Here is a 57,671-nt window from a genome sequence, read left to right as displayed (position 1 = left end):
GATCGTGTCCGCGTGGAATGTGGCGGACATTCCCAACATGGCCCTCGCTCCCTGTCACCTGCTGTTCCAGTTCTACGTCGCCGACGGCAAGCTGAGTTGCCAGCTATACCAGCGCAGTGCCGACCTCTTCCTCGGGGTGCCGTTCAACATCGCGAGCTATGCGCTGCTCACCCACCTGATCGCGGCGCAGGCCGGTCTCGGCGTCGGCGAGTTCATCTGGACCGGTGGGGACTGCCACATCTACGACAACCACGTCGATCAGGTGACGGAACAGCTCACCCGGGACCCGTTCCCCGCGCCGACCCTGCGCCTCGCAGCGCGGGACAGCATCGACGACTACGGGTTCGAGGACTTCGAGGTGCTCGACTACCAGCACCATCCCGCGATCAAGGCGCCCGTAGCGGTCTGAGCGGCCCGTACTTTCTGTCCGGCCCGTGCTTTCTGACCGGCCCGCAGGGCTGACCGGCTGCGTTTCCCCGGGCGTGAATCATTGCTGGGGTAAGGCAGCGCCTGAAAGCCGCACCTACAGCCGGATGAAGACCGGGTGGCCCCAGATCGCGCGATGCGAGACATCGGTGCCGGGCTTCGGCGCATCCACGATGCCGCCGTGACCGTCGTAGAAGCCGATGTGCTGGTGCGAGTAGTAGACGAGGTCGCCCATGATCGCCTCCGACTCGGGGATGACCGTGCCCTTGCTGGCCTCGACCACGGCGTTCCCCGGAAGGTAGACGCCGAACTGCCCGTAGACGTAGCGCACGAAAGTGTCGCAACTGAACCCGGTGCTTGGCGAATTGCCGCCGAGGATGTAGGGCACCATCCCCACGAATTGCAGGGCGTACTGCACGACAGCCTCGCCGCCGCCGCCGAGGTCCGGCGGATTGATGTGCATGCTCGCCCCGACCGACAACGGAGTGGCCGGCATCGCTCCACCGGCATAGACACCGTCGGCGGTCTGCACCGCCGCCGCGTAGAACACCGTGGTCTTGTCCCGGGTCACCGGGGTCTCGGCGACCGCTGCGCTCACGCGGAGCTGCTGTGCCTTCGACTGCTGGGAGTGCTGGATGAAGTCGGCGACAGCGTTCGACGACGCTGCGGTGGGGGTGGCGGTCGCCGCGGCAGACACCGCCGGAATGGCCATGGTCGCGGCCATCCCGATCGCCATGGCCATGGCGCCGACGGTGCCGGCAGCGCGCCTCAGCGAGAAAGGTGATCGACGGGAGGGGGCGCGCAGGGAATGCCTGCCGTGATGTGAAGCCAAGAGCGGGGGAGATCCAAATCGCTAGCGTTATCTGGTTGTGACCTACCGCCACGATATCCCATGGCCCCCGAGATGGGGTCAACACGCTCAGGTGGTGCGGCGACCGAGAGCGCGACTGAGCACGAGAATCACCAGGGCGAGCACCGGCATGAGGATGAGCGCGACCCTCAGGGAGGCGACATCGGCGACGAATCCGACCAGCGGCGGCGACAGGAAGAGCCCGATCCTGATCGTCGTGGTCACCCAGGTCAGCCCCGTGCCGGGCGCCAGGCCGGGCAGAGCCTCGGCCGTACGGATCGCCCCGGGAATCAGTGTGCCGATTCCAGCCCCCACCAGACCGAAGGCCACGATCGTAGTGACGGCCGTGGGAAAGATGAGCGCGACGGACATCCCGACCAGGCCGAGGGATGCACCGACTCGCGCAACGGCCCGGTCGCCGAACCGTGTCACCAGGAAGTCGCCGGCGAATCGACCGACGGTCTGCGCGCCCTGGAGGGCGATGAATCCGAAGCCGGCGACCACGGCACCGGTGCCGAGCGAGTCACGCAGATACACCGCACTCCAGGTGGACGTGACATCCTCCAGCATGTTCGCAGCGGCCGCGACGAGGCCGAGTGCAACCAGAAGCCGTGCAAGGCCGAGGCGACCACGTCGAGCGTGCGGCACAGCGGAGGTCGTTGCCTCCGCGAGGTCCGAGCCCGCGAGCATCCACCGGCCGGCCAGGAGGGCGAGCACGATGAAGACAACGGCCGCTGACGCGAAGTGCCAGACCAGGGGGATACGCGCGCCGGCGGCGACCGCTCCCATCACGCCGCCGATCACGGCTCCGACACTCCAGAGGGCGTGCATCGAGTTGAGGATGGAGGTGCCGTACTGGCGCTCCACCCGCAGGCCGTGGGCGTTGTTCGCAATGTCCGCGATCGAATCGAGAGCGCCGGCGATGAAGAGGCCGACGGCGAACAGCCACCAGACCGGCGCGGCCCCGATCAGCACAAGGTTGAGCGAGAGCAGCAGCACCGCGAGCGGCCCGATCCGTGCAGAGGTCCACCGCCGAATCACCGCACCACCGAGTGTGCCGGCGACCAGGGCGCCGAGCGGATAGGCGGCCACCGCGATGCCGAATTGTCCGTTGGAGAGGTCGAGGGCGGCCTTGATGTCGGGAAACCGCGGCACGATGTTCGCGAAGGCTGCACCGTTCAGCAGGAAGAGTGCGGAGACGGCGATTCGCGCTTTCCGCCGGGGTTCGAGCATCCCCCCATGATGGTGCACGCCAGCGCCGATCCGCGGTGCCTCATCCAGTAGTTTTGAGGGGTGAGCGAAACCAGCACAGTCCTCGAATCTCAGTACGCCGAACTCCGCGCGAAGAACCTCTCGCTCGACCTCACCCGGGGCAAGCCGTCACCGGCCCAGCTCGACCTGTCGAACGCCCTTCTCTCGCTGCCGGGAGAGGGCGATTACCGTGACGCTGCCGGTGTCGACCTCCGCAACTACGGCGGACCAGACGGCCTCATCGAACTGCGTGAGATCTTCTCCGAGCTGCTCGCCATCCCCGTCGCCCAGCTGCTCGCCTCGGGCAACGCGAGTCTCGCGGTCATGCACGACACGATCGTCACCGCGCTCCTGCACGGGGTGCCCGGCGGCGCCGGGCCGTGGCGCGACGTGCAGGGCCTCAGCTTCCTCTGCCCGGTTCCCGGCTATGACCGCCACTTCGCGATCTGCGAGGCTCTCGGCATTCGCATGATCCCGGTACCGTTCATCGACGGCGCGCTCGACCTCGCGACCATCCGTCGCCTGGTCGCCGCCGATGCGGGTATCCGCGGAATGTGGGCGGTGCCGATGTATGCGAACCCCACCGGCACGAGCTTCAGCGTTGAGGAGGTCGAGGCGCTCGTGAGCATGCCGACGGCCGCCCCCGATTTCCGCCTCTTCTGGGACAACGCCTATGCGGTGCACCACCTCACCGACGATGAGCCGGCCGTCATCGACGTGTTGGCTGCGGCCGAAGCGGCGGGCAACGCCGATCGTCCCTTCGTGTTCGCCTCGACGTCGAAGATCACCTTCCCGGGAGCCGGAGTCTCGTTCTTCGGAGCGTCCGTAAGCAACATCGCGTGGAAGAAGCACCACACCGCCGTGCAGACGATCGGTCCCGACAAGATCAACCAGCTTCGCCACGTGCGGATGCTCGGGGACGCCGACGGCGTACGTCGCCTCATGCGCGCCCACCGCGCGATCGTCGAGCCCCGCTTTGCGGCGGTGCTCGAGATCCTCGGGCGTCGGCTCACCGGCGTCGCCACCTGGACCACCCCGACCGGCGGATACTTCGTGAGCCTCGACGTTCCGCACGGAGCCGCCTCTGCGGCGGTCGCGCTCGCCGGCCAGATCGGCGTCGCGGTGACGCAGGCTGGCTCGAGCTTCCCCTACGGCGACGACCCCGACGACACGAACATCCGCATCGCGCCGACCTTCCCGTCGCAGTCCGACCTCGACGCCGCGATCGACGCGCTCTGCACCTGCGTGCTGCTCGCCGTCGAGCGGATGTCAGCGCCGCTGGTCGAGTAGCGCCGCGACTCGACCGGCGGGCGGCACGATAGGCCGCCCGTCTCGACCGGCGGGCGACCGGCGGCGGGCATCAGCGGTGCGCGTCGAACCTCGCCAGGGCATCCGCGTCGCGCGAGTACGTCGCCGAACTGCGGGCGCTGTCGAGGGCGGCGACCGGGTCGGACTGCGCCTCGGCCACCTCGAGAAGCCTCTGCGCTTCGGCCAGTCGGGAGCGGGCATCCGCTCCGACGCCTCCTCGACGGCTCGCGATGAAGTCCTGGGTCGCCGCGATCTGGCTCCGAGCACTCACCAGCACTCCGGAGAGGGCCGCACCGGCGTGTTCGAGCCGCTGGGTCTGGTTTCGGGCGGTGGCGAGCGCGCTGTCGAGGCCCGCCACGGCCCCCTCGAGTCGGGCGAGGGATGCGGCGGGGTCGCTGGTGTCGAGTGACCCGAGCACGGACTCGACCGCCGTCACGGCGCTTCCGATCGCCGCACCGGAGCTCGGATCCGGAGCGGAATCCCGCGCGACCCGTGCCTCGGCGAGATCGACCCTGCTCTGGCTCGCGAGGTGATCGAGCCGATCGGACTGCCCGGCGAGAGTGGCGCCGAGAGCGTCCACGGCATCCAGCAGTCTCAGGGCCGTGGTTGCGCTGGCCCGCGCGTCCTGCACGCGATCGGCGACATCGGTGGCCAGCGGGTCGGCGAGGCGGGCATTCGCGGCTTCCGCGCCCTGGCCCGCGGTCGTGAGCAGCTCCCGGGCCTCGGCGACATTGCCGGCGACGGGTGCAATCGCGTCGGGGGAGTAGCGGCCGGCGAGCACCGAGAGGGCGCTCTCCACGGTGGGCACGCGCATCGAGGTGGCGACCACGAGCATCCGGACCTTCCCCAGCTCGGTGGGGGCGTCGGTCTCTCGTCGGCGCAAGGCGTCGAAAGCCGCGGCCTCATCGGTGAGTGCCTGTTGCGAGGTCTCGCAGAGATGGATGATGCGGGCGTTCCATTCACGCTGCTGCGTCGCCGTACCGGGCGGGGAGTCATCGAGTCGATGCTTCAACCGGAATGATTCGGTGAGGTCGCGCCGGGCGGCCGTGAGGGCCTCGGCGAAGCTGCGGGAGCGTTCGTCGCCGAACTGTGCGACGGCGAATCCGAGGTTGTCGTCGGCCTCCGCGACCGCGTCATCCAGTCGCACGAGCAGGATGTTCGCGCGGGTGGCGAGGTCCGTCTCGCTGGCGGGAGGGCCGGGCACCCGGGCGGGCGCGAGCTCTGCTCGGCGCCTGCGCCGCCGCAGGATCGTGAATCCGACGATCACGACGATCGCGAAGAGGACGACAATGGTTACAAGCGCCGTCGTCACGGCCTGGACGAGGTCTGACGAAGCGGCGCGGATTGCCAGGAAGAGCATGGCCGGTATCTTACGTTTCGCGCCCGGTGGCGAGCAGGGCGCAAACCCGGCGCGCGACGAAACTCCCCGCTATCTCCCGACATTCCGCGGCGCCCCCGTTAAGGTGGCCCTGTGTGGCGTGCCAATAGACCTCAGGATGACGACTTCTTCGCGGAGCCGAGCGATAGCCATGCCCATGCGGAGCGACAGGTGACCGCGCCGCACGCGCTGACCCTCGGCGACCCCAACTATTCGCTCTCCAACGTGGCCGAGCCCACCTGGCAGGGCTGGCGGTCGCAACTCGGCGGCATCGGCGGCGTGTCTCCGCTGTTGCATTTCGTGGACGGGCCGCGCACGCGCATCGAGCTCGGCGCGACGCATCCGGGTGGCCTCGCGCAGTTCATCACCGGCAAGTCGACGCTGCTCTCCAACCTGATCCGGGATGACATCGCCCTGAGGGCGGCGAAGATCGCCGCTGCCGAGATCGCCGACAAGAGTCTCGAGCTCGCCACCGCTCGCGGCATCGACTCGATCCACCTGGGTATCGGGATCGCCGAGTGGCAGCACGAGGGCGTGCAGTTCCGGGCGCCCGTGCTGTTGCGTCCGCTGGCCATCCGCCGCTACGGGAGCAATTTCGAACTCAAGCTCAAGGGGGCGCCGTTCCTCAACCCGGAGCTCTCCCGTGCGCTCGAGGCACAGTTCCAGATCTCCCTCGATGCCGAAGCCTTCGTGGCGCTCGCCGAGGAGGACGGTTCGTTCAAGCCCAATCCCGTGATCGATCGGCTGCGCGGCCTCACCTCCCATCTCGAGTGGTTCAATGTTCAGCCGCGACTCGTCGTCTCCTCCTTCGCGGACGTGTCCCGTGCCATGGAGTCCGATGCGGGCGACCTCGAACATCCGCTGCTCGATGCCCTCGCGGGAAATCCCTCGGCCAAGTGGGCCATCGAGGAGAGCTACGCCCCAGTCGAGCCGCAGACCCCCGACCGGCGCACCCCGGAGACCGACACCCTGCTGCTCGATGCGGATGCCGAGCAGGAGAATGTGATCGCCCAGATCGCGGCCGGAAACTCCGTCGTCGTCAAGACCCTGCCGGGCACCGGTGCCACCCAGACCATCGTGAACGCCATCGGTGCCTTGGTCAGCCAGAACAAGCGCGTGCTGGTTGTCAGCGCTCGGCGCTCCTCGCTCGCGGGTATCGCGCAGCGCTTCGGGGATGTCGGCCTCGCCGGCCTCGCGGTCGCTCCCGGCACCCTTCGCCGCGACCTCATCCGCTCGATCGGTCGCAACGAGAAGTCCCGCGCGCCCCAGATCGGCGAAGTGGATGACGCCCTCGTTCGCCTGCGCAAGGTGCTGCTCGACTACCGCGGTGCGGTCGCGCGCACCGACCCGGCTGTGCGTGTCTCGGTGCTCGACTGCCTCACCGAGCTCTCCCGCCTCGCACTCCTGCCCGACCCGCCCGCCACCACAGCGCGACTGTCCCGCCAGTCCGTCGAGCTGATGGCGGATGACCGCGCCGGCGCCGCCCGCGCGATGGTCGAAGCCGCCGGCCTCGGCGAGTTCCGCTACGGCCCGGGCGATTCGCCCTGGTACGGAGCCACCTTCGCGACGAGCGAGGCGGCCTCGCGCGCGCACGCCATCGCCAAGCAGTTGCACCACACCGAGCTGCCGCGCCTGCTCGAACGGGCGAGCGACCTCATCTCCGGCACGCGCATGCGGCCATTCGAGACGATCAACGAACTCGGCATCTACCTTCGACTGCTCATCGACATCCGCGACACCCTCGACCGGTTCCTTCCCGTGGTGTTCGACCGTTCGCTCAGCGAGCTGATCGCGGCGACCTCCGCCCGCAAGGATTCTCCGGAGATGTCCTCCGCGAACCGCCGCCGGCTCAAGAAGCTCGCGCGAGAGTACGTGCGTCCGGGCGTGCACATCGGTGACATCAACGAGAGCCTGCAGCACATCCAGCAGCAGCGCATCCTCTGGCAGCGCTTCGTCGCGGCGGGAGTCACGCCGGAGGTACCGGTCGGCATCGCCGACGTGCAGGTGGCCTACCAGCAGGTGGCCCAGGACCTCGATTTCCTCGATGAACCGCTCGGTGCGGTGACGCGCGAGACGCAGCTGATCCACCTGCCGATCCACATCCTCACCGAACGGATCGCCGCTCTCGCCGCCGAGTCGGATGTGCTGAACAACCTCCAGGAGCGCGCCGAGTTGCGCGCGACCCTCCGGCACCTCCAGCTCGACCCGCTTCTCGACGACCTCGCTTCGCGCCACGTGCCCGACGAGCAGGTCGCCGCCGAACTGGAACTCGCCTGGTGGCAGTCGGCGCTCGAGTCCCTTCTCGAAGCCGATCGCGCCCTGCTCAACGCGAACACCTCAGTGCTCGATCGTCTCGAGGCGGACTTCCGGCTCGTGGACGAGGCCCACGCCGCCGGTAGTGCCCAGCTGCTGGCCTGGCAGCTGGCCGAGAACTGGAGCATCGGTCTCGTGGACTGGCCGGAAGAGGCGAGCGCGCTCAAGACCGCCCTGCGAGGCGGAGCGGTGGACGCCAGAGACCTGCAGGAGGCTGCCCCGCACCTCTCGCGAACGATCGCGCCGGTCTGGCTCGCGTCGCCCTACGAGGTGGCCGGCATCACCGACACCCTGGCCTTCGACACCGTCGTTCTGGTGGACGCCGGCGCCACGACTCTCGCCGAGAACCTGGGCGCCATCCGCCGCGGCAAGCAGACTGTGGCCTTCGGCGATCCGGTCACCCAGACGCCGTCGCCCTTCACCATCGGGTTGGCCGGCTCCGTCGATGCCTCACAGATCGACGCCGAGGCGCTCGATGCCCTGCACGCCGATTCCGCGCTCGCACGACTGTCGTCCCTCCTGCCAACGCTCGCTCTCACCCGCAGCTACCGCGCCGGCGGAGAAGACCTCGCCGAACTGGTCAACCGCCGCTTCTACGCCGGCAAGATCGAGTCGTTCCCGTGGGCCGGGAGCTTTCTCGGGCACGGAAGCATCCGCCTCGACTTCCTGGCCGACGGATCGGGTATGCCCGACCCGGAGTCCGGCGGCGTCGAGAGCGTCGATGCCGAGGTCAATCGTGCGGTCGAGCTCGTCATCGAGCACGCGGCAACCCGTCCGCACGAATCCCTCATGGTGATCACGGCCAGCGCGCGCCACGCGGTGCGTGTGCAGCAGGCAGTGCTCGCAGCCACCTCTGGCCGCCCGGAGCTCAGTGACTTCGTGCTCGGCGACCGACCGGAGCCCTTCACGGTGACGACGATCGAACAGGCCGTCGCCCAGAGTCGCGACCGCGTGATCTTCTCCATCGGCTACGGACGCACCCCGCACGGACGGGTGCTCTCGGACTTCGGCGCCCTCGGTCGTCCGGGGGGAGAGCGGCTTCTCGCGGTCGCGATGACCCGTGCCCGCCGTTCGATGGTGATCGTCACCTGCTTCGAAGCGCAGGACATCGACGAGGATCGCATGCACTTCGGCGCGATCGCCCTCGCGGAGATCCTCACCGACGTCACCGCCCGCAACGCGCTCGGAGCATCCTCGGACGACAGCGAGCCGATGCTCGTCGACCTCGCCAGGCGCCTGCAGCTGCGCGGCCTGCGCGTGGCTCTCGGTCACCGCGGCAAGCTCGGGCTCGTAGCATCCCACCAGGGCATGTGCCTCACCATCGAGACCGACTCTGTACTGCACGGCTCGAGCCTTCGGGAGTCGCTGCGGCTGCGCCCAGAGATGCTGCGCCGGCTCGGATGGCACTACCTGCGTGTTCACGCCTTCGAACTGTTCAGCGAGCCGGATGTCGTCGCGGACCGCATCGTGACGATGCTCGGCGCGTCAGCCGTGGCTCCGGAGACCCAGCCCATCCCGATCGTCGGCACGGCCGGTAGTGCGGCACACCAGGGCTGACGTGGGAAAGCACGACGCCCCCACGCCGCGCGATCGACCGCGCCGACGGGTGACCACCGAGGCGATAGCCGGTTCAGACCCGAACCCGCAAAAGGAACCTCCCCGTCACGCCGAGAACGAGAATGACGAACGACTGAAAGCCGACAAACCGCCCCACTGGGGCCAGACGCACTGATCCTCGCCCGGGCGTTCCGAGTCGCACTCACGCACGAAATCCGGGCCACCGCGCCCACTCCGGGTCGGCTTGCCGACCCCTCGTGACCCCACTGGCCCGGATTCCTGTGCCGGAAGGCCGGCCGAAATGCTACTGAGCCGCGTGCGCTCCACCGGTCGGCGCTGTTGCGGGCTGGCTGTGGTCACCCTCGGGCGACGGGCGTCCGGCGAGCAGGTCGCGGATCTGGATGAGCAGCTCGGTCTCGGTAGGTGGCAGGTCGGCCGGCGTGGCCTCCTCCTCCTGCTTCTGCTTGGCGAAGGCGATCTTGCCCAGGTGGTTGACCGGCAGCACGATCGCGAAGTAGACGACGAAAGCGATGATCAGGAACTGAATGACGGCGGCGATTACCGATCCGAATGCGATGTAGGCGGTCTTCCCGCTCACGGTCGGGATCGGTACCTTGATGGCATCCTTCAGGTCAGCAGCGTTGAACAGAGCCCCGATGAGAGGGTTGAAGACACCAGCCACCAAGGCCGTGACGATAGCGGTGAACGCCGCGCCGATGATGATGCCGACCGCGAGGTCGATCACATTGCCGCGAAGAATGAATTCTTTGAAACCTTTGAGCACGGAAACTCCTCTGCTGTCTCTCATCGAGAGCTACGAACCGGCGGGACCGGTGGGGGAATTCGAAGATACCGTGCCAGATTTCGGGGCGGGGGATTTCAGCGCTTTTGTTTCACCCTTCGAGCTACTTTTTTCGGACTTCGCGGCGGGGGCATCGGATGTCGTCACGGATGCCGACTCCGACGGCGAGGACGACGACGAGTTCGATGATCCCGACGCTGAGGTCGACTTCTCCGCCCGGCTGTCGTTGCGGTAGAAACCGGAGCCGGTGAAGCTCACGCCGATGGAGTTGAAGACCTTGCGCAGCTGGGACTGGCCGCAGTTGGGGCAGACGGTCAGGGAGTCATCCGTGAACGCCTGGTACTGGTCGAACGCGTAGTCGCAGTTCGCACAGCGGTAGGAATAGGTGGGCACGGAGGTCCTCAGTCGTTGGGGGGAAGTCAGAAGCTGACGATGGCGCTGGGGGTGACGACACCGTCCACGCGCTTGTCGTGCACCTCGCTCGGCACACTGTCGACCAACTCCCTGTCGAAGATCACAGCATAGACCGGCGGGCACTTCTCCATGGATCCGAGGGTGCGATCGAAATAGCCGCGGCCCCAACCCATGCGCATTCCCGTGCGGTCGACGGATGCCGCCGGCACGAGGATCAGGTCGACGTCATTGATGGCGATGGGTCCGAGCAGCTCGCCCACCGGCTCCGGCATGCCGAACAGGCCTTCGATCTCCGTTTCACCGTCGCCGACGGTCCAGTCGAGCAGACCGTCATCGCGCGAGATCGGGTAGAGGATGCGGATCTTCTGCGCATCCGCCCAGTTGAGGAACGGCCGGATGTTCGGCTCCTCCGTCGTCGGAAGGTAGGCCGCGACCGAGCTCACCCGCAGTCGCGTGGCCAACTCGATGAGGTGGTCGCACAGTTGGGTGGTGGTCTGTTCCCGCTCCCGGGTGGTCATGATGCGCCGGCGCTCCCGAAGCTCGGCCCGGAGGGCGCGCTTCTGGTTTCTCTCGTCTCCTGTCACTCGCGTACCCCGTTCACGCGCCCAAGTCTATGGTCCGTGTCGAGTTAACGCCGTCGAAATGGTGGTCGTATACCCTTAGCGCCATGGCCTTCACAATCACTAAAGCTGTCATCCCCGCCGCGGGTCTGGGAACACGATTCCTGCCCGCGACGAAAGCGATGCCCAAGGAGATGCTGCCCGTCGTCGACAAGCCGGCGATCCAGTATGTGGTGGAGGAGGCCGTTGCGGCCGGCCTCACCGACGTATTGATGATCACGGGTCGAAACAAGAATGCGCTCGAGAATCATTTCGACCGCGTGGGCGAACTCGAGGCCACTCTGCTCATGAAAGGCGACATCGAGCGCCTCCGCAAAGTGAACTATGCGACCGATCTCGCCGAGGTGCACTACGTGCGCCAGGGCGACCCCAAGGGGCTCGGACACGCGGTATTGCGCGCCCGGATGCACGTGGGCCACGAGCCCTTCGCCGTGTTGCTCGGTGACGACATCATCGACGACCGGGACGTCTTGCTCTCTCGCATGCTCGAGGAGCAGGGCAAGCGCAACGCCACGATCGTCGCACTGCTCGAGGTCGACCCCGCGCAGGTACACATGTACGGAATCGCCACAGTCGAGGCCACCGACGACGAGGATGTTGTGCGGATCACCGGACTGGTCGAGAAGCCCACCCGCGAGAAGGCTCCCTCCAACTACGCGATCATCGGTCGCTACGTGCTGCAGCCCGAGATCTTCGACATCCTCGAGCACACTCCCGCCGGCAAGGGGGGCGAGATCCAACTCACGGATGCGCTCCAGACGCTCGCGGCGAACCCGAGCATCGCGGGCGGCGTATACGGTGTCGTCTTCCGTGGTCGCCGCTACGACACCGGTGATCGTCTCGACTACATCAAGGCCATCGTGCAGCTCGCGGTCGACCGTGACGACCTGGGCCCGGATCTGCGCCCGTGGCTCAAGGACTTCGCAAGCACCCTCGAGTAGTCGCTGATCGAGCGCCCGGGTGGTCGAGTAGGCCGTCCGCGGCCGTATCGAGACCGGGACCGGCCCCGGCTCTAGACTGGTGCGGTGGCGACTCCGATCCCTACCCTCCGTGAGGGCAAGACGACTATCCGCCCCATCCGTCTGCGCGACGCACGAGTACTCGAGCGCGAACTCCTCGAGAACCGCGGCTGGCTGCGCAAATGGGAAGCGACCAACCCGCACGGGGCAATGAGTTTCGATGTGCGCTCCAGCATCCGCAGTCTCCAGGCCAACGCGCGCGCCGGTTTCGGCCTTCCCTTCGCCATCGAATACGACGGGGAGTTCGCCGGTCAGCTCAACGTCTCGGGGATCACCTACGGCTCCCTCTCGTCGGCGACCATCGGGTACTGGGTCTCGGAACGCTTCGCCGGCAAGGGAGTGACGCCGACGGCCGTCGCGCTCGCGAGCGACTACGCCTTCTTCCAGGTGGGCCTGCATCGCATGGAGATCTGCATCCGCCCGGAGAATGCCCCGAGTCTGCGCGTGGTCGAGAAGCTGGGCTTCCGATACGAGGGGCTTCGGCGGCGCTACATCCACATCAATGGCGATTGGCGCGACCATTTCTGTTTTGCTCTCGTCGCCGAGGAGCTTCCCTCAGGAGTGCTGAGGCGCTGGCTCGACGGACGCGTGCCCGAGGGGGCAGGGATCGTGCCCCAGGCCGACTGGGATGCGTCCCTCCAGCGCGGAACACACCCTCGGTAATCGAGGGTTAATCGTCCAAGCCCTCGTACCGTAGGGCTATGGGTGCTGAAGGAGTCGGATCGGGCGTGATCATCGCCCTTGCCGCCGTGCTCTGGCTCGCCTACCTCGTTCCCACCTGGCTCCAGCGTCGGGAGTATCTCGCGACCGAGCGTAACGCGCTCCGCCTGCAGCAGACACTGCGCATCATGGCCGAGACTTCCGAGGTGCCGCTCGAGGTGCGTGCGGAGACGACCGCTCGCAGCGCCGCCCAGCAGGAGCGCGTGCTCAAGAAGCAACTGCAGCGCACCGCGGCCATCGCCGAGGCGCAGGATGCCGCGGTCGCGCGAGCCGCCGCCCGCCGCTTGGCCGAGACCCAGCCCGCTATCGCCGCGGATGTCGCGGCCAGTTCGCCGGCCTCCCGGCGGCTTCGACGTTCGCGGGCGATCACCTCGGCGGTGCTGTTCGCCGCGCTCGTCGCCTCCGGTATCGGTGTCGTCCAGCTTCTCGGCTCCGGTTCCTGGATGCTTCTGGCCGTCGGCGCCGCCGTGACGGCCGGCAGCATCGGGATGCTCGGGCAGATGGCATCCGTCGGCCGAACCAGAGCCGCACTCGCCCGCAGCCTGCGCTCCCGGCCCGTCGTCGTCGTCGTCGAAGCCCCGCGAGCGGTGGTCGTTCCTCCGGCTCCCGTGCAGACGACCTGGACGCCGGTTCCCGTGCCGAAGCCCCTGTATATGTCACGTCCCGCGCCGGAGAGGTCACTCGTCGCGTCACTCGAGGCCGCCGCCGAGCTGCGCCAAGCCGCAGCGGATGCCGAGCGCCGCCTTCGCGAGGCGCACGAGGCTCCGGAGGTCACTCCGATAAGGCCCGCTGCACCGACGGCTCCCAGTCGATTCGCCCGAATGGGTTTCGTCGAAGAGCAGCCAGAAACGCACACCGACCTCGACGCCGTGCTGCGCCGCCGTCGCGCCTAGCGCGTCGGATCCCTTCTCGAGCCGCCGGTTTCGTTGCTGCCTCCGGCATCTCGGCGCCGATTTCGCCCGGTCGGGTTCTGGCGTGGGTCTGGCGGCGGTCGCGTAGAGCGCAGAGGAGAGCACACTGCGCCGATGCACCTCGTGAAAGTGATAACGTAGCAAAGCAGTACGGGCCCTTGGCGCAGTTGGTAGCGCGCCTCGTTCGCATCGAGGAGGTCAGGAGTTCGAATCTCCTAGGGTCCACCGGTAACGCAGAAACTCCCCGCGACACGGCATCACCGCCGACGATCGCGGGGAGTTTTTCGTGCGCTGTGCGCGAGGCGGGCGTGCGGATCTACCGAGCAGCCCTCGCATCCTGGGCGGGAGAGCGCGGGGGCTTCCCGTCGAACCGCCCCTTTGGCAGAATCGTCGCGTGCAGGCGAACAAGACCCAGCCGCTGGATGCCTCCGTCGATGAGTTCATCGACGCGATCGAGAACGACCGGCGCCGCACCGACAGCCGCGCGATTCTTGCGATGATGAGCTCCATCACGGGGCTGCAGCCAGTGATGTGGGGAACGAGCATCGTCGGATTCGGCAGCCATCACTATGTCTATGCCAGCGGGCGGGAGGGGGATACCCCGGTGGTCGCCTTCTCCCCGAGAAAGAGCGCGCTCGTGCTGTACAGCGTGCTCAGCGCCCCCGGCAACAACGAGCTCGTCGCACAACTCGGACCCCACACCACCGGCAAGGGGTGCCTGTACATCCGGGACCTGTCGGTGACGGATGCCGGCGTGCTCACGCGCATGATCGATCGAGCCTTCCGCGCGAAAGGGGACCCCGGCGCCAGGGTCGACGGCAGCTAGAACCGTGCGGTGCACCGGCCCTTGGCGGCACCGTCGGCTAGGGTGGCGCTCGTGCCACAGAACCTGCCCGAGAACCCGCGCCAGACCGAGTCCATCTCCCCGCAGGCGGCCCTGAGCATCCGAGGCCTGTACAAGCGCTTCGGCGAGAAGAATGCCGTCGATGATCTCAGCCTGGATGTTCCCACCGGGTCCTTCTACGGTCTTGTCGGCCCGAACGGCGCCGGAAAGACCACGACCCTCTCGATGGCCACCGGGCTGCTGAGACCGGATGCCGGCACCATCACGCTGCACGGGGTGGACGTCTGGCGCAATCTCACCGAGGCGAAGCGGCTCGTCGGGGTGCTCTCCGACGGCGTGCGCCTGTTCGATCGCCTCACCGGGGAGCAGCTCGTCACCTACTCGGGACTCCTCACGGGGATGGACCGGCCGACTGTCGCGGAACGGGTGGACGACCTGCTCCGGCTGCTGGACCTGCAGGGGGCGAGCGGAACCCTCGTTGTCGACTACTCGGCGGGCATGACGAAGAAGATCGCCCTGGCCTGCGCGCTCGTGCATGCACCGCGACTGCTGGTTCTCGATGAGCCATTCGAGTCGGTCGACCCGGTCTCGGCGGCGAACATCCGCGACATCCTGCAGGGCTATGTCTCATCCGGGGGCACCGTCATCGTGTCGAGTCACGCCATGGATCTCGTGCAGCGCATGTGCGACCACGTCGCCGTGATCTCGGCGGGGAGGGTGCTTGCGGCGGGAACCGTGGACGAGGTGCGGGGCGGATCCACGCTGGAAGACCGGTTCGTCGAACTGGTCGGAGGGCGACACCACGCGGAAGGGCCCGAGTGGTTGCGAATCTCCTGAGGCTTCGCCTCCTCGTTCTCAAGAACTCCCTGCTGCGCAGCACCTGGCAGCTCGTCGCGGTGATTTTCGGCGCTCTCTACGGCATCGGCATCCTGTTCGGCAGCACGATCGGGCTCGTGGCGCTCAGCGGTGTGCCGGTGGGGATCGCTCGCACCGTCGTGGTGCTCGCCGGCTCGGCCCTCGTACTCGGCTGGGTGCTCATCCCCCTCCTGGCCTCCGGGATCGACCAGACCCTCGAACCCGCACGGTTGGTGACCTTCCCGATTCCGTTGAACACCCTGCTGCTCGGGCTCGCCCTGAGTGGTCTCGTGGGGGTGCCCGGAATCGTGACCCTGCTCGCGTCGCTGGCTACCGCGGGCACCTGGTGGCAGCATCCGCTGATCGCGCTGGTCGCGGGCCTCTGCGCGGCCATCGCTGCCGCGACCTGCATCGTCGGATCGCGCGCGGTCACCACGCTCAGTTCCACTTTCACCTCTGGTCGCCGCTTTCGAGAAGCCGCGGGATTCCTCGCGATCATCCCGCTCATCTTGCTCGGACCGATCATCGTCTCGCTCTCCTCCGGCATCCGCACGGCCACGGATGCCCTCCCCGGCCTCGCGAATGCCCTCGCCTGGACGCCCCTCGGCGCGCTCTGGGCCGTGCCTTCGGACCTCGCGCTTGGACATCCCGGCGAAGCGGCCCTTCACTTCCTGATCGGTATCGCCACCCTGCTCCTTCTCCTGCTTCTCTGGCGCCGCAGCCTCGCGCTCGCCCTCATCACTCCGGCCCACACCACCTCGCGCAGTCGCGGCAGCGGCAAACTCGGGTGGCTCGGCCGGTTTCCGGCGACCCCGGCCGGGGCGGTCGCGGCCCGCTCCCTCACCTACTGGATCCGGGACCCGCGCTACGCCCGCCAGTTGCTCGTCGTGCCGCTCATCCCGGCTCTGATGTTTTTCTACAGCCGCAACGGGGCGCTCGACCTTCTGCACTCTGTCGGTCCGATCGTGGCACTGCTGCTCTCACTGTCGATCTTCTCCGACCTGTCTTATGAGGGCACGGCCTTCGCGACGCAGATCTCATCCGGCATCCGCGGCAGAGATGACCGGCTCGGCCGGGCCGCCGCTCTCGGCAGCTTCGGGTTGCCGATCGTGATCATCTTCAGCATCGGTTCGGTCTGGATCAGCGGATCGTGGTCGGTGCTGCCCGGCCTTCTCGGGCTCTCGATCGGAATCTTCCTCAGCGGGCTCGGGGTCTCGAGCTATTCCTCGGCCCGCATCGTCATCCCCGTGCCGGGACCGGGCGACAACCCGTTCAAGGCGGCACCCGGGGCGGGGTTCACGACGGCCCTCACCACCTTCGCCACCTGGGGTGTGCTCGGGGCGCTCGTGCTGCCCGAACTCGTCCTGGCGGTGGTCGGAGCGGCGACCGGGGTCGACCTTCTGGGATGGATCGGGCTCGTGGTCGGTATCGCTCTCGGTTCCGGACTGATGGTTCTGGGGATCCGTCTCGGCGGAGCTCAGCTGGACCGTGCGGCACCGGAACTACTGGAGCACCTCGCCCGTCAGCGCTGAGGCGCCCCGGCGCTCCCTCACGACTGCCGGATGACGCGTGTGCGTCGGCGACGCACGACGTACACGGCCAGTGCGGCGAGAATCGCCGCGCAGGCGATCCAGGGGAGCGCGACTCCCACCACCACCAGCAGTCCGGAGAGGAAGGCCACCAGGGAGCCCCAGCCGGCGATGAGACCCGAGAGGAAGGTGGCGGGAGGGCGCACGGGAGCGGTCGTGACCGTGCCGAAGTCCACAGTGAGCGTGGCGAGGTCCACCTGGTCGTCGAGACCACGCTTCTGTGCCTGCAGGCTCTCGAGGTTCGCCTGCCGGTCGGAGAGCACGGTCTCGATGGAGATGAGGTCGGCGGTGGTGGTGGCGCGGGACATGAGCTCGATCAGTCGGTCGACCGAGGTGCTCAGCGCAGTGATGCGCGCCGCCAGGTCCTGGGACTGGCCGGTGACATCCTGGGCCGAAAGGGAGACGTTCTCCACGCGCCCCAGCTTCTTCAACTCCGTGAGCGCCGCATCCAGCCTGGTGGCAGGGATCCTCAACACCAGTTGGGCGGATCCGGGGACGCCATCCGTCGTGGGATGCTCGGTGCGCCCGTCGACATGACCGCCGGCCGCATCCGTGATCGTCACGGCCTTCTCTGCCGAGACCGAGGGCTCATCGACGGTGATCGAGAGCGTGCCTGTCGTGATCACCGAGCGGGGGGATGTCGGCGTGGATGCCGTGTCGACGGTGCCTGCGGCCTTCTCCGGCGCTATCACCGGCGCACGCGCGATCGAACTGCCAGAGCTGTCAGACTGCACGGATCCGGCGGAAGCGGTGCATCCCGCGAGACCGAGTGCAGTGACGAGCAGGAGTGTCGTGACCAGTATTCGCCTCATGTCCTCACGCTAGGGCGGTGCTCCGGCGAGCCGCCACCCAACGTTTCTGCCGATTCGTTCGTCAGCTCAGGCCGCGATTCTGGGAATCGTGTGGGAGCCGCATGAGGGTGCCGCGGCGGGGATTACCGTGAAATCAACACCAGACGAAGGAGAGATCATGGGCCTGTTGGACAATGCCAAAGACGCAGCAGAAGCGACCGGCAAGAAGGTCGGCGAGTGGGCCGACGACACCAAAGAGCGCGTAGGCGACCGCATCGACGAGGTGAAGGCCGAGGCTGAGGTCAAGCGCGCCGAGGGTGGAGTCTCCAAGGCCGAAGCCGATCGCGACGCCACAAAGGCGAAGAACGAGTACAAGGAAGAGCTGCGCGACTGAGTTGCGCGATTGAGTTGTGGACTGAGTCGTGCGACCAAGCTGCGCGACTGGATTGAGCGGAGCTCGGCGGGGGCGACCTAGGCTGGAGTGATGGACACTCGCACCCTCGGCCGCACCCACCGCTCCGTCTCTGCCATCGCCCTCGGCACCTGGCAGCTCGGTGCCGACTGGGGCGAGGTGACCGAGGCGGACGCCCGGGCAGTGCTCGACGCATCCGTCGAAGCCGGCGTCACTCTTTTCGACACCGCCGACGTCTACGGCGATGGCCGAAGCGAACAGCTGATCGGCGGCTACCTCGCCGACCGGTCGGGGCACGACATCACCGTCGCCACCAAGATGGGTCGACGGGAAGCCCAGGATGCGGCCAACTTCACACTCCCGAAGTTCCGCGAGTGGACCGACCGCTCGCGCGCGAACCTGCGCACCGACACGCTCGATCTCGTGCAGTTGCACTGCCCGCCCACGGCTGTCTTCTCCGCCGATCGGGTCTTCGACGATCTCGACACCCTGGTCGCCGAGGGGGCGATCGCCGCGTACGGCGTGAGCGTCGAGACCGCGGATGACGCGCTCACGGCCATCGCCCGGCCGAATGTCGCCACGGTGCAGATCATCCTCAACGCCTTCCGGCTGAAGCCACTGGATGCCGTACTGCCCGCCGCCATCGCGGCCGGCGTCGGCATCATCGCCCGGGTTCCGCTGGCCTCCGGGCTGTTGAGCGGCAAGTACACCGCGGACACGACCTTCGCGGCGAACGACCATCGCACCTACAACCGTGACGGCTCCGCGTTCGACGTGGGGGAGACCTTCTCTGGAGTCGACTTCGAACGGGGAGTGGCGGCCGCGCGGGAATTCGCCGCTCTGCTGCCCGGCGAGGCCGCGGCGTCGGGTTTCACCACGGCGCAGGTCGCCCTCGCCTGGGTCGCGCAGCTCCAGGGCGTGAGCGCGGTCATTCCCGGCGCGCGGAATGTGTCCCAGGCCGTGAGCAACGCCGCGGCCGGTTCGGTGCCGAAGTTGAGCCCGGCATTCACGGCCGCCGTGGCCGAGCTGTACGACCGTGAATTCCGCGCGGCCATCCACGATCGCTGGTGAGGTCGCGGACTCCCGCATCGCCTGGCCGATGGTGGGTCTCGAGACGCGCCGTGGATGGCGCTACTCGACCAGCGGTGGCCGGTGGTCGAGTAGCGCGCTCAGCGCTCGAATCGAGACCCCTCAGTGCGCGTCCGGCTCCATCCCGGTGCGCACGCCCGACTCGAGCCCCGCGATCGCGGCGAGATCCTCGGCATCCAGTTCGAAGTCGAACACGTCGAAGTTCTCCGTGATGCGACTGGCTGTCACCGATTTCGGGATCACCACGTTGCCCAGCTGGAGATGCCAGCGGATCACCACCTGAGCGGCGCTGCGCTCATGCTTCGCCGCGATCGCGTCGAGCACTCGGTCGCCGATCAGTCGTCCGCGGGCAAGCGGCGACCACGCCTCGGTGAGTATGCCGTGGCTCGTGTCGAAGTCGCGCACCTCGCGCTGGGGGAGCCAGGGGTGCAGCTCCACCTGATTGATCGCCGGAACCGTCTCGGTCTCGGCGAGCAGCCGGTCGATATGGTGCGGTGCGAAGTTCGAGACACCGATCGAGAGCGCCCGGCCGTCGGCCTTGATCGCCTCCAGTGCGCGCCAGGTCTCCACGAACAGGTCCTTCGACGGCACCGGCCAATGGATGAGGTACAGGTCGACATAGTCGAACCCGAGTAGCTCGAGGCTCGTGTCGAAGGCGCGGCGGGTCTTGTTGAAGCCGTGGTCGTCATCCCACACCTTCGTGGTGACGAAGACCTCGTCTCTCGGCACCCCGGAGGCGCGTACACCGTCACCGACGCCGCGCTCATTGTTGTACAGGGTGGCGGTGTCGATATGGCGGTAGCCCGCGTCGATGGCGAGCTCCACGACGCGCGCCGCTTCGGCATCCGCCACCTTGTACACGCCGAGGCCGAGTTGCGGGATGTCGCGGCCATCATTCATTGCGAGGAGGGGCGAGGTCGTTGTAGTCATCGTTCCATTATCGAAGACCGTCGCCGAGCGGGGGCTGGCCCGGACCGCTCTCCAGCGAAATCGGTCACAGAAGGGGAGAGGCCGCGACGCTCGAGGCGACGACCCGCGCGAGAACAGTGCTGAAGCTCATGATCATCGTCGGAAGCGTGCGACCGGGCCGCATTGCTCTGCCGATCGTCGAATGGGTCGGCATGGTGAGCTCGACCGGGGCTAATTCGAGGGGGATTTCGTCGACCTCGTCGAACCCGGTCTTCCGTTCCTGGACGAGCCGGACCATCCCCGGCTCCGCGCCTACCCGATGCGGCACAGCCTGGACTGGCGCGCCACGGGACGCTAGCCGGGATGGGTCGCAATCGGTTCCGTGTCGGGAATGGGGCTGGCGTCACGACCGCGCAGGTCGGGATGTGCCCGGTGGAAGATGGTGGGGATGAGGAATCCGAGTCCCGCAAACGCGGCAGCAACCCAGAACGCGCCGGGGGCGTTGAAACGGTCGATCATGAATCCGGCCACGGCGGAACCGATCGCGGCGCCGATGAGCTGGCCGGTGCCCACCCAGCCGTAGGCTTCGGCAGTCTCACTGAATCTCACGCTCGACGACACGATGGCGAACATCACCGCGAGGGCGGGAGCGATGCCGATCCCCGCGATCAGAAGGGTGACGGCGAGCCACCAGAAGTTGAGGGATACCGCGGCGAGCGACATCCCGACGAAGATGGCGAACAGACGACGGGCGAGCGCCCAGGGGCCGATGGGGATGTGCCCGAGGGCGAGTCCACCGATGAGGGATCCGACGGCGAAGAGGCCGAGCACGAGGCCGGCCTCCGATCCGCTGTCTCCGAATGCCGAGACCACCCCGGCCTCGATGGCGGCGCAGGCCCCGACCAGAAGGAACCCGGTCGTCGTCGCCAGCAGCACTGCCGGCTTCTTCAGCACGGCGCCGAGATTGCGCTTGCTGCGGGGGATTCGCACGCGCCCGACTTCGGGGGAGGAGATGAACCAGATGCCACCACCGACCAGGAAAGCGAGCGCGACGAGAATCGCGAGCACGGTGCTCACCTGGATGGCGAGGAAGGTCGTGATCACCGGTCCGAGCACCCAGATGACCTCCTGCGCCGATGCATCGAGTGAGAACAGCGGGGTGAGCTGCCGCGAGTTGACCATCTTGGGATAGATGGTGCGCACCGCCGGCTGGATCGGGGGAGTGCTGAGTCCGCCGACGAATCCGATCGCCATGTAGAGCCCGATCGGAAGCGCCGGCGCGAGAGCGATCGTGCCCACGGCGGTCGCGCACACGATCATCGTGAGGACGAGCACGCGGCGCATTCCCCAGACGCCCATCCAGCGGCTGGTGAGAGGACCGGCGATCGCCTGGCCGATGCTGGTGGCGGCCAGCACGAGTCCGGCCGCGAAGTAGGTGCCGGAGATGTGTTCGATGTGGAGCAGGAAGGCCAGGGAGAGCATTCCATTGGGGAATCGAGCCACCAACTGGGCCGCCATGATGCGTGCGACGCCGCGCGTTTTCAGGAGGCTCAGGTAGGTCTTCACAAGGCTGCAAGCCTATCGGTTGGGCGCCGGTCCACCGGGGTCGGATGTCGGGGATAGTGTCGCAATCGAGACCTCGGCGATTGTGCACAGCCTGTGCAAAAACCCGCGGACTTATCCACAAGCTGTGGACGACACGCCCACTACATATGGGGTTACCGCTTTGTCGGAGGCCCGCTATATAGTGGTCAAACCGCGGAACCCCCGCTCGTCGATTTCATCGGTCGAGGAGCGTGAAATGACGGTTTCCGCACACTATTTCGGCCCCGCTGAGGGGCGCACGAGGGGAAGCAAACGTGGCAATCACCGTAGTCAAGCGCAATGGGCAGCGAGAGCCGTACGACGCGAACAAGATCAACCTCGCGATCGAGCACGCCAGTGCCGGTCTCGACGAGAACATCACCTGGGTCACGCAGATCGCCAGTGAGCTCGAGTTGACCCTGTTCGACGGCATCACCACCCAGCAGCTCGACGAGGCGGTCATCCAGGTCGCCCTGCAGAACGTCAAGGACGACCCGGCGTTCGACACGGTGGCCGCTCGACTGCTGCTCAAGACCATCTACAAGCGCGTGCTCGGCGACTACGAGACCGCAGAAGAGCTGAAGGCACTCCACGCCAGCCACTTCGCCGCGAACGTGACCCGTGGCGTCGAGGAACTCCTCCTCGACTCGCGTCTCACCCAGCTCTTCGACCTCGAGGCGCTGGCCAAAGCGCTCGAGCCCTCGCACGACGAGTTGCTCAAGTACATCGGTGTCGTCACCCTCAACAACCGCTACGGCATCAAGGGACGCAACGGCGACGCCCTCGAGGTTCCCCAGTACTTCTGGATGCGCATCGCCATGGGCCTCTCGCTCAACGAGGCAAACCCCACCGAGCACGCCATCGCGTTCTACGAGAAGATGTCGAGCCTCGAGTACATCGCCGCGGGCTCCACCCTCGTCAACGCGGGCACCATCTACCCGCAGCTCGCCAACTGCTTCGTCATGGAGATGCAGGATGACATGGAGCACATCGCAAAGACCACCCGCGATGTCATGTGGCTGACAAAGGGCACCGGCGGCATCGGCCTCAGCGTCACCAAGCTGCGCGCCCAGGGTTCGCCGATCCGCTCGAACAACACCACCTCGACCGGCCCGATCCCCTTCATGCACACGATCGACTCGATCCTGCGGGCGGTCAGCCGTGGAGGCAAGAAGTTCGGCGCCCTCTGCTTCTACATGGAGAACTGGCACCTCGACTTCCCCGAGTTCCTCGACCTTCGCCAGAACTCCGGAGACCCGTACCGCCGCACCCGCACCGCGAACACGGCGGTCTGGATCTCGGACGAGTTCATGAAGCGCGTGCAGAACGACGACGACTGGTACCTCTTCGACCCGCTCGAGGTGCAGGATCTGAACGAGCTCTACGGCAAGGAGTTCTCGGCGAAGTACAACGAGTACGTCGCCAAGGCCGAAGCCGGCGAGATGCACATGTTCAAGAAGATCACCGCTCGCGAACAGTTCAAGTCGATCCTCATCTCCCTGCAGACCACCAGCCACCCGTGGCTGTGCTGGAAGGACACGATCAACCTCCGTGCGCTCAACAACAACACGGGAACCATCCACCTCTCCAACCTCTGCACCGAGATCACCCTCCCGCAGGACGAAGACAACGTCTCCGTCTGCAATCTGGTGTCGATCAACCTGTCGCGCCACCTCGACTCGCTGACCGGCGAGGGCCGGGTGCTCGCGATGAACTGGGCGAAGATCGAAGAGAGTGCTCGCCTTGCCGTTCGGCAGCTCGACAACCTCATCGACATCACCCGTTCCTCGGTGAAGGAGGCGGACTTCTCGAACCAGCAGAACCGCGCCGTCGGACTGGGAGTGATGGGCTTCACGGATGTCGTGGAGCGGCTCGGATTCAGCTACGAGAGCGAAGAGGCCTACGACCTGATCGACGAGATCATGGAGCACGTCTCCTATGCGGCGATCGACGAGAGCGCCAACCTGGCCAAGGAGCGCGGTTCGTACGCGAACTTCGAAGGATCGGGCTGGTCGAAGGGCCTCGTGCCGTTCGACTCGATCGCGCTCACCGAGGCCGACCGCGGCACGAGCATCGATGTCAACCGCACCACGCGGCTCGACTGGGATGCCCTGCGCACCAAGGTGAAGGGCGGAATGCGCAACGCGACGCTCATGGCGATCGCACCGACGGCATCCATCGGTCTCGTCGCCGGCACGACTCCGGGTCTCGACCCGCAGTTCTCGCAGATCTTCAGCCGCGCGACCTCCAACGGCAAGTTCCTCGAGGTGAACCGCAACCTCGTGTCCGACCTGCAGGAGCTCGGCATCTGGGACTCGACCCGCGAATCGATCCTGCGCAGCCAGGGCGACATCCAGGGTATCGAGGCCATTCCGGACCACATCAAGGCCACCTACAAGACGAGCTTCCAGCTCTCGCCGTACTCCTTCCTCGAGGTGGCGGCGCGGGCCCAGAAGTGGGTCGACCAGTCGATCAGCCGCAACATGTATCTCGAGACGCGGGACCTCGGCGACATGATGGACATCTACATGGGTGCATGGGAGCGTGGCGTCAAGACCACCTACTACCTGCACATGAAGCCACGCCACACGGCCGAGCAGTCGACCGTGAAGGTGAACAAGTCGGAGCAGATCGGTGGCGGAGCGGGCGGAGCCGTGCGCAAGGGCTTCGGCTCGGCGGGACCGGCCGCCGCTCCGGCGGTGGAGTCCGCCGGCGCTGCGCCGATCGCCTCCGCTCCGGCAGTTCCCGTTTCCGAGGCTCCGGCACCCAAGCGCGGCTTCGGCTTCGGTGGGCTCGCTCCCAAGTCAGGAGAGTAGACAGTGAATCACGACACCCAGGTATTCGAATACGAAGTTCCGATCGACCCGATGGACGACCTGCAGTGCGAGAGCTGCCAGTAGGCGGGCGGTTCTCAGTAAGGGCCGATCTCGAAACCGGCCGATCTCGATAGGGCGCTGAGCGTCCTGTTCGATCAGCGATTGCAGAAGCACAACAGCATCACCACACACACAGCGACAGGGAAGAAGTAGAGCACATGGGAATTCTTGGAACCGGCCTGCAAGAGGGGCTGCTCCTCAAACCGATCCGTTACCAGTGGGCGATGGACCTGTACGACCAGGCCGTCGCGAACACCTGGTTCCCGAACGAGATCCAGCTCGGCGAAGACATCGCCGACTTCAAGAAGATGACTGATGAAGAGCGCCACGCTGTGACCTTCCTCATGAGTTACTTCAACCCGAACGAGCTGCTCGTGAACAAGGCGCTCGCCTTCGGTGTGTACCCCTACGTGAACGCGGCGGAGTGCAGCATCTACCTCGCGAAGCAGATGTGGGAAGAGGCCAACCACTGCATGTCGTTCGAGTACGTGCTCGAGACCTTCCCGATCGACCGCGAGGCGGCCTACAACTCGCACGTCGACATCCCCTCGATGGCGAAGAAGGAGGAGTTCGAGATCAAGTACATCCGTCGCATGACGGAGAACACTCTCGACATCACCACCACGGAGGGCAAGAAGGACTTCGTGCGCAACCTCGTGGCGTACAACGTGATCCTCGAGGGCCTCTGGTTCTACTCGGGCTTCATGGTCGCGCTGTCGTTCCGCCAGCGCAACCTGCTGCGCAACTTCGGATCCCTCATGGACTGGGTCGTGCGCGACGAGTCCCTTCACCTCAAGTTCGGCATCAACCTCATCCTCACGGTGCTCGAGGAGAACCCCGACCTGCAGACCGAGGAGTTCGCCGCCGAGATCAAGCAGATGATCCTGGATGCCGTGGAGCTCGAGGAGCAGTACAACCGCGACCTGCTTCCGGGCGGCATCCTCGGCCTCAACGCCAACTACATCAACCAGTACGTCAAGTACCTGGCGGACCGTCGTCTCGAGGAGCTCGGCTTCGAAGCCGAGTACAACGTGACCAACCCGGCCAAGTGGATGGCGACCGCGAACGACACCCTCCAGCTGGTCAACTTCTTCGAGTCGACCAACACGTCGTACGAGTCGAACGCCTCGGCGACTGTGGGCGCGAAGTAGCCGCTTTCGGTCCCGAGGAACTCCTGAAGATCGCGCGGGTCGACTGGGTCGACCCGCGCGCTTCTGTGCTGCGGGACATCATGGAAGAGGAGATGACCGCTCTCTACGGCTCGACGATGGACCACTATCCTCCGGAGATCGCGCGGGCTCTCTCCGCCGCATTCGCGGTGGAGCCGGAGACCATCGTCGCGACCCTCCTCGTGCTCGATGGTGAGACTGCCGTGGGGCACGCGGGATTGCGTCCCCACGGATCGCAGGCGGGCGATCTCGGTGTGCTCGAGATCAAGAAGGTCTTCGTGCGGCACTCTCATCGCGGCAGGGGCATTTCCCGTGGCCTCATGACGACGCTCGAATCCGTGGGCCGGGAGCTCGGATCGACACGTTTGGTTCTGCAGACCGGGACTCTCCAGGGCGCGGCAATCGGGCTGTACGAGGCCCTCGGCTACTCGGTCACCCCGCCGTATTCGCCATTCGAATCGATGCCCAACGCGCTGTGCTACGAGAAGGTGCTGTAGCCGCGCGCGGGCCCGCTGTTCATTCGAGCCCGTTCGCCGGCACGCACCGTGGCTCGAATGGCCGAACATTCGTCGCAGGTCATCCGGTCCTTCCCCTTCGGCGATGAAATAGACGGCAGAACCCTCGAATGACGCGGGACAACGGCGGTCGGGTCGCGCCGACGGGGTGTAGGCTCCGATTTCGCGGGCCGCGAAGTGGCGGTTGCGCGCGGTGGAATATTCTTCGAAAACACCCGAATCCCACTTTTGAGAAATGGACAGCAGGATGCGTCTCAGGTATGGAATCCCCCTCGTTGCACTGGCGGCGGCACTCGCCCTGAGCGGTTGCGTGAACAACACGACGGCGACGGCCCCATCGGGCAAGGTCGACACCGGCACCAAGGACTCCGCCCTTGCAGCCCTTCTGCCCGCCGCCATCGCCTCCTCCGGCACGGTCCAGGTCGGCGTCGACGCCACCTACGCACCGAACGAATACAAGGACGCCAACGGTAAGGCGATCGGGTGGGACATCGACCTCTTCGACGCGGTCTCGGCCAGGCTCGGAGTGAAAGCGGTCTACAACATCGCCGGATTCGACACGATCATTCCGAACATCACGGGCAAGAAGTTCGACGTTGGCCTCTCGTCGTTCACCGACACGGTCGACCGGGAGAAGCAGGTCGACTTCGTCAACTACTACTCTGCCGGCATCCTCTGGGCCTCACCGCACGGCAAGTCCGTCGATCCCGACAGCGCGTGCGGACTGAAGGTCGCCGTGGAAACCGGCACCACCGAAGAGCAGGACGAGCTCCCCGCGAAGTCGAAGACGTGCACCGATGCCGGCAAGGCCGCCATCCAGATCCTCAAGTTCGACGGCCAGGATCAGGCGACGAACGCGGTAGTGCTCGGGCAGGCCGATGCGATGAGCGCCGACTCGCCGATCACCGACTATGCGGTGGCGAAGTCCGGCGGAAAACTGGAGGCCGCCGGCAAGACCTTCGAGGTCGCGCCCTACGGCGTTGCAGTCGACAAGGGATCGAAGCTCGGTGTCGCGCTGCAGAAGGCCTTCCAGGCAATAGTGGATGACGGCACCTACACGAAGATCCTCGAGAAGTGGGGCGTGCAGGACGGCGGTCTCAAGTCCATCACGATCAACGCTGCGGCGAACGGCTAAGTCATGTCCGCATTCCCTGATCGCGCCGCGACGGGTGGCGGAAGACCAGCGGACGATCCGTCCGCCTCAGCTGTGATCAAGGCGGTGAGATTGCGTCATCCGTGGCGCAATCTCATCGCGGTGATCATCCTCGTGGGACTGGCAGCGTTCCTCTGGGACGCGGCCCTGCGCAAGCCGTTCCAATGGGACGTCTACGCGAAGTATCTGTTCGACCAGCGGATCTCGCAGGCGGCGCTCGTCACGCTCGAGCTCACTGTCTACTCGATGCTCATCGCGGTGGTGCTCGGCCTTCTGCTCGCGGTGATGCGACTCTCGACGAATCCCGTGTTCAAGAGCATCGCGTGGGCCTACCTCTGGGTCTTCCGTGGCACACCGGTCTACGTGCAGCTCGTCTTCTGGGGACTCCTGTCGGTGATCTACCCCACGTTGTCCATCGGGCTGCCATTCCTGCCCCCGGTGCTGACGCTGCCCACCGGACAGGCTCTCAATGTGTTCGAACTGGCCATCATCGGGCTCGCCCTGAACGAGGCCGCGTACCTCGCCGAGATCGTGCGCGCCGGAATCCTCTCGGTCGACGCCGGCCAGGAGGAAGCGGCGGTCGCTCTCGGGATGAGCTGGACGCAGACCATGTGGCGGGTCGTGATCCCGCAGTCGATGCGAGTAATCATCCCTCCCACGGGCAACGAGGTGATCTCGATGCTGAAGACGACCTCACTGGTGACCGCCGTGCCTTTCAGTTTCGATCTGTTCGCGCGGTCGCGGGACATCTCCATCGAGACCTTCACCCCCATCCCCCTGCTGCTGGTCGCCTCGACCTGGTACCTCGCGGTCACCTCGGTACTGATGGTGGGGCAGTACTTCCTCGAGAAACGGTTCGCCCGAGGCATCGGCGATGCGCGACCGGCCAACTCCGAGGTTTCGCTCGAAACCGGTGCCATCACCGTGTCGGACTCGGGCGTGCCGGGTGATCCGACGATCTTCCCCGACGGAAAGGCGCACCTGTGAGCACGGCCGGAACACCCATGGTCGAGGCCGATTGCGTCTCGAAGAGCTTCGGTTCGAACCGCGTGTTGAAGAGCATCTCACTGACCGTCGGGCGCGGAGAAGTCATGTGCCTCGTCGGGCCGAGTGGGTCGGGCAAGTCGACCTTCCTGCGCTGCATCAATCACCTCGAACAGGTGGACGCGGGTCGCCTCCGGGTCGATGGGGACCTCATCGGGTACCGGGAGAAGGGCGACAAGCTCCATGAACTGAAGCCCGCAGAGGCCGCCCTGCAGCGTCGCGACATCGGCATGGTATTCCAGCGCTTCAATCTCTTCCCCCACATGACCGCGCTCGAGAACATCATCGAGGCACCGATGCGGGTGAAGCGCGTTGCGCGGGCCGCCGCAGTGGAGAGGGCGAAGGTGCTGCTCGCGCGCGTCGGCCTGGCCGACAAGGTGGACAGTTACCCCGCCCACCTGAGCGGGGGACAACAGCAGCGGGTGGCGATCGCGCGGGCGCTGGCGATGGATCCGAAGCTCATGCTCTTCGATGAGCCGACGTCGGCTCTCGACCCCGAACTCGTGGGCGAGGTGCTCGAGGTGATGAAGAATCTCGCGCAGGAGGGCATGACGATGATCGTGGTGACCCACGAGATGGGATTCGCGCGCGAGGTGGCCGACTCGTTGGTCTTCATGGACGGTGGCGTGGTGGTGGAGTCCGGTGACCCCCGCGAGGTGCTCTCCAACCCTCAGCACGCCCGCACGAAGGCGTTCCTCTCCAAGGTGCTCTGACGCGGCTCCACCGTCCGGATCGGCTGCGCGACCCAAGTGCTGCGGATTTGCTGTGCAGGGTCGGCGAAGTTGATGTTTTCGCATCCACAGGCGTAGCGTGCCTGAGAGCGCTCGCAGGCGAGCGCACCCAGTCGAGGATGACAGGAACACCATGACCGACCCGAGCTACTCCACCCTCTCCGTCGCCGCGATCCTCAAGGAATCCGCCGATCGAACCCCCGACAATGTCGCGCTCGTCGTCGGCGGCCAAGAGCTCACCTACGCCGAGCTGTGGACAGAGACCCGTTCGTACGCCGGAGCCCTGCTCGGCCAGGGGGTGACCGAGGGAGACGCGGTCGCCATCCTCATTCCGAATGTCGCCGACTTCGCCCGCGCCTACTTCGCGATCCTCAGCATCGGCGGCATCGTCGTGCCGATCCACGCCCTCCTCAAGGCGGACGAGATCGAATACGTGCTCCGCGATTCCGGAGCCACCATGCTCATCTGCGCAGCGCCGTTGCTCGGGCAGGGAGCAAAGGGAGCGGCGCAGGCCGGTATCCCCGTGCTGTCGGTGCTCGCCCCCGAACCGGTCGAGGGCATCCTGCAGCTGGAGAAGCTCGCCGCGGAGGCGGAACCGATCCGCACCTATAGCCCCCGCCAACCGTCGGATACGGCGACGATCCTCTACACCAGTGGAACGACGGGCAAGCCGAAGGGGGCGATGGGCAGCCATTTCGCGCTCGTCGAACAGACCAACACCCTGTTGCTGACCACCTTCGACATGACCGCGGATGACACGGTGTTCGGTGGCCTTCCCCTCTTCCACACCTTCGGCCAGACCTGCACGCTCAACACCGGACTTCGTGCCGGGGCGAAGATCGTGCTGCTGCCGAAGTTCGATGGAGACTCCGCCCTCCGACTGCTGATCGACTCGGGATGCACCATCATGATGGGCGTTCCCACCATGTACATCGCGCTTCTCGAGGCCGCGAAGAAGACCACCGAGCGCCCGAAGCTGCGCTACGCGGTATCCGGGGGAGCATCGCTCCCGCTCGCGGTGATCGAACGATTCCGCGCCGAGTTCGGCGTGGAGATCTACGAGGGCTATGGGCTCACCGAGACCTCACCCGTCGCGAGCTTCAACCATGTGGGGCGCACGCCGCGCGCCGGAAGCATCGGCACCCCGATCTGGGGAGTGGATGTGGAGATCGCGCGGGCAGAGGTGGAGGACTCCATCGAACTGCTTCCGATCGACGAACTCGGCGAGATCGTGATCCGCGGGCACAACCTCATGAAGGGCTACCTCAACCTGCCCGAGGAGTCGGCGAAGGCCATCGTGGACGGTTGGTTCCGCACCGGCGACCTCGGTACCAAGGACGCAGACGGCTATCTCTGGATCGTCGACCGCAAGAAAGACATGATTCTGCGGAACGGATACAACGTCTATCCGCGGGAGGTCGAAGAGGTGCTGGTGGCGCATCCCGCGGTCTCGAGTGCCGCGGTTTTCGGCGTGGCCCACGAGATGCACGGCCAGGAGATCATGGCTGCAGTGGTGCTGGCGCCCGGAGCTGATGTCGACACCGCCGCCCTCGCGGAGTACGCGAAAGAGAAGCTGGCCGCCTACAAGTACCCCCGCCGCGTGGAGATCGTGGAGACCCTGCCCCTCGGGCCGAGCGGCAAGGTGCTCAAGCGCGAACTGGTGGCCATCTACGAGGCCGAGGTGGAAGTGGCGGTCACCACTCAGCCTTGATCGCTTAGGGTAGGCTTACCTAAAGGTTCTGCGGACGGAACCTGCCCTGACTTGAGGAGCCTTCCCCCATGATCACCACCCCGAAATGGGTCGGCGTTGCTGCGCTCGCCCTCGTGGCCGCGATCACCCTGGCCGGATGCTCGACGGCAACACCCTCCACCGGTTCCACACCCGGCGCGAAGCCCAGCGGGGCCATCACGGTCTACAACGCGCAGCACGAAGAGCTCACGCAGGCCTGGGCTGACGAGTTCACGAAGCAGACCGGCGTCACCGTCACGCTGCGCAACGGTGACGACTCCGAGCTCGGCAACCAGCTGGTGCAAGAGGGCAACGCCTCGCCCGCCGACGTGTTCCTCACCGAGAACTCCCCGGCGATGAGCCTCGTCGACAACGCGAAGCTCTTCGCCCCCGTGGACGCCGCGACTCTCGCGCAGGTGCCGGAGGCGTACCGCCCCTCCTCGGGGCACTGGACCGGAATCGCCGCGCGCAGCACGGTCTTCGTCTACAACCCGTCGATGCTCTCCGAGAGTCAACTGCCCGCATCCCTTCTCGACCTTGCCGACGCGAAGTGGAAGGGGCGCTGGGCCGCCTCGCCATCGGGCGCGGACTTCCAGGCCATCGTGAGTGCGCTCCTGGCGTTGAAGGGGGAGAAGGCGACATCCGCCTGGCTTGCTTCGATGAAAGAGAACGCCACCGCGTACAAGGGCAACAGCGCCGTGATGAAGGCCGTCAATGCGGGGGAGATCCCGGCCGGAGTCATCTACCACTACTACTGGTTCGGCGACCAGTCCGGCACCGGGGAGAACAGCGACAACACCAAGCTCCACTACTTCAAGAACTCGGATCCCGGCGCCTTCGTGAGCACCTCCGGCGGGGGAGTGCTGAAGACGGCGAAGAATCCGGTGGCGGCCCAGGCCTTCCTGAAGTTCATCACCGGTAAGACCGGCCAGACCATCCTGCAGACCGGGAGCTCATTCGAGTACCCGGTCGCCAGCGATGTCGCGGCGAACAAGGCACTCGTGCCGCTCGTCGACCTGGATGCCCCGGTGCTCGATCCCTCGAAACTCGACAGCCGCAAGGTCACCGACCTCATGACCGCGGCCGGGCTTCTCTGACGCTGCCCTGAATAGACTCGGCCGGTGACTCGACTTCGACAGCGCACCCCCGGTGCCATCATCGCGATGGCTGCCGGGGTTTCGCTGTTGGGCCTGGTGCCGCTCGGCTATGTCGCGGTCACGGCCATCCTCACCGGGGGTCCGACCCTCTCCGCGCTCATCTTCCGGGCGCGGGTGGGCGAACTCCTCGCCAACACCGCGGGACTCGTTCTCGTCACGGTGCCGCTCTGCGCTCTCGTTGGCGTGGCCGCCGCGTGGCTGGTGGAGCGCACCAGACTCGCCGGCTCGCGGGCCTTCGCCATCCTGCTCGTGGTTCCCCTCGCCATCCCCGCCTTCGTCAACAGCTACGGCTGGGTGAGCGCCGTGCCATCGCTCAACGGGCTGTGGTCCGGAGTGCTCGTGGCCGGCCTCTCCTACTTCCCACTCGTCTATCTCCCGACCGTCGCGGCCCTTCGACGCCTCGACCCGGCCGTCGAGGAATCCGCCCGCTCTCTCGGCGTCGCGCCGATCGGGGTCTTCTTCCGCGTGGTGCTTCCGCAACTTCGACTGCCCATCCTGGGAGGCTCGCTCATCATCGGGCTCCATCTGCTGTCGGAGTACGGGGCCTTCGCCCTGATCCGCTTCGACACGTTCACCACCGCGATCGTCGACCAGTTCCGCTCCACCTTCAACGGGCCGGCGGCGAACGCCCTTGCCGGCGTGCTCGTGTTGTGCTGCCTCGTGCTCCTGGTGGGGGAGTCCGGTGCACGCGGCGGAGCTCGCTACGCCCGCATCGGCTCTGGATCGGCGCGTCCGGCCGAGCGATCGTCTCTCGGCAGGTGGGCACCGGCCGCCTATCTCTTCCTTGGGCTTCTCGTCGCTCTCTCCGTCGCCGTTCCCTTCGCGAGTGTCGGACGGTGGCTGGTCTCCGGTGGGCTCGCCGCCTGGACCGATCGTTACCTGCTCACCGCTCTGGGCCAGACGATCGGCTACGGGCTCATCGGCGCAGTGGCGACCTGCCTTCTCGCCTTTCCGATCGCGCTTCTCGCGGTACGTTTCCCCAGTCGCGTCACGCGCATCCTCGAGTCGATCAACTACGTCACCAGTTCGCTCCCCGGGCTCGTGACCGCCCTCGCCTTCGTGACGGTGGCCATCCGCCTGGTGCCCGCTCTCTACCAGACCGCCGCGCTGGTGATCGTGGTCTACCTTCTGATGTTCCTGCCGCGGGCGATCGTGAACCTCCGCTCTGGACTGGCCCAGGTGCCCCCCGGGCTCGAGGAGGCCGCCCGTTCGCTCGGTCGCCCGCCGCTGCTCGCCTTCTTCACCGTCACCCTGCGGTTCGTGATGCCCTCGGCGCTTGCCGGCTCGGCGCTGGTCTTCCTCGGGATCGTCACGGAGCTGACCTCGACCCTGCTCCTCGCGCCGAACGGCACGCGCACCCTCGCGATCCAGTTCTGGTCCCGGGTCAATGACATCGATTATGTGGGGGCGGCGCCGTATGCCAGTCTCATGATCCTGCTCTCGTTGCCGGTCACCTACCTGCTCTTCGCGAGAGCCCGATCAGACCGAACGGCGGTGAACAGCCTGTGAGCGATTCATCCTCGCCTTCGCGTGAGAGCAGCGCCATCGAGAGCAGCGCCATCGAAATACGCGGAATCGGCAAGCGCTATGGCGCGACCCCGGTGCTCGAGTCCATCGACCTCGATGTGCCGGCGGGGTCGAAGACCGTGATCGTTGGCTCCTCCGGGTCGGGCAAGACCACCCTGCTGCGGCTGCTGAGCGGTTTCGACTTCCCGGATGCTGGCACCATCCGAATCGGGCCCGACATAGTCGCCGGGCCCGGAGTCGCCGTGCCCGCTCATCGCCGCGGAATCGGGCATGTCGCCCAGGACGGCGCACTGTTCCCCCACCTCACGGTCGGCCAGAACGTATCCTTCGGGCTGGATCGACACGAGCGCGGGGATCGTACGGCGATCGTGGCTGAGCTGCTCGATCTGGTCTCCCTCGATCCCTCCCTTGCCTCGCGTCGCCCTGATGAGCTCTCCGGAGGGCAGCAGCAGCGGGTCGCCCTCGCCCGCGCGATGGCGCGAAAGCCGGGAATCATGCTGCTCGACGAGCCGTTCTCCGCTCTGGACACCGGACTGCGGGCGGCGACCCGTGAATTGGTCGCCGCAGCGCTCAGCGCGGCCGGAGTCACGACGGTGTTGGTGACCCACGATCGCGAGGAGGCGCTGACCTTCGGCGACCAGGTCGCCGTGCTGCGCGACGGGCGCCTCGCCCAGGTTGGCACACCCGTCGCGCTCTACTCGACTCCGGCGGATCTCGCCACCGCGCGCTTCCTCGGGGATGCCGTGGTCTTCGACGCAGAGGCCTCCGGTGGTCGGGTGCATTGCGCGCTCGGACTCGTCGCGCAGTCGAGCTCGCTCGTCGGAGCCTGCACGGCGCTCTTCCGGCCGGAGCAGCTCGTCGTCGACCCGCTGCTGCCGGGAGCGGATGCCGCGGGCTGCGTCGCCCGGGTGGTCGCAGTCGAGTTCCAGGGAGCATCCCAGCTGCTGACGCTGGAACTGGCCGGAGCGGGCTCGATCGAGATCCCGGTGACCGGAGCATGCGCCCATCGCCGGGGCGACCGGGTCGTGCTCCGCGCGCTCGGCGACGCCGTCGTGTTCGCCGGCAGCTGAGACCTCAGTCCGACAGCACCCGCACGATGCGCAGGAGCGAGACCGGCTCTGACGTGCCGAGGTGCTGAGCGAAGAGGCTGAGGCGCAGCTCCTCGAGCAACCATCGGGCGCGCACCAGGGGAGCTGCAGAGTCCGGTGCGAGGGGCAGGCGGCCGCCGGCGAGTTCGTAGCGCGCCGTCGCGGTCTGCACCTCCGTCATCCACACCCGGTCACGCCCCAGGTTGTCTCCGAGCTTGCCGATGCGATGCACGACGGCCGCCAGGTACACCGGCAGCCGACGCAGTTGCGAGAGTCCGGTCTCCGAGGCGAAACCGGGATAGACCAGGGCTGACAGCTGCTCACGGGCATCCGCGAGCGGGCTGAGCATGGCGATGTTCGAGGCCGCCTTGATCGCTTTCTCGGCATCGCGGGCTCCGGCGATCACCTTCGTGAGCAGCGAGACGGTCTGGAACAGCGCCTCCATGATCGTGGCCGAGATCTCGTCCCGCACTGCCTCGAATTCCTTGCGGGTCCAGATCTCGCGGTCGGCGATCACGGCGTCGATGCAGACCGCCATGCAATCCGCGAAAAGCTCGGCCGTCGTCCGGTACGGGCTCTGGGCGAGCGTGAGCTTCTCGGTCTGGGTAAGGTGATCCTGCACGTAGGACACGGGGGAGGGGATGGCGAGAAGCAGCATCCGCCGCACCCCGCGTCGTTGCTCCCTCGACTGGTCGAGCGGGGTCGTCATGAGGCGGATGGCCACGCTGGAGCCCTCGTCGACGAGGGCCGGGTAGGCCCGGATCGTGTTGCCACCCTGCTTGGTGTCGAGGGTGCGCGGCAGCTCGTCGAAATCCCAACCGGTGAGCCCCGCGCGCTCGAGGTTGCTTCGGGGGGTGACGGATGCCCGCGCCACACTCTCCCGCACCGTCGACTTGAGCTGCTCCTGGAGGGCACGCAGGTCGGTGCCCGTGGCGACAGTGCGCGAGCGCTCGTCGATGACCGCGAAGCTCATGCGCAGGTGGGAGGGGATGCGGGACTCGTCGAAGTCGGTGGTGGCGACCGGTACATAGGTGAGCCGGGTGATCGTGGCCGCGAGGGCCGCCCGCAGCGAGCGTCCATCGCTCACCTCGGGGAGCTCGGCGAGCAGCCGCCGTGCCCAGTCGTTCGCCGGCACGACATTGCGACGGATCGCCTTCGGTAAAGATTTGAGCAGCGCCGTGACGAGCTCCTCCCGAAAACCGGGCACCTGCCAGTCGAAACCCTCCGGGTCGAGCCGCGCCAGGAGGGCGATCGGCACCTGCACGGTGACCCCGTCGTCGTCGCTTCCCGGCTCGAAACGGTAGCCGAGCGACAGCTGCTGGTCGCCCTGGCTCCACGTCTTCGGGTACGAGGTCTCCACGAGTTCGGCCACGGGAGCGGCCTCATCCTCGTCGATGAGGTTCTCGGCTGTCATCGTCAGCAGGTCGGGAGTCTCGCGGCGCGCCGTGCGCCACCACGTCTCGAACAGCCGCTGGCTGGTGATCTCGCTCGGGATGCGGCGCTGGTAGAAGTCGAACACTGCTTCGTCGTCGAAGAGCAGGTCCCGTCGGCGCGTGCGTTCCTCGAGCTCGGCGAGCTCGGTGCGCAAGGCGCGGTTGGCCCGATCGAAGGCGCTCACCCGCTTGTCGACACGGTCGAGGTCCCACTCGCCGTCGACGAGGGCGTGGCGGATGAACAACTCGCGCGCGTAGGCCGGATCGACCTTCGCGAACTGCGCCCGCCGACGTGCCACGATCGGCACACCGTAGAGGGTGACCCGCTCCCAGGCGACGGCGGATCCCTGTTTCCTTTCCCAGTGCGGCTCGCTGTAGCTTCGCTTCACGAGATCCCCGGCGATGGGCTCCGCCCAGGAGAGGTCGATGGCCGCATTGGTGCGAGCGAACAGTCGGCTCGTCTCCACCAGCTCGGCACTCATCAGCTCTGCGGGCTGCTTCTTCGCCAGGGCCGACCCGGGGAAGACACTGAACCGCACCTGCCTCGCGCCGATGTAGTCCTTCTTCGCGACATCCCGGATGCCCAGTTGGCTCAGCAGGCCGGCGAGCAGCGAGCGGTGGATGGCGTTGGGGTTGGTAGACGGGCCACCGACCACGAGACCGAGCGGCTTCGCCATCCGCTCGAGCTGGCGGAAGACATCCTTCCACTCGCGCACCCGAAGATAGTTGAGGTATTCGCTGCGGCAGAGCCGCCGGAACTGGTTGCCGCTGAGTTCCTTCTCCCTCTCGCGCAGGTGATTCCAGAGATTGAGCAGTGTGAGGAAGTCGCTCGTCGGATCAACGAAGCGCGCATGGGACTGGTCGGCCTGCGCTCGCTTCTCGAGCGGTCGTTCCCGGGGATCCTGGATGCTGAGCCCGGCGACGATCGCCATCACCTCGCGGGTCACCCCGTGCTGTTTGGACTCCACCACCATGCGCGCGAGTCGCGGATCGATCGGCAATTGCGTGAGCTGCTTGCCGATGCGGGTGATGCGGGGATCGTCTCCGCTTCCGGCCTCCACGGCTCCGAGCTCTCGCAGAAGGTCCAGACCGTCCTTGATGCCGCGCGAGTCCGGCGGCTGAAGGAAGGGGAACCTGGCGATATCGCCGAGTCCGAGCGAGATCATCTGCAGGATGACGGCGGCGAGGTTCGTGCGCAGGATCTCCGGCTCGGTATATTCCGGTCGGCGCATGAAGTCCTGCTCCGCATACAGGCGGATGGCGATGCCGTCACTCGTTCGACCGCTTCGGCCCGAGCGCTGGTTCGCGCTCGCCTGGCTGATCGCTTCGATGGGCAGTCTCTGCACCTTCGAGCGCACGCTGTAGCGCGAGATGCGGGCCGTGCCCGCATCGATGACGTACTTGATGCCCGGCACGGTGAGGCTGGTCTCCGCCACGTTGGTCGCCAGCACGATGCGACGACGGATGCCGGGGGCTCGCCCGGTCTCGAACACCCGGTGTTGCTCGGCAGAACTCAGTCGACCGTAGAGCGGAAGCACCTCGGTGAATGGCAGGTTCCGGCCGCCGATCGCCTCCTCGGCATCCCGGATCTCGTTCTCCCCGCTGAGGAAGACCAGCACGTCACCGTTCGACTCGCGGGCCAGTTCGTCCAGCGCGGCGTTGATCCCCTCGAGGGGATCGAGGTCGGCCTCCGCCTCCGTGTCGTCCTCATCCTCTTCCAGCGAGGCCTCGGCCACGAGTGGGCGGTACCGCACCTCGACGGGGAAGGTTCGTCCGCTCACCTCGACGATCGGTGCGCCGACGCCCGCGGCATCCGCGAAGTGACGGGAGAAGCTCTCGGGGTCGATGGTCGCGGAGGTCACGATGATGCTGAGGTCGGGTCGCTGCGGCATCAGCTGTTTGAGATAGCCGAGAAGGAAGTCGATGGTGAGGCTGCGCTCGTGGGCCTCGTCGATGATGATCGCGTCGTACTTGCGGAGGAGCCGGTCGCGGTGGATCTCGTTGAGCAGGATGCCGTCGGTCATCAGCTTGATCCGGGTGTCGGGGCCAACGGTGTCGGTGAATCTCACCTGGTAGCCGACGAGCCCGCCGAGAGGCGTCCCGAGTTCGTCGGAGATGCGCTCGGCGATCGTGCGCGCGGCGATGCGCCTCGGCTGGGTGTGGCCGATGCTCGTCTTGCCGAGTTCGAGCAGGATCTTCGGCAGCTGGGTGGTCTTTCCCGAGCCGGTCTCGCCGGCGATGATCACGACCTGGTGGGTGCGGATGGCGGCGGCGATGTCATCGCGGCGTTGGCTGACCGGGAGATCCTCCGGATAAGAGATCACGTACTGCGAGGTCGCGTTGTCGGTGGTCGCGTCGGTCATGGGTGTCCAATTCTACCGACTGCACCTTCACCGTCTCCTCCGGGCAGGCGAGAAGAGCGAAGGCGCTCGAGCCGCCCGAAAGCTCGAGCCGCTCGACGGCTCGCTCCAGTCGATGGTGGAGCTAGTCGAGGGCGGAGCTATTCGAAGGCGGAGATCCCCGTGATCGCCCGCCCGACCAACAGGGTGTTGATCTCGTAGCTCCCCTCGTAGCTGTAGACCGCTTCGGCATCCGCGAAGATGCGCGCCATGCCGAAGTCGGTCGAGATGCCGTTTCCCCCGAGAATGCCGCGCGCCATCGCCACCGACTCGCGCATGCGGGCGCTGCCGGAGGCCTTGGCCATCGCCGCGTGCTCGGAGCGCAGGGTGCCCTGCTGCTGGAGCTGCGCGATGCGCACCATCGTGCCGAGCGACGCGGTCGTGTTCTCGAGGATCCGCACGAGTTTCTCCTGCACCAGCTGGAACGACGCAATCGGCTTTCCGAACTGCTGGCGCTCGAGTGCGTAGGCGAGCGCGTGGTCATAGGCGGCGAACTGCAGTCCGACGGTCTGCCAGGCCACCCAGACCCGGGAGTCCGTGAGCAGTGCGCTCGCGTCGCGGAACGAGTTCGCACCGGGCAGCCGGGACGACTCGTCGACGCGCACGTCATGGAGCAGGATGTCGGCGTTCTGCACGATACGCAGGGAGATCTTGTTCTCGATCTTCTCTGTGCGCAGGCCAGGGGTGCCGCGATCGACGATGAAGGCCTTGATCTCGCCGTCGGCGGTGTCGCGTGCCCAGAGGATGATGTGGTCGGCCATCGTGCCGTTGCCGATCCAGCGTTTGGCGCCGGTGATGCTCCAGGTGTCGCCGTGCCGGGTGGCTGTCGTCTTCATCGAGCGGGAGATGTCCGACCCATGATCGGGCTCGGTCAGGGCGAAGGCGCCGATGCGGGACAGGTCGTGGAGGCCGGGGAGCAGTCTTTCGCGCTGTTCGTCGGAGCCGAGCCGGTCGATCGCTGCGGTGACGAGTTCGGAGTGCACTCCGAGGAACGTGGAGATCGACATGTCGACCCGCGACAGTTCGAGATGGAGGAAGCCCCTCAGCAGATGGCTGCCTCCCGCGTCGGGGATGCCGATGAGGTCGAGACCGGCAAGGGTCGGCAGCAGCTCGAAGGGGAAAGTCGCGGCATCCCAGTGGGAACCGATGACCGGACGCACCTCGCGATCGAAGGTCGCGGTGGCGTCGGCGAGGCGGTTTTGCTCCACCGGCGTGAGCAGGCCGCGGTAGTCGAGGAAGTCATCGGAAGGTCGGGGGCGGCGTGCGTCCGCGATGGCGGTGTTGGACTGCAGGCTCATCGGGGCGTCATCCTGATCGCGCCGTCGAGGCGAATCGTCTCTCCGTTGAGGTAGGGGTTCTCCACGATGTGCCTCACGAGCGCGGCATATTCGTCCGGCCGTCCGAGTCGTGCGGGATGTGGCACCTGGCTGCCGAGCGAAAGCTTCGTCTCGTCGCTCATTGCCGCCATCATCGGAGTCTCGAAGACCCCGGGCGCGATGGTCATGACGCGGATGAGGTGCGCGGCGAACTCGCGCGCGATCGGCAGCGTCATGGCCGCGACCGCACCCTTGGAGGCCGAGTAGGCCGCCTGGCCGATCTGCCCGTCGAAGGCAGCCACCGAGGCCGTGTTGATGATGACCCCGCGCTCGCCGTCGATCGGTTCGTTCTGCTGCATGGCCGCGGCGGCCAGGCGAAGCACGTTGAAGGTCCCGATCAGATTGATCCGGATGGCGCGCTCGAACACGTCGAGGGAGAGGGGGCCTTCCCGGCCGACGACACGGTTCGCGGGCGCGATACCGGCGCAGTTGACGAGGATGCGCAGGGTGCCGAGCCCCGTTGCCGTCGTCACCGCGGCCGCGACCTCCGCTTCGCTCGTCACATCGGCGGCGACGAAGGTCGTGCCCTCCAGCGCCTCGGCGGGCGCGGTCAGATCGAGGATGACCACGCGAGCGCCGGCCGAGGCGAGCTCGCGGGCGGTGGCCAGCCCGAGGCCAGAGGCCCCTCCCGTGACGATGGCCACGGTGTCGGTGATGTTCATGCTGCTCCTATCCGAGGGCGATGAGTTCGAGCGGATCGGCCAGGATACGGCCGATCTCTGCGAGGAAGGCCGAGCCCTCGGCCCCGTCCACGAGACGATGATCGAAGGAGACGCTCAGGGTCATCACCGAGCGCAGAGCGATCTCCCCGCGGAACTCCCAGGGCTGGCGCCGGATCGCCCCGGTGCAGAGAATCGCCGCCTCTCCGGGGTTGATGATCGGGGTGCCGCTGTCGATGCCGAAACTGCCGATGTTCGTGATGCTGATGGTGCCGCCGGAGAGTTCGGAGACGGCGGTCTTGCCGTCGCGCGCGCGAGTCGCCAGGCCCGAGAGGGCATCGGCGAGCTCGCGGAGTGTCAGTGAGTTGACATCTTGGATGTTCGGCACCATGAGGCCGCGGGGCGTGGCTACCGCGATGCCGAGATTGACCGCCCGGTAGGTCACGATCTCCTGGCTCGCCTCGTCCCAACGGGAGTTCAGTTCCGGATGCCGCAGAATCACCATCGCCAACGCCTTCGCGACGAGCAGCAGCGGGGTGACCCGCGCGCCATCGAATGCCGGGTGCGCTCGCAGATGCTCCACCAGTTCGACGGTGGGAGTGACATCCACAGTGACGAACTCGGTGACATGGGGCGCGGTGAACGCGCTCGCGACCATGGCCGCGGCGGTGCGCTTGCGCACGCCGCTGATCGGCACGCGGGTCTCCTCCGGCCGGGGAACGGCCGCGGAGACGGTGCCGGCGACGCCGGTCGCCGGAGCAGCACTCGCGGCCTCGACATCCGAGCGGATGACCGCGCCATTCGATCCCGTACCGATGACGGTCGAGAGGTCGAGCCCGAGCCGCCGGGCCAGATCCCTCACCGGCGGCTTGGCGAGCACGCGTGACGGCGTGGGAGGGGCGGGAGCGGCGGAGGGCACGGGCGCGGCGGCGGGTGAGGCGGCACTCGCCGGTGCGGCCGCGGGAGCAGAAGCAGCCAGAGCACTCCTTCGACGGCGATGGCCCGACCTGTGGTCGATCTCGCCCGGACCGTAGCCGACGAGCATATTCGACCGGCCGTCTTCTTCGGTCGCCTCTGGCGCGAGGTCATCGGTGCCGAAGCTGATGATCGGCGCCCCCACCATCACCGTCTCGCCCTCGGAGACGCGCAGGGAGGAGACGACCCCGACGATCGGCGAGGGCAGCTCGACCAGAGCCTTGGCGGTCTCCACCTCGCAGATGACCTGGTTGAGCGTCACCTCGTCACCGGCCTTCACGAGCCAGCGCACGATCTCCGCATCGGTGAGGCCTTCGCCGAGGTCGGGGAGCAGGAAGTCGGTAGCCATCACTGCACCGCCAGGCTTCGGTCGATCGCGTCGAGTACCCGGTCGATATCGGGCAGATAATACTGCTCCACCTTGGACGGCGGATAGGGCGTCGAGTACCCACCCACCCGGATCACGGGGGATTCGAGCATCCAGAAGCAGCGCTCGGAGATGCGGGCGGCGATCTCGGCCCCGAGCCCCAGGAACGCGGGAGCCTCGTGAACCACGACGAGCCGACCGGTCTTCGCGACCGAGCGCTCGATGGTGACGAAGTCGATGGGGGAGAGCGATCGCAGGTCGATGACCTCGACCGAGGTGCCCTCGGTGGCCGCCTCGCGGGCGGCGGCGAGGGCGGTGGCCACCATCGGGCCGTAGGCGACGACTGTGAGATCGGTCCCCTCGGTGAGCACCCGGGCGTCGAAGAGCCCGAGTGTCGGGGTGCCGTCGAGGTCGACATCCTGCTTGTCCCAGTAGCGGCGCTTCGGTTCGAAGAACAGCACCGGGTCGTCGGAGGCGATGGCCTGCTGGATCATGCCGTAGGCGTCATCCGCGGACGAGCACGAGACGACACGGAGGCCGGCGGTGTGCGCGAAGTAGGCCTCTGGCGACTCGGAGTGGTGCTCCACCGCTCCGATCCCCCCGCCGTAGGGCACTCGGATGGTCAGGGGCACGGTGACGGCCCCGTCGGTGCGCTTATGGATCTTCGCCAGCTGCGACACGATCTGGTCGAAAGCCGGGTAGATGAAGCCGTCGAACTGGATCTCGCAGACGGGTCGGTAGCCCCGCATCGCGAGTCCGATGGCGGTGCCGATGATGCCGGATTCCGCGAGCGGGGTGTCGAACACCCGCTCCCGGCCGAATTCTGCCTGAAGCTGGTCGGTCACGCGGAAGACGCCGCCGAGGGCGCCGACGTCTTCGCCCATCAGCATGACGCGGTCGTCGGAGTCGAGCGAGCGGCGCAGCCCGGCGTTGATGGCCTTGGCGAGGGAGAGGATCGTCACTTGTCGGCCGCCTTCGTGTCGGGGATGCCGTGGTACGCCAGGAATTCGACCCGCTCCTCCTCGAGCAGCGAGTGCGGCTCGCAGTAGACGTTCTCGAAGATGGACTCCGGCGCCGGTTCGACGGTTCCGAGGCATCCGGCGCGCACCGAGGCCGCGAACTCGGCGGCCTTCGCTTCGGCAGCGGCGAGCATCTCCGGGGTCGCGAGCCCACGGTGCTCCAGGGTGCGCCGCAGCCGGTCGATCGGGTCGCGCTCCTTCCAGCGGGCGAGCTCTTCGGCATCGCGGTAGCGGGTCGGGTCGTCGGATGTCGTGTGCGGCCCCATGCGGTAGGTCACGGCTTCGATGAAGGTGGGTCCGTCGCCGTTGCGCGCGCGCTCGGCGGCGTAGCGGGTGACGGCGAGCACGGCGAGCACGTCGTTGCCGTCCACCTGCACGCCCACAATTCCGAAACCGGCGGCACGCCGCACGATCGGCACGGTGGTCTGCACGCCCACGGGAGCCGAGATCGCGAACTGGTTGTTCTGGCAGAAGAAGACGACCGGGGCGTTGAAGCTGGCGGCGAATCCGAGGGCCTCGGAGAAGTCGCCCTGGCTGGTCGCACCATCTCCGAAGTAGGTGATCGCGATGTCGTCGGAGCGGTCGCGGCGGATGCCCATCCCGTAGCCGACCGCCTGCAGCATCTGCGAACCGACGACGATCGCCGGGGTCGTCATGTTGACCTCGTAGGGGTTCCAGCCCGAGTGGGTCGATCCGCGCCAGAAGCGCAGGATCATGGTGGGATCCACTCCGCGCACGTAGGCGACGGCGTGCTCACGGTAGCTGGCGAAGACGAAGTCCTTCGAGCGCAGGGCGTGGGCGGATCCCACCTGCGCGGCCTCCTGGCCGAGCATCGGCGCCCAGAGGCCGAGCTCGCCCTGGCGCTGCAGCGCCGTGGCCTCGGCGTCGATGCGCCGCACGACCACGAGATCGGTGTACAGCTGCACCAGCTCGGCGTCCCCGATGTCGCTGACATAGCTCGAGAAGACGGGATGGGAGATCAGGTCGCCGCCGGCGGTGGGCAACAGCGCCACCGCTTCGGTGTGCTCGGTGGTCTCGATCGATGCGATGCTCATGGCTACCGTCCTCGTTGACGTGTATGAATGCTGGCGTCTGTGCCTGTCTGGCTTGTGGCCAGTTGTCCCTGAATAGTGCGCCCTGCGGCGATACTGCACAACCCATCTCTCGAGTATTGAGCAGAATGCACACCGGGAGTGCGTCCAACCGTGCCAGACTGCGATACATGCAAGACCTCGACGGCACCGATGCCCGCATCCTTCTCGCCCTCAGCGACGACGCCCGGCTCTCGGGCGTCGAGCTCGCCCAGCGCCTCGGGCTCTCCCGCAACACTGTGCAGTCGCGGCTCGCGCGGCTCGAGGCCGGGCAACTGCTCGGCAGCATGGATCAGCGCGTGCAGCACCGGGCCCTGGGCTATCCGCTCACCGCCTTCGTCGCGGCCAGGGTCGACCAGCACCGCCTGCAGGAGATCGAGGCCGCGCTCACCGGCATCCCCGAGGTGGTGGAGGTGCACGGCATCGCCGGGGACGCCGACATCATGATCCGCGTGGTGGCGCAGGACACCGACGATCTGTACCGCATCGCCGGGGTCATCCTGGCCTCACCCGGAATCGAGCGCACCGAGGTCTCGCTGTCGATGCGGGAGATGGTGCCCTATCGCACGGCGCCGCTGTTGCGGCAGCGCGCCGGTCTCAGCGACTGACCGTCGCGGTGATCACCGCGATCGATTGCGTGTCCTCGATCGTCGGGGGCACCACGTAGTCCTCGCCGTTCACGATCTGGCGCATGGTCTTGCGCAGGATCTTGCCCGACCGGGTCTTCGGCAGTCCGGAGACCACCACCACGTCGCGGAACGCCGCGACGGCGCCGATCTGCTCCCGCACCATCGCGACCAGGTCGGCGGCGAGGGCATCGTCGGTGATGTCCGTTCCGCTCTTTAGCACAACGTAGCCCATCGGTTTCTGGCCCTTGATCTCGTCGTGCACCCCGATCACCGCGCACTCGGCGACGGCCGGATGCTGTGCGAGCACCTGCTCCATCGAGCCAGTCGAGAGCCGGTGGCCCGCCACATTGATGATGTCGTCGGTGCGGCCCATGACATAGAGGTAGCCCTCGCGGTCGAAGTAGCCTGAGTCGCCCGTGAGGTAGTGGCCGGGGAACACCGAGAGATATTGGTGCACATAGCGTTCGTCGCCATTCCACAGGGTGGCGAGGGTGCCGGGAGGCAGTGGGAGGGAGATGACGATGTTCCCCTCGTCGAGGTGCGGCACGGGCTGGCCGTGCTCGTCCACGATGCTCACGTTGTACCCGGGCACGGGGAAGGATGGCGATCCGGCACGAAGCGGAAGCTCCTCGAGGCCCCGCGGACTCGCGCAGATCGCCCAGCCTGTCTCGGTCTGCCACCAGTGGTCGATCACCGGCTTCTCGAGCAGCGCGGTGGCCCAGGTCCAGGTGTCGGGGTCGAGGCGCTCGCCGGCGAGGAAGAGGGCGTCGAGGCAGCTGAGGTCGTACTGGTGGGAGAGCGCGGCGTGCGGATCGGCCTTGCGGATGGCTCGCAGCGCGGTCGGCGCGGTGAACAGGGTCTTCACGCGGTAGTCCGAGACCACGCGCCAAAACGCACCGGCATCCGGTGTTCCCACCGGCTTGCCCTCGTAGAGCACCGTCGTCGCCCCGGCGATGAGGGGACCGTAGACGATGTAGGAGTGGCCGACGACCCAGCCGACGTCGCTCGCCGTCCACATCACATCCCCCGGCCCGATGTCGTAGATGTTCTTCATCGACCAGGCCATGGCCACCGCATGGCCGCCGTTGTCGCGCACCACACCCTTCGGTGCACCCGTCGTGCCGGAGGTGTACAGGATGTAGAGCGGATCGGTCGCGGCCACCGCAACGGCAGCGCGCGGCGTCGCCGTCATCGAGTGCTCGTCCCAGTCCCACCAGGCCGTGCCCTCGGTGGCGTGATCGGAGGCCCACCCCGGCACCTCTGGGCGGTCCTTCACGATCACGGTTCCGACAGTGTGCGTGCTCAACTCCAGCGCGGCCGCGATGGTGGGAAGGTACTCGACCACGCGATTCGGCTCGATTCCACCGGTGGCGGTCACGATCACGATCGGCTCGGCGTCGTCGATGCGGGCGGCGAGTTCTTTGGCAGCGAAGCCGCCGAACACCACGGAGTGCACCGCCCCGAGTCGCGCACAGGCCAGCATGGCGACGAGGGCCTGCGGCATCATCGGCATGTAGATGATCACCCGGTCGCCCTTGGCCACCCCGGCATCGGCGAGCACGCCCGCAAACCTGGAGACCTTGTCGAGCAGGGTCGCGTAGCTGTAGCTCTTCTTCTTGCCGACCACGGGGGAGTCGTAGATCAGGGCGATGCTGTCCCCGCGCCCCGCGAGCACATGACGGTCGAGCGCGTTGAAGCAGGTATTGAGTTCCGCACCCGCGAACCAGCGGTAGAGGGGCGCGGCGCTGCTGTCGAGGGCGGTGGTCGGCGCGACCGTCCAGTCCACGAGCTTCGCCGCGTCGAGCCAGAAGCCCTCACGGTCGTCGACGCTCTGGTCGAAGGCCTGCCGGTAGCCGCCGGAGTTCACAGTTTGCTCGTGTGGTGCACTCACGGAATACCTCTCCATCGAAGTTGCCCTACCGGTTCTGTATACAGAATGTGGATGAAGTATGACACAGGATGGGCAAATACGGTCGAAGTGGGCCATAATGTGTACACAGAACCAAATTGCAGTCGCAACGGAGGGAAGCAATGGCAGTCACTCAGCGCGCGAGCGACCGGGCATACCAGACCCTTCGTGATGAGATCGTGGAGTGGGAGCTGCGCCCGGGAAGCGTGCTCGGCGAGGTCGAACAGTCCACCAGGCTCGGAGTCTCCCGCACCCCCCTGCGCGAAGCACTCGCCCGTCTGATGGCGGATGGCCTCGTGTCGCCCCAGTCCGGGCGCGGTCTCGTCGTCACCGAGCTGTCGCTGGCCAGCATCCGGGAGATCTTCGAAGTGCGGCAGGCGCTCGAAGAGCAGGCGGCACGTCTCGCCGCCCGGCGCGGTGACCCGGCGGTATTCGAGCAACTCGAGATCGAGTTCGCCGCCGTCAATGAACTGCTCGAGCACGATGACCCGGCCCGTCATGCCTATTACGGCCTCGTCGCCCGCCTCGATGAAGCCATCGACGACTCCGTCGACAACTCCTACCTCGCGGCGGCGCTGTCCACGCTCCGCACCCATCTCGTGCGCGTGCGCCGCCTCGCCGTCGATGATCCGGCACGGCTCTCGGCCGCTGCGGCGGAGCACCTGCTGATCGTGCAGGCGATCGCCGCCCGGGATGCCGAACTCGCCGCCCACGCGACGCAGGTTCACCTGCACCAGGCCCTCCGAAACATCCAGAAGATGGCACACCTCCACCAGTCAGCGGGCGCCACCAGCCCCGCCCCGAAAGGAACACCGTGAAACTGCACTCCGTCAGAGTCCACCCGAGTTCTGAGAACCTCGCCCGCGAAGACCAGCTCGCCTGGAAGATCGCCGAAGTCGCCGCCGACACCGTGGCGGTCACGCCGGAGGTCACAGAGATGGTGATCAACCGGCTGATCGACAACGCAGCCGTAGCCACGGCCTCCATCACCCGTGCTCCGGCCGTCGCCGCCCGGGCGCAGGCCGAAGACCACCCGTACGAGCCCGGATCCACGGTGTTCGGCATCCCCGGACGATTCGGTCCGGAGTGGGCAGCCTGGGCCAACGGCGTCGCCGTTCGCGAGCTCGACTACCACGACACCTTCCTCGCGGCCGAGTACTCCCACCCGGGCGACAACATCCCCCCGATCCTCGCGGTCGCCCAGCACGTCGGATGCACCGGCGCCGACCTCGTGCGCGGAATCGCCACCGGCTATGAGATCCAGGTCGACCTGGTGAAGGCGATCAGCCTGCACGCCCACAAGATCGACCATGTGGCCCACCTCGGCCCGTCGGCCGCGGCGGGAATCGGCACGATGCTCCACCTCTCGCCGGAGGTGATCTTCCAGTCGATCGGACAGGCGCTGCACACCACCACAGCCACCCGCCAGTCCCGCAAGGGCGAGATCTCCACCTGGAAGGCCTACGCTCCTGCGTTCGCCGGCAAGATGGCCGTCGAAGCGGTGGATCGCGCGATGCGCGGCCAGACCAGCCCCACCCCCATCTACGAGGGCGAGGACGGCGTGATCGCCTGGCTGCTCGACGGACCGGACGCGCACTACGAGGTTCCCCTTCCCGAGGCCGGGGAGGCGAAGCGGGGCATCCTCGACACCTATACCAAGGAGCATTCGGCCGAGTACCAGGCGCAGGCCTGGATCGACCTCGCCCGCAAGCTGCACAACGAGTACCCGGCTCTCGGCGAGGCGGGCAACATCGAGCGCGTCATCATCCGCACCTCTCACCACACCCACTACGTGATCGGATCGGGCGCGAACGACCCGCAGAAGTACGACCCGACCGCGAGCCGGGAGACCCTCGACCACTCGATCCCCTACATCTTCACCGTCGCGCTGCAGGACGGCGAATGGCACCACGAGCGGTCCTACGCGCCCGAGCGGGCCGGCCGGCCCGACACCGTCGCGCTCTGGAACCGTGTGGTCACCGAGGAAGACCCGGAGTGGACGCGCCGCTACCACTCCAACGACCCGGCCGAGAAGGCCTTCGGCGGAAGCGTTGCGATCACCCTCACCGATGGCACCACGATCGTCGACGAGATCGCGGTGGCGGATGCCCACCCGCTCGGCGCCAGGCCCTTCGCTCGCGAGCACTACATCGCGAAATTCCGGGCGCTCGCCGCGGACATCCTCGAGCCGGCGGAGATCGAGCGCTTCCTCGCGCTCGTGCAGCGGCTGCCCGAACTGACCGCCGAGGAGCTCGGCGGCCTCACCGTGACCGCGAAGCCCGGCCTGCTGGCCACCGGCCCGAAGGGACTCTTCTGATGCTGTATTCCTCACTGACCCCCGCCGAGAAGCGCGCCACGTTCCGCACTGCGCTGTCGAGCGGACGCCTCCAACTGGTGCCCGGCGCCTTCAACCCGCTGAGTGCGAAGCTCATCCACGACAAGGGCTTCGACGGGGTGTACATCTCCGGCGCCGTCATCGCCGCCGACCTCGGGCTGCCCGACATCGGACTCACGACCCTCACCGAAGTGGCGAACCGCGCCAAGCAGATCAGTCGCATGACCGACCTCCCCTCGCTCGTCGACGCGGACACCGGATTCGGCGAGCCGATGAACGTGGCCCGCACGGTGCAGGAGCTCGAAGATGCCGGCGTCGCCGGCCTGCACATCGAGGACCAGGTCAACCCGAAGCGGTGCGGTCACCTCGACGGCAAGGCCGTCGTCGATGCGGATACCGCCACCAAGCGCATCCGTGCCGCGGTGGATGCGCGCCGCGACCCGAACCTGCTGATCATGGCGCGCACCGACATCCGGGCGATCGATGGATTGGCCGTGGCAGTCGATCGCGCAAAGGCGCTGGTGGATGCCGGGGCCGACGCGATCTTCCCGGAGGCCATGAAGGACCTCGGGGAGTTCGAGGCGATCCGCGCGGCGGTCGATGTGCCGATCCTCGCCAACATGACCGAGTTCGGCAAGAGTGAGCTGTTCACCAACGATCAACTCGCCGGTGTCGGCATCAACCTGGTGATCTACCCGGTCAGTCTGCTCCGTCTCGCGATGGGTGCCGCGGAGCGCGGGCTCGATACGATCAAGCGGGAAGGTTCGCTCAACTCGGAGGTGCCGAACATGCAGACGCGTGCCCGGCTCTACGAGCTGCTCGACTACGAGGCGTACAACGCCTTCGACACCAGCGTCTTCAACTTCACCCTCAGCTAGGAGCAGAAACATGGCAGATCCAGACATCAAGAAGGGTCTCGCGGGAGTCGTCGTCGACTACACCGCGGTGTCCAAGGTGAACCCCGACACCAATTCGCTGCTGTACCGCGGGTATCCCGTGCAGGAGCTCGCCGCGAACTGCTCCTTCGAAGAGGTGGCCTACCTCCTCTGGCACGGGGAACTACCGGATGAGCGCCAGCTGGCGGATTTCGAGACGCTCGAGCGTTCGCAGCGATCGCTCGACGACAACGTGAAGCGCGTGATCGACGACCTGCCGCTCACCGCGCACCCGATGGATGTCGTGCGCACGGCGGTCAGCGTGATCGGCGCCAACGACCCCAGCGCGGATGATGCGAGTGCGGAATCGAACCTGGCCAAGTCCATCTCGTTGCTGGCAAAGCTCCCCGCGATCGTCTCGTACGACCAGCGGCGCCGCCGCGGCCAGGAACTGGTCGAGCCGCGCGACGATCTCGGTTACTCGGCCAACTTCCTGCACATGACCTTCGGCGACGTGCCCGACCTCGTGGTCGTGAATGCGTTCGACGTCTCGATGATCCTGTACGCGGAGCACTCCTTCAATGCCTCCACCTTCACCGCTCGGGTGATCACCTCGACCCTCGCCGACCTCTATTCGGCTGTCGTCGGTGCGATCGGAGCCCTCAAGGGGCCGCTCCACGGGGGCGCCAACGAGGCCGTCATGCACGTCTTCGACGAGATCGGTACCGCAGACAAGGCTCAGGGGTGGCTCGAGACGGCCCTCGCCGAGAAGCGCAAGATCATGGGCTTCGGCCACCGGGTCTATAAGAACGGAGACTCGCGGGTGCCCACGATGAAGGCGGCACTCGACACCCTGATCGCCGAGTATGACGCCCAGCCGCTCGCGGAGCTCTACGACACCCTCGAGGCCGCGATGGGCGAGGCGAAGAACATCAAGCCGAACCTCGACTACCCCTCCGGACCGGCGTACAACCTCATCGGCTACGACACCGAGATGTTCACCCCGCTGTTCGTCGCGAGCCGCATCACCGGTTGGACCGCGCACATCATGGAACAGCGGGCCGCGAACGCGCTCATCCGCCCGCTCAGCCTGTACAACGGGCCGGACGAGCGGCACGTGCCGGCATCGGAGCGGAACTAGAGGCAAACGCGGTGCGTCGGCCCTCGGTCTACTTCTGGTTGAACCTCGGCTTCGTCGTTGTGCTGGTCGGCCTGCTCCTGGGGGCCGCTTCGCAGCCGTGGTTCTTCGTCGTCGCGGTCGCCTGGGCCGTGGTGGGCTTCATCGTCACCGCGCGCAATCGGCGCAACCGGCCCGGGCCGCCGAACCTCTTCGACGACGAGCCCCGCTAGCGACGGAACGATCACTCGAGGTGCCCTCTTGTGCGGGCTCGCTCGTGATGCAGGCCACCAGAGTGCGCAACTCACCCCGCCTGGTCGGAGCCGGCTGGCTTGCGGGTCAGTTGACCGCGCCGGTCCACTTCTCGCCGGCACCGAAGCCCGGGGCATCCGGGATCGGGGATGCCTCGCGGAACGCCAGTTGCACGGATCGCAGGCCGTCCCTCAGCGCGCGGGCGTGCTGGTCGCCGAGATCGGGGGCGCTCGCGGTGATCAGGCCGGCCAGAGCGTTGATCAGCTTGCGGGCCTCATCGAGGTCGAGCTGGGAGTCCGGATCATCCGCCAGACCGCACTTCACTGCGGCGGCACTGAGCAGATGCACGGCGACCGTATTGATGACCTCGATCGCGGGAACGTCCGCGATATCCCGCGCCGCGTCATTCTCGTGGGTGTGGCCGGGTTCTGAATGATCTTGCTGGTTCATCGGGCGTTTCCTCTGTTACACTGAACGCTGGCTCCGGGCCCTGCAAGGGTCCCGGAACGAAAGTGGAGATTCTCCCACCCGCGCTTGACCGCTGAGCGATGTGTTTACTAAACATCGCTGATGACGAGGTTACCGGGTTGTTGCGGTCCGCCTGTTCCTCCTCACGGGGGTGCGGGTAGTCAGGTCGCCGTGCCGAAGTGTCCGAAGAAAGTCGGATGCGGAGGGCGCGTGAATTTCTTCAGTCGTCGTGAGTCCGGCACATCGCCGAATCCACAGGCCAACACGACCGACTAAGGAGTTACGCATCAGCGATCCCCGTACCAATGACCGAATCCGCGTTCCGGAGGTCCGACTTGTTGGCCCCAATGGCGAACAGGTCGGTGTAGTGCGCATTGAAGACGCCATTCGTCTTGCCCAGGAGGCAGACCTGGATCTGGTTGAGGTTGCTCCCAATTCCAAGCCTCCCGTTGCCAAGATCATGGACTTCGGCAAGTTCAAGTACGAAACAGCGCAGAAGGCGAAAGAAGCCAAGCGCAACCAGTCCAACACCATCCTCAAAGAGGTACGGTTCCGCCTCAAGATCGATGTGCACGACTACGAGACCAAGCGCAAGCGCGCCGAGGGGTTCCTTCAGGGCGGCGACAAGGTGAAGGCCATGATCCTGTTCCGTGGTCGCGAGCAGTCGCGCCCCGAGCAGGGTGTGCGCCTCCTTCAGCGTTTTGCGGAGGACGTGTCGGAATTCGGCAGCGTCGAGTCGACCCCGATGATCGATGGCCGCAACATGGTCATGGTGATCGGGCCGCTCAAGACCAAGGCAGAGGTCAAGGCAGAGCATGACGCCAAGATCGCGAAGTCGAAGCCGGAGCGCACCGAGCGTCCGGCGAGCGCGGAGCTTCCTGCCCTGCCGCCCGAATCGGTCAAGGCAGCGACGGATGCCGCAGCTCACCCGGTTGTCGAGGTTCCGGCCGCGGCTCCCGTCGAGGCACAGAAGGCGCCCGCGGTCGAGACCAAGGCCGCTCCGGCCGTGAAGGCAGCCCCGGTCGCCGCCGCGCCGGCTGCCGCCCCCGCGACCGAGGCTGCGCCCGCCACGGCTGCTCCGGCTGCTGCTGCCCCGGCCGCGAAGGCTGCACCGGCCGCCGCCGCGAAGGCCGCCCCGGCACCGCGCGCGACCGCCACCCCGGCCGCGGCCTCCAAGCCCACGCCCGCGACGGCCTCCAAGCCGGTACCCCGCCCGGCTCCCACCCCCGGAAACGCGCCGAAGCCGCGCGCGGTTCCGCCCAAGACTGCACCAGCAGATGTGACGTCGGACTAGTTCCGACGAGTAGCACCAAAAAGGAGAGATATGCCCAAGCAGAAGACGCACTCCGGCACCAAGAAGCGATTCAAGGTCACCGGTAGCGGAAAGATCATGAAGCAGCAGGCTGGCATGCGCCACAACCTGGTGACCAAGTCGGGCCAGCGCAAGCGCCGCCTCAACCAGGACCAGGTCATCGCCCCGGCGAACGTCAAGGCCATCAAGAAGCTTCTCGGCATCTAACGTCGAGCCCCAGAACTAAAGGAAAACGGAAATGGCAAGAGTAAAGAGGGCCGTCAACGCCCACAAGAAGCGTCGGGTAATCCTCGAGCGCGCCAAGGGTTACCGCGGCCAGCGTTCGCGTCTGTACCGTAAGGCCAAGGAGCAGGTCACTCACTCCCTCGTCTACGCGTACCGTGACCGTCGTGCCCGCAAGGGTGACTTCCGTCGCCTGTGGATCCAGCGCATCAACGCGGCGTCCCGTGCGAACGGCCTCACCTACAACCGCCTCATCCAGGGCCTGAACCTGGCCGGAGTGGGCGTGGACCGTCGCATCCTCGCCGACCTCGCCGTCACCGAGCCCGCCACGTTCGCGGCGCTCGTGGCCACCGCGAAGGCCGCTCTCCCGGCCGACACCTCCGCTCCGAAGGTGCTCGCGTAGCCCGCAGTCGTGTTGTCTCGAAGGGCCCGGTAGCCTCACGGCTGCCGGGCCCTTCGTCGCGCCGGTCGGCTCTGCGGAACGGTGCTCTGTTCGGGGGGTCGTCAACATATACGCGCCGGGGAATCCGACCTCCACGGGTAATTCAGGTCGCCAGAATAGACTGCTCCCGTGCTAGATAATCCCCGTTCGCCGCGAGTCAGAGGCGTTGCCAAGCTCGCGAAGCGCGAGGGCAGAATCTCCAGCGGGCAGTTTCTGCTCGAGGGTCCCCAGTCCGTTGCCGAGGCGCTGACGTTCCGTCCGGAGCTCGTCGTCGAGCTGTTCGCGACGCCGACCGCCCTCGACCGGTACACCGATATCGCCCAGCGCGCCGAGGATGCCGGCATCGACGTGGAATTCGTCACCGAGCAGGTGCTCGACACGATGGCTGACACCGTCACCCCCCAGGGGATCATTGCGGTCTGCCGTCAGTTCCCCACCTCTCTCAAAGACATCCTGGCGGGGGAGCCGAAGCTGATCGCGATTCTCGAAGAGGTGCGCGATCCGGGTAACGCCGGCACGATCATCCGGGCCGCGGATGCCGCGGGAGCGGATGCGGTCATCCTCACCGGCCGGAGCGTCGACCTCTACAATCCCAAGGTCGTGCGCGCATCGACGGGCTCGATCTTCCACTTGCCCGTTGCGGTCGGCGTGGAGCTCGAGGCAGTCCTTCTCAAGGTGCAGCAGGCAGGGCTCACCGTGTTGGCGGCCGACATCAAGGGGGAGGACCTCCTGGCCGCCCGGGTCGACGGCGTGCTCGACTCACCCACGGCGTGGCTCTTCGGCAACGAGGCCCGCGGCCTGTCGGATGAGCATTTCGCGCTCGCGGACCGGGCGATCGCCGTGCCCATCTACGGCCACGCCGAATCGATGAACCTCGCTACCGCCGCCTCGGTCTGCCTCTACGAGAGTGCCTTCGCGCAGAGAAGCGGGCAGTAGCTCAGCAGGCAAGTCGCCGTGTCGGCGCGCTCGGTCGCACGCTAACGATCAGGCAACCCTTTGAGCATCGATGAGAGTGGAGCGTCTCGTCTCCCCTATATTGGGGGACATGGAGACAAGCGCAAGCGAGCCCCCGACCTCGAACATCAGCGTGGTTCGAGGAGAACCCCTGGTGATTCTCGACGGAGTGAACAAGCACTTCGGTGACCTCCACGTGCTCAACGACATCAACACCGTGGTCAACCGCGGTGAAGTCGTCGTCGTGATCGGACCGAGCGGATCGGGCAAGTCGACCCTGTGCCGGGCGATAAACCGGCTGGAGACCATCGACAGCGGCACCATCACCATCGACGGTGAACTCCTTCCGGAAGAGGGGTCCGAGCTCGCGCAGCTTCGGGCCGATGTCGGCATGGTGTTCCAGTCCTTCAACCTCTTCGCCCACAAGACGATCCTCGAGAACGTGACCCTCGCGCCGATCAAGGTGCGCAAGCTCTCCAAGACCGATGCTGACAAGCGCGGCATGGAGATGCTCGACAGGGTGGGGATCGCCGACCAGGCCGGCAAGATGCCCGCTCAGCTCTCCGGCGGCCAGCAGCAACGCGTGGCCATCGCCCGGTCGCTGGCCATGACGCCGAAGCTCATCCTGATGGATGAGCCGACGAGCGCGCTCGACCCCGAGATGATCAACGAGGTGCTCGACGTGATGGTCGGCCTCGCAAAGGACGGCATGACCATGGTCGTCGTCACCCACGAGATGGGCTTCGCCCGCAAGGCCGCGGACCGCGTTCTCTTCATGGCCGCCGGCCGGATCGAAGAAGAAGCCACACCGGAGCAGTTCTTCACGAATCCCCAGACCGCGCGCGCCCAGGACTTCCTGTCGAAGATCCTCGATCACTAGACCCACCCGCACCCCATCACAGCACGAGAGAGGTACGAATCCATGAAGAAGAGAATGTTGTCCGTCATCGGACTAGCCGCAGCATCCATGCTGATCCTGGCCGGATGTGCCGGCACTGACGAGCCGGCCGCAGACCCCAAGCCCGTCGCCAGCTTCGCCGCCGGCAGCACGATGGCAAAGCTGTCAGAGGCCGGCAAGATCACCATCGGCACCAAGTTCGACCAGCCGCTGTTCGGGCTCAAAGGCCCGGACGGTCCCGTCGGTTTCGACGTCGAGATCGGCAAGCTCATCGCGGCCAGCCTGGGCATCAAGGCCTCCGACATCACCTTCACCGAGACCGTCTCCGCCAACCGCGAGCCATTCATCGAATCCGGGCAGGTCGATCTGGTGATCGCTACCTACACGATCAACGACAAGCGCAAAGAGGTCGTCTCCTTCGCCGGACCGTACTACTCGGCGGGCCAGTCCATCCTGGTGAAGGCCGACAACAAGTCGATCAAGTCCGAGAAAGACCTGGTCGGGCAGCCGGTGTGCTCGGTGACCGGCTCCACCCCGGCCGCGAAGCTCGCCGAGATCGGCGCCAAGCCGCTGCTCACCGACACGTACTCCAACTGCCTCGAGCCGCTTCGTTCGGGTGCGGTGGTCGCGGTCAGCACTGACAACGTGATCCTCGCTGGCCTCGCGGCCCAGAACGAGGGGGAGTTCAAGATCGCCGGCAAGCCCTTCACAGAGGAGCCCTACGGAATCGGTCTCAAGCACGACGACAGTGACTTCCGTACCTTCATCAACGATGTGCTCACCAAGGCATACAAGGACGGAAGCTACAAGAAGGCGTGGGAAGACACCGCCGGCAAGGTTCTGCCCTATGTCGCTCCTCCCGCGGTAGACGACTACTCGCTGTAACCGACTCCTCACCCATCGGGGTGGTGGGCCGCCGCGGCGGACACCACCCCGATCCACGACTCTCGACGGGAACGATCCATGAATGCGGTGATCGACAACCTGCCGTTGTACCTGCAGGGATTCGGCGTCACGCTGTCACTGTTCGTCATCGCCGGCGTCTCTGCGATCATCCTCGGCACCATCGTTGCGGCGATGCGCATCTCTCCGGTCGCGGGTCTTCGTGGGGCGGCGGCCGCCTACACGGAGATTCTTCGTAACACGCCCCTCACGCTCGTTCTGCTGTTCTTCGCGTTCGTTCTTCCCCAGATCACCCCCCGGATCCCGTATTTCCCGGCGGCGTTGGTGGGCCTCACTCTCTATACCGCACCCTTCGTCGCCGAGGCACTCCGATCCGGCGTCAACGGCGTACCCATCGGACAGGCGGAGGCGGCACGCAGCCTCGGGATGGGTTTCGGCCAGGCGCTCACGCTCATCATCCTTCCCCAGGCCTTCCGCATGGTGATCCCGCCCCTGGTCAACGTGCTGGTCGCCCTTGCCAAGAACACCTCCGTCGCCGGTGGATTCTTCGTGGCGGAACTCTTCACGGTGGGCAAGGCGCTCGCCAACGGGAACGGCAACTCGATAGTCCCGATCCTGCTCGGCGTCGCCTTCTTCTACCTGGTGATCACCATCCCGCTCGGGATCCTCTCGTCACGACTGGAAAAGAGATGGGTGGTGGCCCGCTGAGCTCCTCGGTCTTGTTCGACTCTCCCGGCCCGAAGGCCCGCCGCCGTTCGCTGATCTTCTCGATAGTCGCGATCGTCATCGTCGCGGGGGTACTGCTCTGGGCCGTGCTGACGCTCGCCGCGCCGCGCCAGTCCTCCGGCATCACGCTCCCCGGTTCGTTCGATTCGAGTCGCTGGGACATCTTCCTGGATCCGCGGGTCTGGCGGGACATCGGCCTCGGTGCGCTCGCGACCCTCCGCGCCGCCGCCGTGGCCGCGGCGCTGGCGCTCGTCATCGGCGTCGGCTTCGCCACCCTGCGAACCTCGGTCTTCTCGTGGGTGCGGGTGCCCGCCACCGTCGTGCTCGAGTTCTTCCGCGGCATGCCGGTGCTCCTGCTGATGCTCTTCATTCTGTTGGCGAGCTCGTTCGGCGCGTTCTGGGCGGTGGTGCTCGGTCTCGCCCTCTACAACGGAGCGATCATCGGCGAGATCTTGCGGGCCGGCCTCGCCTCGCTGCCTCGGGGCCAGCGCGAGGCTGGCCTGAGCCTCGGTCTCACTCGCCTTCAGACCAAGACCATGATCGAATTCCCCCAGGCGTTCCGGCAGATGTTGCCCGTGATCGTGGCACAACTGGTGGTCCTTCTCAAGGACACGAGCCTCGGCTACATCGTGGGATACAACGAACTGATCCGCACGACGATGAACAGCATGTCGAGCTT

Annotated in this window: 53 protein-coding genes and 1 tRNA gene (2 of these 54 cut by a window edge); 36 read left to right on the top strand and 18 right to left on the bottom strand. The window is 66.7% G+C overall.

What is annotated here, in order from left to right:
- Positions 1–409: the 3' portion of a thymidylate synthase gene (locus VLI63_RS12810; RefSeq protein WP_409157208.1), read on the top strand. Its footprint begins 398 nt before the window's first position; 409 of the gene's 807 nt are visible here — the last part of the coding sequence; the start codon falls outside the window, past its left edge; the stop codon is at positions 407–409.
- A gap of 114 nt (positions 410–523) precedes the next feature.
- Here the strand turns inward: VLI63_RS12810 and VLI63_RS12805 are convergent, their stop codons facing one another.
- Entirely contained in the window at positions 524–1,168 is a 645-nt protein-coding gene (locus VLI63_RS12805; RefSeq protein ID WP_409157207.1) for a C40 family peptidase, read from the bottom strand.
- Between the two features lie 177 nt (positions 1,169–1,345).
- Positions 1,346–2,509 carry an MFS transporter gene (locus VLI63_RS12800; RefSeq protein WP_409157206.1) on the bottom strand — a complete coding sequence of 388 codons (1,164 nt, stop codon included), beginning with the start codon at positions 2,507–2,509 and terminating at the stop codon, positions 1,346–1,348.
- Between the two features lie 60 nt (positions 2,510–2,569).
- Between VLI63_RS12800 and VLI63_RS12795 the strand changes: the two genes are divergently transcribed.
- Positions 2,570–3,817: an aminotransferase class I/II-fold pyridoxal phosphate-dependent enzyme gene (locus VLI63_RS12795; RefSeq protein ID WP_409157205.1), complete on the top strand. Its 1,248-nt coding sequence runs from the start codon at positions 2,570–2,572 to the stop codon at positions 3,815–3,817.
- Positions 3,818–3,887: 70 nt separating this feature from the next.
- On the opposite strand, the gene VLI63_RS12790 is transcribed toward VLI63_RS12795, so the two are convergent.
- Positions 3,888–5,195: a hypothetical protein gene (locus tag VLI63_RS12790; protein ID WP_409157204.1), complete on the bottom strand. Its 1,308-nt coding sequence runs from the start codon at positions 5,193–5,195 to the stop codon at positions 3,888–3,890.
- A 111-nt stretch (positions 5,196–5,306) separates the two neighbouring features.
- Here VLI63_RS12790 and VLI63_RS12785 point away from each other — a divergent pair, with 111 nt between their 5' ends.
- Positions 5,307–9,083, top strand: a complete 3,777-nt coding sequence (locus VLI63_RS12785) for an AAA family ATPase (RefSeq protein ID WP_409157203.1) — start codon at positions 5,307–5,309, stop codon at positions 9,081–9,083.
- 304 nt (positions 9,084–9,387) lie between these two features.
- On the opposite strand, the gene mscL is transcribed toward VLI63_RS12785, so the two are convergent.
- From mscL to VLI63_RS12770, 3 genes are read right to left on the bottom strand one after another with little or no spacing between them, the layout of a single operon-like run.
- Positions 9,388–9,867, bottom strand: coding sequence for a large conductance mechanosensitive channel protein MscL (mscL, locus tag VLI63_RS12780; RefSeq protein ID WP_409157202.1), 480 nt, complete (start codon positions 9,865–9,867; stop codon positions 9,388–9,390).
- A 30-nt stretch (positions 9,868–9,897) separates the two neighbouring features.
- Positions 9,898–10,278: an FmdB family zinc ribbon protein gene (locus tag VLI63_RS12775; RefSeq protein WP_409157201.1), complete on the bottom strand. Its 381-nt coding sequence runs from the start codon at positions 10,276–10,278 to the stop codon at positions 9,898–9,900.
- Positions 10,279–10,304: 26 nt separating this feature from the next.
- Positions 10,305–10,883 carry a 5-formyltetrahydrofolate cyclo-ligase gene (locus VLI63_RS12770; RefSeq protein WP_409157200.1) on the bottom strand — a complete coding sequence of 193 codons (579 nt, stop codon included), beginning with the start codon at positions 10,881–10,883 and terminating at the stop codon, positions 10,305–10,307.
- A gap of 83 nt (positions 10,884–10,966) precedes the next feature.
- Here VLI63_RS12770 and galU point away from each other — a divergent pair, with 83 nt between their 5' ends.
- The 7 genes from galU to VLI63_RS12735 all read left to right on the top strand — a co-directional run bounded on the left by galU (position 10,967) and on the right by VLI63_RS12735 (position 16,800).
- The gene (gene galU, locus VLI63_RS12765) at positions 10,967–11,860 is read left to right on the top strand and encodes a UTP--glucose-1-phosphate uridylyltransferase GalU (RefSeq protein WP_185201526.1); all 894 of its coding nucleotides are present in this window, start codon (positions 10,967–10,969) and stop codon (positions 11,858–11,860) included.
- Between the two features lie 84 nt (positions 11,861–11,944).
- The gene (locus VLI63_RS12760) at positions 11,945–12,601 is read left to right on the top strand and encodes a GNAT family N-acetyltransferase (protein ID WP_409157199.1); all 657 of its coding nucleotides are present in this window, start codon (positions 11,945–11,947) and stop codon (positions 12,599–12,601) included.
- A 38-nt stretch (positions 12,602–12,639) separates the two neighbouring features.
- Positions 12,640–13,551: a hypothetical protein gene (locus tag VLI63_RS12755; RefSeq protein WP_409157198.1), complete on the top strand. Its 912-nt coding sequence runs from the start codon at positions 12,640–12,642 to the stop codon at positions 13,549–13,551.
- 170 nt (positions 13,552–13,721) lie between these two features.
- A tRNA-Ala gene (locus VLI63_RS12750) sits at positions 13,722–13,794 on the top strand.
- 169 nt (positions 13,795–13,963) lie between these two features.
- Positions 13,964–14,395: a DUF1801 domain-containing protein gene (locus VLI63_RS12745; RefSeq protein ID WP_409157197.1), complete on the top strand. Its 432-nt coding sequence runs from the start codon at positions 13,964–13,966 to the stop codon at positions 14,393–14,395.
- A gap of 51 nt (positions 14,396–14,446) precedes the next feature.
- A complete protein-coding gene (locus VLI63_RS12740; RefSeq protein WP_409157196.1) occupies positions 14,447–15,250 on the top strand; it encodes an ABC transporter ATP-binding protein in 804 nt (267 codons plus the stop codon).
- Positions 15,232–16,800, top strand: a complete 1,569-nt coding sequence (locus VLI63_RS12735) for a transporter (protein ID WP_409157195.1) — start codon at positions 15,232–15,234, stop codon at positions 16,798–16,800. The genes VLI63_RS12740 and VLI63_RS12735 overlap by 19 nt, the downstream gene beginning before the upstream one ends.
- 17 nt (positions 16,801–16,817) lie before the next feature.
- On the opposite strand, the gene VLI63_RS12730 is transcribed toward VLI63_RS12735, so the two are convergent.
- A complete protein-coding gene (locus VLI63_RS12730) occupies positions 16,818–17,669 on the bottom strand; it encodes a DUF4349 domain-containing protein (protein ID WP_409157194.1) in 852 nt (283 codons plus the stop codon).
- Positions 17,670–17,826: 157 nt separating this feature from the next.
- Between VLI63_RS12730 and VLI63_RS12725 the strand changes: the two genes are divergently transcribed.
- Together VLI63_RS12725 and VLI63_RS12720 are read left to right on the top strand one after the other, a co-directional pair.
- Positions 17,827–18,042 (top strand): hypothetical protein, encoded by a 216-nt coding sequence (locus VLI63_RS12725; protein WP_409157193.1) that lies wholly within the window; start codon positions 17,827–17,829, stop codon positions 18,040–18,042.
- Positions 18,043–18,132: 90 nt separating this feature from the next.
- Positions 18,133–19,131 (top strand): aldo/keto reductase, encoded by a 999-nt coding sequence (locus VLI63_RS12720; RefSeq protein ID WP_409157192.1) that lies wholly within the window; start codon positions 18,133–18,135, stop codon positions 19,129–19,131.
- A gap of 120 nt (positions 19,132–19,251) precedes the next feature.
- Here VLI63_RS12720 and VLI63_RS12715 read toward each other — a convergent pair whose 3' ends face one another.
- The 3 genes from VLI63_RS12715 to VLI63_RS12705 all read right to left on the bottom strand — a co-directional run bounded on the left by VLI63_RS12715 (position 19,252) and on the right by VLI63_RS12705 (position 21,624).
- Positions 19,252–20,079: an aldo/keto reductase gene (locus VLI63_RS12715; protein WP_409157191.1), complete on the bottom strand. Its 828-nt coding sequence runs from the start codon at positions 20,077–20,079 to the stop codon at positions 19,252–19,254.
- Positions 20,080–20,143: 64 nt separating this feature from the next.
- Positions 20,144–20,356 carry a hypothetical protein gene (locus VLI63_RS12710; RefSeq protein WP_409157190.1) on the bottom strand — a complete coding sequence of 71 codons (213 nt, stop codon included), beginning with the start codon at positions 20,354–20,356 and terminating at the stop codon, positions 20,144–20,146.
- Positions 20,357–20,412: 56 nt separating this feature from the next.
- Positions 20,413–21,624 (bottom strand): MFS transporter, encoded by a 1,212-nt coding sequence (locus tag VLI63_RS12705; RefSeq protein WP_409157189.1) that lies wholly within the window; start codon positions 21,622–21,624, stop codon positions 20,413–20,415.
- Between the two features lie 293 nt (positions 21,625–21,917).
- On the opposite strand from VLI63_RS12705, the gene VLI63_RS12700 reads away from it, so the two are divergent.
- From VLI63_RS12700 to VLI63_RS12655, 10 genes are all read left to right on the top strand, one after another.
- The gene (locus tag VLI63_RS12700) at positions 21,918–24,458 is read left to right on the top strand and encodes a ribonucleoside-diphosphate reductase subunit alpha (protein ID WP_409157188.1); all 2,541 of its coding nucleotides are present in this window, start codon (positions 21,918–21,920) and stop codon (positions 24,456–24,458) included.
- Between the two features lie 161 nt (positions 24,459–24,619).
- Entirely contained in the window at positions 24,620–25,669 is a 1,050-nt protein-coding gene (locus VLI63_RS12695) for a ribonucleotide-diphosphate reductase subunit beta (protein ID WP_409157251.1), read from the top strand.
- A gap of 92 nt (positions 25,670–25,761) precedes the next feature.
- The gene (locus VLI63_RS12690; protein WP_409157187.1) at positions 25,762–26,184 is read left to right on the top strand and encodes a GNAT family N-acetyltransferase; all 423 of its coding nucleotides are present in this window, start codon (positions 25,762–25,764) and stop codon (positions 26,182–26,184) included.
- A gap of 265 nt (positions 26,185–26,449) precedes the next feature.
- On the top strand, positions 26,450–27,337 hold the full coding sequence (locus VLI63_RS12685) for an ABC transporter substrate-binding protein (protein ID WP_409157186.1): 888 nt from the start codon (positions 26,450–26,452) through the stop codon (positions 27,335–27,337).
- 3 nt (positions 27,338–27,340) lie between these two features.
- Positions 27,341–28,342 (top strand): amino acid ABC transporter permease, encoded by a 1,002-nt coding sequence (locus VLI63_RS12680; RefSeq protein WP_409157185.1) that lies wholly within the window; start codon positions 27,341–27,343, stop codon positions 28,340–28,342.
- 17 nt (positions 28,343–28,359) lie between these two features.
- Complete coding sequence (locus VLI63_RS12675; protein WP_409157250.1) at positions 28,360–29,112, top strand: amino acid ABC transporter ATP-binding protein; 753 nt, start codon at positions 28,360–28,362, stop codon at positions 29,110–29,112.
- Positions 29,113–29,263: 151 nt separating this feature from the next.
- Positions 29,264–30,841, top strand: coding sequence for a long-chain-fatty-acid--CoA ligase (locus VLI63_RS12670; RefSeq protein WP_409157184.1), 1,578 nt, complete (start codon positions 29,264–29,266; stop codon positions 30,839–30,841).
- 68 nt (positions 30,842–30,909) lie between these two features.
- Positions 30,910–31,956: an iron ABC transporter substrate-binding protein gene (locus VLI63_RS12665; protein ID WP_409157183.1), complete on the top strand. Its 1,047-nt coding sequence runs from the start codon at positions 30,910–30,912 to the stop codon at positions 31,954–31,956.
- Between the two features lie 24 nt (positions 31,957–31,980).
- Complete coding sequence (locus VLI63_RS12660) at positions 31,981–33,525, top strand: ABC transporter permease (protein ID WP_409157182.1); 1,545 nt, start codon at positions 31,981–31,983, stop codon at positions 33,523–33,525.
- Positions 33,522–34,613, top strand: a complete 1,092-nt coding sequence (locus tag VLI63_RS12655) for an ABC transporter ATP-binding protein (RefSeq protein WP_409157181.1) — start codon at positions 33,522–33,524, stop codon at positions 34,611–34,613. Before VLI63_RS12660 ends, VLI63_RS12655 begins: the two co-directional genes overlap by 4 nt.
- Before the next feature lie 4 nt (positions 34,614–34,617).
- Here VLI63_RS12655 and hrpA read toward each other — a convergent pair whose 3' ends face one another.
- The 6 genes from hrpA to pdhA all read right to left on the bottom strand — a co-directional run bounded on the left by hrpA (position 34,618) and on the right by pdhA (position 43,914).
- Positions 34,618–38,427, bottom strand: coding sequence for an ATP-dependent RNA helicase HrpA (gene hrpA, locus VLI63_RS12650; protein ID WP_409157180.1), 3,810 nt, complete (start codon positions 38,425–38,427; stop codon positions 34,618–34,620).
- Positions 38,428–38,564: 137 nt separating this feature from the next.
- A complete protein-coding gene (locus VLI63_RS12645) occupies positions 38,565–39,761 on the bottom strand; it encodes an acyl-CoA dehydrogenase family protein (protein WP_409157179.1) in 1,197 nt (398 codons plus the stop codon).
- Positions 39,758–40,501: an SDR family NAD(P)-dependent oxidoreductase gene (locus VLI63_RS12640; protein ID WP_409157178.1), complete on the bottom strand. Its 744-nt coding sequence runs from the start codon at positions 40,499–40,501 to the stop codon at positions 39,758–39,760. The genes VLI63_RS12645 and VLI63_RS12640 overlap by 4 nt, the downstream gene beginning before the upstream one ends.
- 7 nt (positions 40,502–40,508) lie before the next feature.
- Positions 40,509–41,822, bottom strand: a complete 1,314-nt coding sequence (locus tag VLI63_RS12635) for a dihydrolipoamide acetyltransferase family protein (protein WP_409157177.1) — start codon at positions 41,820–41,822, stop codon at positions 40,509–40,511.
- Complete coding sequence (locus VLI63_RS12630; protein WP_409157176.1) at positions 41,822–42,802, bottom strand: alpha-ketoacid dehydrogenase subunit beta; 981 nt, start codon at positions 42,800–42,802, stop codon at positions 41,822–41,824. The genes VLI63_RS12635 and VLI63_RS12630 overlap by 1 nt, the downstream gene beginning before the upstream one ends.
- Positions 42,799–43,914 (bottom strand): pyruvate dehydrogenase (acetyl-transferring) E1 component subunit alpha, encoded by a 1,116-nt coding sequence (gene pdhA / locus VLI63_RS12625; protein ID WP_409157175.1) that lies wholly within the window; start codon positions 43,912–43,914, stop codon positions 42,799–42,801. Before pdhA ends, VLI63_RS12630 begins: the two co-directional genes overlap by 4 nt.
- A gap of 167 nt (positions 43,915–44,081) precedes the next feature.
- Between pdhA and VLI63_RS12620 the strand changes: the two genes are divergently transcribed.
- Positions 44,082–44,558: an Lrp/AsnC family transcriptional regulator gene (locus VLI63_RS12620; protein ID WP_409157174.1), complete on the top strand. Its 477-nt coding sequence runs from the start codon at positions 44,082–44,084 to the stop codon at positions 44,556–44,558.
- On the opposite strand, the gene VLI63_RS12615 is transcribed toward VLI63_RS12620, so the two are convergent.
- The gene (locus VLI63_RS12615) at positions 44,548–46,470 is read right to left on the bottom strand and encodes a propionyl-CoA synthetase (RefSeq protein ID WP_409157173.1); all 1,923 of its coding nucleotides are present in this window, start codon (positions 46,468–46,470) and stop codon (positions 44,548–44,550) included. The genes VLI63_RS12620 and VLI63_RS12615 overlap by 11 nt on opposite strands.
- A 140-nt stretch (positions 46,471–46,610) precedes the next feature.
- Here VLI63_RS12615 and VLI63_RS12610 point away from each other — a divergent pair, with 140 nt between their 5' ends.
- Genes VLI63_RS12610 through VLI63_RS12590 form a run of 5 tightly spaced genes read left to right on the top strand, consistent with a single transcriptional unit; the run spans position 46,611 to position 51,048 of the window.
- The gene (locus VLI63_RS12610) at positions 46,611–47,306 is read left to right on the top strand and encodes a GntR family transcriptional regulator (protein WP_409157172.1); all 696 of its coding nucleotides are present in this window, start codon (positions 46,611–46,613) and stop codon (positions 47,304–47,306) included.
- Positions 47,303–48,805 carry an MmgE/PrpD family protein gene (locus tag VLI63_RS12605; protein WP_409157171.1) on the top strand — a complete coding sequence of 501 codons (1,503 nt, stop codon included), beginning with the start codon at positions 47,303–47,305 and terminating at the stop codon, positions 48,803–48,805. Before VLI63_RS12610 ends, VLI63_RS12605 begins: the two co-directional genes overlap by 4 nt.
- Entirely contained in the window at positions 48,805–49,701 is an 897-nt protein-coding gene (gene prpB / locus VLI63_RS12600) for a methylisocitrate lyase (RefSeq protein ID WP_409157170.1), read from the top strand. Before VLI63_RS12605 ends, prpB begins: the two co-directional genes overlap by 1 nt.
- Before the next feature lie 10 nt (positions 49,702–49,711).
- Positions 49,712–50,839, top strand: coding sequence for a bifunctional 2-methylcitrate synthase/citrate synthase (locus VLI63_RS12595; protein WP_409157169.1), 1,128 nt, complete (start codon positions 49,712–49,714; stop codon positions 50,837–50,839).
- An 11-nt stretch (positions 50,840–50,850) separates the two neighbouring features.
- Entirely contained in the window at positions 50,851–51,048 is a 198-nt protein-coding gene (locus VLI63_RS12590; protein ID WP_185201501.1) for a hypothetical protein, read from the top strand.
- Between the two features lie 106 nt (positions 51,049–51,154).
- Here VLI63_RS12590 and VLI63_RS12585 read toward each other — a convergent pair whose 3' ends face one another.
- Complete coding sequence (locus tag VLI63_RS12585) at positions 51,155–51,517, bottom strand: DUF1844 domain-containing protein (protein ID WP_409157168.1); 363 nt, start codon at positions 51,515–51,517, stop codon at positions 51,155–51,157.
- A gap of 247 nt (positions 51,518–51,764) precedes the next feature.
- Here VLI63_RS12585 and infC point away from each other — a divergent pair, with 247 nt between their 5' ends.
- From infC to VLI63_RS12545, 8 genes are all read left to right on the top strand, one after another.
- Entirely contained in the window at positions 51,765–52,829 is a 1,065-nt protein-coding gene (gene infC / locus VLI63_RS12580; protein ID WP_409157167.1) for a translation initiation factor IF-3, read from the top strand.
- A 30-nt stretch (positions 52,830–52,859) separates the two neighbouring features.
- Entirely contained in the window at positions 52,860–53,054 is a 195-nt protein-coding gene (gene rpmI / locus VLI63_RS12575) for a 50S ribosomal protein L35 (RefSeq protein WP_185201499.1), read from the top strand.
- A gap of 31 nt (positions 53,055–53,085) precedes the next feature.
- Positions 53,086–53,472, top strand: a complete 387-nt coding sequence (gene rplT, locus VLI63_RS12570; RefSeq protein ID WP_185201498.1) for a 50S ribosomal protein L20 — start codon at positions 53,086–53,088, stop codon at positions 53,470–53,472.
- Between the two features lie 168 nt (positions 53,473–53,640).
- Complete coding sequence (locus tag VLI63_RS12565) at positions 53,641–54,447, top strand: TrmH family RNA methyltransferase (RefSeq protein WP_409157166.1); 807 nt, start codon at positions 53,641–53,643, stop codon at positions 54,445–54,447.
- A gap of 109 nt (positions 54,448–54,556) precedes the next feature.
- Positions 54,557–55,345, top strand: coding sequence for an amino acid ABC transporter ATP-binding protein (locus tag VLI63_RS12560; RefSeq protein ID WP_185201496.1), 789 nt, complete (start codon positions 54,557–54,559; stop codon positions 55,343–55,345).
- 54 nt (positions 55,346–55,399) lie between these two features.
- Positions 55,400–56,248 carry a glutamate ABC transporter substrate-binding protein gene (locus VLI63_RS12555; protein ID WP_409157165.1) on the top strand — a complete coding sequence of 283 codons (849 nt, stop codon included), beginning with the start codon at positions 55,400–55,402 and terminating at the stop codon, positions 56,246–56,248.
- A 78-nt stretch (positions 56,249–56,326) separates the two neighbouring features.
- The gene (locus VLI63_RS12550) at positions 56,327–56,974 is read left to right on the top strand and encodes an amino acid ABC transporter permease (protein WP_409157164.1); all 648 of its coding nucleotides are present in this window, start codon (positions 56,327–56,329) and stop codon (positions 56,972–56,974) included.
- On the top strand, positions 56,956–57,671 hold the 5' portion of the coding sequence (locus VLI63_RS12545; protein ID WP_409157163.1) for an amino acid ABC transporter permease. Its footprint extends 118 nt past the window's final position; only the first 716 of its 834 coding nucleotides appear in the window; its start codon is at positions 56,956–56,958; its stop codon lies off the right edge, out of view. Before VLI63_RS12550 ends, VLI63_RS12545 begins: the two co-directional genes overlap by 19 nt.

The organism is Lacisediminihabitans sp. H27-G8, assembly GCF_046156175.1.
Classification (GTDB): Bacteria; Actinomycetota; Actinomycetes; order Actinomycetales; family Microbacteriaceae; genus Lacisediminihabitans.
The sequence above is the reverse complement of the archived record's forward strand: the minus strand, read 5'-3'. Positions and strand labels throughout refer to the sequence as shown.

Excerpts from the sequence above, each read along its gene's own strand:
- pdhA (WP_409157175.1), bottom strand. The coding sequence starts at position 43,914 with ATGAGCATCGCATCGATCGAGACCACCGAGCACACCGAAGCGGTGGCG.
- VLI63_RS12675 (WP_409157250.1), top strand. The coding sequence starts at position 28,360 with ATGGTCGAGGCCGATTGCGTCTCGAAGAGCTTCGGTTCGAACCGCGTG.
- VLI63_RS12690 (WP_409157187.1), top strand. The coding sequence starts at position 25,762 with ATGACCGCTCTCTACGGCTCGACGATGGACCACTATCCTCCGGAGATC.
- rpmI (WP_185201499.1), top strand. The coding sequence starts at position 52,860 with ATGCCCAAGCAGAAGACGCACTCCGGCACCAAGAAGCGATTCAAGGTC.
- VLI63_RS12725 (WP_409157193.1), top strand. The coding sequence starts at position 17,827 with ATGGGCCTGTTGGACAATGCCAAAGACGCAGCAGAAGCGACCGGCAAG.
- VLI63_RS12645 (WP_409157179.1), bottom strand. The coding sequence starts at position 39,761 with ATGAGCCTGCAGTCCAACACCGCCATCGCGGACGCACGCCGCCCCCGA.
- VLI63_RS12755 (WP_409157198.1), top strand. The coding sequence starts at position 12,640 with ATGGGTGCTGAAGGAGTCGGATCGGGCGTGATCATCGCCCTTGCCGCC.
- VLI63_RS12595 (WP_409157169.1), top strand. The coding sequence starts at position 49,712 with ATGGCAGATCCAGACATCAAGAAGGGTCTCGCGGGAGTCGTCGTCGAC.
- VLI63_RS12665 (WP_409157183.1), top strand. The coding sequence starts at position 30,910 with ATGATCACCACCCCGAAATGGGTCGGCGTTGCTGCGCTCGCCCTCGTG.
- VLI63_RS12730 (WP_409157194.1), bottom strand. The coding sequence starts at position 17,669 with ATGAGGCGAATACTGGTCACGACACTCCTGCTCGTCACTGCACTCGGT.
- VLI63_RS12635 (WP_409157177.1), bottom strand. The coding sequence starts at position 41,822 with ATGGCTACCGACTTCCTGCTCCCCGACCTCGGCGAAGGCCTCACCGAT.
- VLI63_RS12640 (WP_409157178.1), bottom strand. The coding sequence starts at position 40,501 with ATGAACATCACCGACACCGTGGCCATCGTCACGGGAGGGGCCTCTGGC.
- VLI63_RS12560 (WP_185201496.1), top strand. The coding sequence starts at position 54,557 with ATGGAGACAAGCGCAAGCGAGCCCCCGACCTCGAACATCAGCGTGGTT.
- VLI63_RS12620 (WP_409157174.1), top strand. The coding sequence starts at position 44,082 with ATGCAAGACCTCGACGGCACCGATGCCCGCATCCTTCTCGCCCTCAGC.
- VLI63_RS12685 (WP_409157186.1), top strand. The coding sequence starts at position 26,450 with ATGCGTCTCAGGTATGGAATCCCCCTCGTTGCACTGGCGGCGGCACTC.
- VLI63_RS12610 (WP_409157172.1), top strand. The coding sequence starts at position 46,611 with ATGGCAGTCACTCAGCGCGCGAGCGACCGGGCATACCAGACCCTTCGT.
- VLI63_RS12585 (WP_409157168.1), bottom strand. The coding sequence starts at position 51,517 with ATGAACCAGCAAGATCATTCAGAACCCGGCCACACCCACGAGAATGAC.
- VLI63_RS12670 (WP_409157184.1), top strand. The coding sequence starts at position 29,264 with ATGACCGACCCGAGCTACTCCACCCTCTCCGTCGCCGCGATCCTCAAG.
- VLI63_RS12805 (WP_409157207.1), bottom strand. The coding sequence starts at position 1,168 with ATGGCCATGGCGATCGGGATGGCCGCGACCATGGCCATTCCGGCGGTG.
- hrpA (WP_409157180.1), bottom strand. The coding sequence starts at position 38,427 with ATGACCGACGCGACCACCGACAACGCGACCTCGCAGTACGTGATCTCT.
- prpB (WP_409157170.1), top strand. The coding sequence starts at position 48,805 with ATGCTGTATTCCTCACTGACCCCCGCCGAGAAGCGCGCCACGTTCCGC.
- VLI63_RS12555 (WP_409157165.1), top strand. The coding sequence starts at position 55,400 with ATGTTGTCCGTCATCGGACTAGCCGCAGCATCCATGCTGATCCTGGCC.
- VLI63_RS12550 (WP_409157164.1), top strand. The coding sequence starts at position 56,327 with ATGAATGCGGTGATCGACAACCTGCCGTTGTACCTGCAGGGATTCGGC.
- VLI63_RS12720 (WP_409157192.1), top strand. The coding sequence starts at position 18,133 with ATGGACACTCGCACCCTCGGCCGCACCCACCGCTCCGTCTCTGCCATC.
- rplT (WP_185201498.1), top strand. The coding sequence starts at position 53,086 with ATGGCAAGAGTAAAGAGGGCCGTCAACGCCCACAAGAAGCGTCGGGTA.
- VLI63_RS12800 (WP_409157206.1), bottom strand. The coding sequence starts at position 2,509 with ATGCTCGAACCCCGGCGGAAAGCGCGAATCGCCGTCTCCGCACTCTTC.
- VLI63_RS12790 (WP_409157204.1), bottom strand. The coding sequence starts at position 5,195 with ATGCTCTTCCTGGCAATCCGCGCCGCTTCGTCAGACCTCGTCCAGGCC.
- VLI63_RS12680 (WP_409157185.1), top strand. The coding sequence starts at position 27,341 with ATGTCCGCATTCCCTGATCGCGCCGCGACGGGTGGCGGAAGACCAGCG.
- galU (WP_185201526.1), top strand. The coding sequence starts at position 10,967 with ATGGCCTTCACAATCACTAAAGCTGTCATCCCCGCCGCGGGTCTGGGA.
- VLI63_RS12710 (WP_409157190.1), bottom strand. The coding sequence starts at position 20,356 with ATGGTCCGGCTCGTCCAGGAACGGAAGACCGGGTTCGACGAGGTCGAC.
- VLI63_RS12715 (WP_409157191.1), bottom strand. The coding sequence starts at position 20,079 with ATGACTACAACGACCTCGCCCCTCCTCGCAATGAATGATGGCCGCGAC.